This window comes from Nitrosopumilus sp. Nsub (assembly GCF_001541925.1).
Classification (GTDB): Archaea; Thermoproteota; Nitrososphaeria; order Nitrososphaerales; family Nitrosopumilaceae; genus Nitrosopumilus.
In genome coordinates this window covers 1-55,998 of sequence record NZ_LQMW01000023.1, presented here as the reverse complement: position 1 = coordinate 55,998, position 55,998 = coordinate 1, and the positions used below count along the sequence as shown (strand labels likewise).

Annotated in this window: 72 protein-coding genes and 1 tRNA gene (1 of these 73 only partly in view); 49 read left to right on the top strand and 24 right to left on the bottom strand. The window is 30.8% G+C overall.

Annotated features, from left to right (window positions below):
- Positions 1–67 carry the 5' portion of a hypothetical protein gene (locus AW732_RS07180; RefSeq protein WP_067960635.1) on the bottom strand. 308 nt of this gene lie to the left of the window's left edge, so the window shows 67 of its 375 coding nt (coding positions 1–67); the start codon lies at positions 65–67; its stop codon lies beyond the left edge, outside the window.
- Positions 68–172: 105 nt separating this feature from the next.
- Between AW732_RS07180 and thrC the strand changes: the two genes are divergently transcribed.
- Entirely contained in the window at positions 173–1,510 is a 1,338-nt protein-coding gene (gene thrC / locus AW732_RS07175) for a threonine synthase (RefSeq protein WP_067960632.1), read from the top strand.
- Positions 1,511–1,646: 136 nt separating this feature from the next.
- Positions 1,647–2,900, top strand: coding sequence for a hemolysin family protein (locus AW732_RS07170; RefSeq protein ID WP_067960629.1), 1,254 nt, complete (start codon positions 1,647–1,649; stop codon positions 2,898–2,900).
- Here the strand turns inward: AW732_RS07170 and AW732_RS07165 are convergent.
- Positions 2,897–3,949, bottom strand: a complete 1,053-nt coding sequence (locus AW732_RS07165) for a type II glyceraldehyde-3-phosphate dehydrogenase (protein WP_067960626.1) — start codon at positions 3,947–3,949, stop codon at positions 2,897–2,899. The two genes, AW732_RS07170 and AW732_RS07165, sit on opposite strands and share 4 nt — an antisense overlap.
- Positions 3,950–4,704: 755 nt before the next feature.
- Entirely contained in the window at positions 4,705–4,902 is a 198-nt protein-coding gene (locus AW732_RS07160; protein WP_067960625.1) for a hypothetical protein, read from the bottom strand.
- 97 nt (positions 4,903–4,999) lie between these two features.
- On the opposite strand from AW732_RS07160, the gene AW732_RS07155 reads away from it, so the two are divergent.
- On the top strand, positions 5,000–5,806 hold the full coding sequence (locus AW732_RS07155; RefSeq protein WP_067960622.1) for a ParB/RepB/Spo0J family partition protein: 807 nt from the start codon (positions 5,000–5,002) through the stop codon (positions 5,804–5,806).
- Between the two features lie 542 nt (positions 5,807–6,348).
- Here AW732_RS07155 and AW732_RS07145 read toward each other — a convergent pair.
- From AW732_RS07145 to AW732_RS07135, 3 genes are read right to left on the bottom strand one after another with little or no spacing between them, the layout of a single operon-like run.
- Entirely contained in the window at positions 6,349–7,245 is an 897-nt protein-coding gene (locus AW732_RS07145; protein WP_067960617.1) for a lactate dehydrogenase, read from the bottom strand.
- Between the two features lie 14 nt (positions 7,246–7,259).
- Positions 7,260–7,694, bottom strand: coding sequence for a universal stress protein (locus AW732_RS07140; RefSeq protein WP_067960615.1), 435 nt, complete (start codon positions 7,692–7,694; stop codon positions 7,260–7,262).
- The gene (locus AW732_RS07135) at positions 7,695–8,039 is read right to left on the bottom strand and encodes a hypothetical protein (RefSeq protein WP_172790422.1); all 345 of its coding nucleotides are present in this window, start codon (positions 8,037–8,039) and stop codon (positions 7,695–7,697) included.
- A 190-nt stretch (positions 8,040–8,229) separates the two neighbouring features.
- Here AW732_RS07135 and AW732_RS07130 point away from each other — a divergent pair, with 190 nt between their 5' ends.
- Positions 8,230–9,081 carry a CBS domain-containing protein gene (locus AW732_RS07130; protein ID WP_067960780.1) on the top strand — a complete coding sequence of 284 codons (852 nt, stop codon included), beginning with the start codon at positions 8,230–8,232 and terminating at the stop codon, positions 9,079–9,081.
- 5 nt (positions 9,082–9,086) lie between these two features.
- On the opposite strand, the gene AW732_RS07125 is transcribed toward AW732_RS07130, so the two are convergent.
- Positions 9,087–9,512, bottom strand: a complete 426-nt coding sequence (locus AW732_RS07125) for a universal stress protein (RefSeq protein WP_067960609.1) — start codon at positions 9,510–9,512, stop codon at positions 9,087–9,089.
- 113 nt (positions 9,513–9,625) lie between these two features.
- Here AW732_RS07125 and AW732_RS07120 point away from each other — a divergent pair, with 113 nt between their 5' ends.
- A complete protein-coding gene (locus AW732_RS07120; RefSeq protein WP_067960607.1) occupies positions 9,626–10,087 on the top strand; it encodes a CBS domain-containing protein in 462 nt (153 codons plus the stop codon).
- Between the two features lie 323 nt (positions 10,088–10,410).
- A complete protein-coding gene (locus tag AW732_RS07115; protein WP_067960603.1) occupies positions 10,411–10,824 on the top strand; it encodes a universal stress protein in 414 nt (137 codons plus the stop codon).
- Positions 10,825–11,021: 197 nt separating this feature from the next.
- Here the strand turns inward: AW732_RS07115 and AW732_RS07110 are convergent, their stop codons facing one another.
- On the bottom strand, positions 11,022–11,399 hold the full coding sequence (locus tag AW732_RS07110; RefSeq protein WP_067960601.1) for a CBS domain-containing protein: 378 nt from the start codon (positions 11,397–11,399) through the stop codon (positions 11,022–11,024).
- 114 nt (positions 11,400–11,513) lie between these two features.
- Here AW732_RS07110 and AW732_RS07105 point away from each other — a divergent pair, with 114 nt between their 5' ends.
- Complete coding sequence (locus AW732_RS07105; protein ID WP_067960598.1) at positions 11,514–11,942, top strand: universal stress protein; 429 nt, start codon at positions 11,514–11,516, stop codon at positions 11,940–11,942.
- 322 nt (positions 11,943–12,264) lie between these two features.
- On the opposite strand, the gene AW732_RS07100 is transcribed toward AW732_RS07105, so the two are convergent.
- Positions 12,265–13,584 (bottom strand): dicarboxylate/amino acid:cation symporter, encoded by a 1,320-nt coding sequence (locus AW732_RS07100; protein WP_253805593.1) that lies wholly within the window; start codon positions 13,582–13,584, stop codon positions 12,265–12,267.
- Positions 13,585–13,840: 256 nt separating this feature from the next.
- Here AW732_RS07100 and AW732_RS07095 point away from each other — a divergent pair, with 256 nt between their 5' ends.
- Complete coding sequence (locus tag AW732_RS07095) at positions 13,841–14,170, top strand: helix-turn-helix transcriptional regulator (protein ID WP_067960595.1); 330 nt, start codon at positions 13,841–13,843, stop codon at positions 14,168–14,170.
- A 257-nt stretch (positions 14,171–14,427) separates the two neighbouring features.
- Here the strand turns inward: AW732_RS07095 and AW732_RS07090 are convergent, their stop codons facing one another.
- Together AW732_RS07090 and AW732_RS07085 are read right to left on the bottom strand one after the other, a co-directional pair.
- On the bottom strand, positions 14,428–15,423 hold the full coding sequence (locus tag AW732_RS07090) for a plastocyanin/azurin family copper-binding protein (RefSeq protein WP_067960591.1): 996 nt from the start codon (positions 15,421–15,423) through the stop codon (positions 14,428–14,430).
- 11 nt (positions 15,424–15,434) lie between these two features.
- Positions 15,435–15,923: an Hsp20/alpha crystallin family protein gene (locus tag AW732_RS07085; protein ID WP_067960587.1), complete on the bottom strand. Its 489-nt coding sequence runs from the start codon at positions 15,921–15,923 to the stop codon at positions 15,435–15,437.
- A 111-nt stretch (positions 15,924–16,034) separates the two neighbouring features.
- Here AW732_RS07085 and AW732_RS07080 point away from each other — a divergent pair, with 111 nt between their 5' ends.
- Positions 16,035–16,496 (top strand): universal stress protein, encoded by a 462-nt coding sequence (locus AW732_RS07080; RefSeq protein ID WP_067960775.1) that lies wholly within the window; start codon positions 16,035–16,037, stop codon positions 16,494–16,496.
- Positions 16,497–16,659: 163 nt separating this feature from the next.
- Here the strand turns inward: AW732_RS07080 and AW732_RS07075 are convergent, their stop codons facing one another.
- Positions 16,660–17,055 (bottom strand): hypothetical protein, encoded by a 396-nt coding sequence (locus AW732_RS07075; RefSeq protein ID WP_253805592.1) that lies wholly within the window; start codon positions 17,053–17,055, stop codon positions 16,660–16,662.
- A gap of 163 nt (positions 17,056–17,218) precedes the next feature.
- On the opposite strand from AW732_RS07075, the gene AW732_RS07070 reads away from it, so the two are divergent.
- The gene (locus tag AW732_RS07070; RefSeq protein ID WP_067960582.1) at positions 17,219–17,458 is read left to right on the top strand and encodes an Lrp/AsnC ligand binding domain-containing protein; all 240 of its coding nucleotides are present in this window, start codon (positions 17,219–17,221) and stop codon (positions 17,456–17,458) included.
- A gap of 937 nt (positions 17,459–18,395) precedes the next feature.
- On the opposite strand, the gene AW732_RS07065 is transcribed toward AW732_RS07070, so the two are convergent.
- Positions 18,396–19,877 carry a hypothetical protein gene (locus tag AW732_RS07065; protein WP_156416085.1) on the bottom strand — a complete coding sequence of 494 codons (1,482 nt, stop codon included), beginning with the start codon at positions 19,875–19,877 and terminating at the stop codon, positions 18,396–18,398.
- Between the two features lie 138 nt (positions 19,878–20,015).
- On the opposite strand from AW732_RS07065, the gene AW732_RS07060 reads away from it, so the two are divergent.
- The 3 genes from AW732_RS07060 (at position 20,016) to bioD (ending at position 22,974) form a co-directional block, all read left to right on the top strand.
- Entirely contained in the window at positions 20,016–20,720 is a 705-nt protein-coding gene (locus tag AW732_RS07060; RefSeq protein WP_067960575.1) for a thioredoxin domain-containing protein, read from the top strand.
- A gap of 100 nt (positions 20,721–20,820) precedes the next feature.
- Positions 20,821–22,215, top strand: coding sequence for a hydroxymethylglutaryl-CoA synthase (locus AW732_RS07055; RefSeq protein WP_067960572.1), 1,395 nt, complete (start codon positions 20,821–20,823; stop codon positions 22,213–22,215).
- A gap of 75 nt (positions 22,216–22,290) precedes the next feature.
- Entirely contained in the window at positions 22,291–22,974 is a 684-nt protein-coding gene (bioD, locus tag AW732_RS07050; protein WP_067960569.1) for a dethiobiotin synthase, read from the top strand.
- Positions 22,975–22,976: 2 nt separating this feature from the next.
- Here the strand turns inward: bioD and AW732_RS07045 are convergent, their stop codons facing one another.
- Positions 22,977–23,525 carry a hypothetical protein gene (locus tag AW732_RS07045; protein WP_067960566.1) on the bottom strand — a complete coding sequence of 183 codons (549 nt, stop codon included), beginning with the start codon at positions 23,523–23,525 and terminating at the stop codon, positions 22,977–22,979.
- Between the two features lie 68 nt (positions 23,526–23,593).
- On the opposite strand from AW732_RS07045, the gene AW732_RS07040 reads away from it, so the two are divergent.
- The 4 genes from AW732_RS07040 (at position 23,594) to AW732_RS07025 (ending at position 27,599) form a co-directional block, all read left to right on the top strand.
- Positions 23,594–23,824: a hypothetical protein gene (locus AW732_RS07040; protein WP_067960563.1), complete on the top strand. Its 231-nt coding sequence runs from the start codon at positions 23,594–23,596 to the stop codon at positions 23,822–23,824.
- Positions 23,825–24,119: 295 nt separating this feature from the next.
- The gene (gene bioA, locus AW732_RS07035) at positions 24,120–25,436 is read left to right on the top strand and encodes an adenosylmethionine--8-amino-7-oxononanoate transaminase (RefSeq protein WP_082697436.1); all 1,317 of its coding nucleotides are present in this window, start codon (positions 24,120–24,122) and stop codon (positions 25,434–25,436) included.
- A 71-nt stretch (positions 25,437–25,507) separates the two neighbouring features.
- Complete coding sequence (bioB, locus tag AW732_RS07030) at positions 25,508–26,485, top strand: biotin synthase BioB (RefSeq protein WP_067960558.1); 978 nt, start codon at positions 25,508–25,510, stop codon at positions 26,483–26,485.
- Positions 26,475–27,599, top strand: a complete 1,125-nt coding sequence (locus AW732_RS07025) for an aminotransferase class I/II-fold pyridoxal phosphate-dependent enzyme (protein ID WP_067960555.1) — start codon at positions 26,475–26,477, stop codon at positions 27,597–27,599. Before bioB ends, AW732_RS07025 begins: the two co-directional genes overlap by 11 nt.
- Here AW732_RS07025 and AW732_RS09010 read toward each other — a convergent pair whose 3' ends face one another.
- Positions 27,600–27,722, bottom strand: coding sequence for a hypothetical protein (locus AW732_RS09010; RefSeq protein ID WP_256381658.1), 123 nt, complete (start codon positions 27,720–27,722; stop codon positions 27,600–27,602). It abuts the gene before it with no gap.
- A gap of 94 nt (positions 27,723–27,816) precedes the next feature.
- On the opposite strand from AW732_RS09010, the gene AW732_RS07020 reads away from it, so the two are divergent.
- From AW732_RS07020 to AW732_RS07010, 3 genes are all read left to right on the top strand, one after another.
- Positions 27,817–28,548 carry a cytochrome c biogenesis protein CcdA gene (locus AW732_RS07020; RefSeq protein WP_067960552.1) on the top strand — a complete coding sequence of 244 codons (732 nt, stop codon included), beginning with the start codon at positions 27,817–27,819 and terminating at the stop codon, positions 28,546–28,548.
- Positions 28,545–29,651: a redoxin family protein gene (locus AW732_RS07015; RefSeq protein WP_067960550.1), complete on the top strand. Its 1,107-nt coding sequence runs from the start codon at positions 28,545–28,547 to the stop codon at positions 29,649–29,651. Before AW732_RS07020 ends, AW732_RS07015 begins: the two co-directional genes overlap by 4 nt.
- Before the next feature lie 92 nt (positions 29,652–29,743).
- Complete coding sequence (locus tag AW732_RS07010) at positions 29,744–30,394, top strand: hypothetical protein (protein ID WP_067960548.1); 651 nt, start codon at positions 29,744–29,746, stop codon at positions 30,392–30,394.
- Positions 30,395–30,418: 24 nt separating this feature from the next.
- On the opposite strand, the gene AW732_RS07005 is transcribed toward AW732_RS07010, so the two are convergent.
- The gene (locus AW732_RS07005) at positions 30,419–30,760 is read right to left on the bottom strand and encodes a hypothetical protein (protein ID WP_067960545.1); all 342 of its coding nucleotides are present in this window, start codon (positions 30,758–30,760) and stop codon (positions 30,419–30,421) included.
- A gap of 317 nt (positions 30,761–31,077) precedes the next feature.
- On the opposite strand from AW732_RS07005, the gene AW732_RS07000 reads away from it, so the two are divergent.
- Together AW732_RS07000 and AW732_RS06995 are read left to right on the top strand one after the other, a co-directional pair.
- Entirely contained in the window at positions 31,078–33,735 is a 2,658-nt protein-coding gene (locus AW732_RS07000) for a DEAD/DEAH box helicase (protein WP_082697435.1), read from the top strand.
- Positions 33,732–34,361: an HD domain-containing protein gene (locus tag AW732_RS06995; protein ID WP_067960542.1), complete on the top strand. Its 630-nt coding sequence runs from the start codon at positions 33,732–33,734 to the stop codon at positions 34,359–34,361. The genes AW732_RS07000 and AW732_RS06995 overlap by 4 nt, the downstream gene beginning before the upstream one ends.
- Positions 34,362–34,679: 318 nt before the next feature.
- On the opposite strand, the gene AW732_RS06990 is transcribed toward AW732_RS06995, so the two are convergent.
- On the bottom strand, positions 34,680–35,096 hold the full coding sequence (locus AW732_RS06990) for a DUF371 domain-containing protein (RefSeq protein WP_067960540.1): 417 nt from the start codon (positions 35,094–35,096) through the stop codon (positions 34,680–34,682).
- A gap of 52 nt (positions 35,097–35,148) precedes the next feature.
- Here AW732_RS06990 and AW732_RS06985 point away from each other — a divergent pair, with 52 nt between their 5' ends.
- The 24 genes from AW732_RS06985 to AW732_RS06875 all read left to right on the top strand — a co-directional run bounded on the left by AW732_RS06985 (position 35,149) and on the right by AW732_RS06875 (position 47,454).
- Positions 35,149–35,886: an archaeal proteasome endopeptidase complex subunit alpha gene (locus AW732_RS06985; RefSeq protein WP_067960537.1), complete on the top strand. Its 738-nt coding sequence runs from the start codon at positions 35,149–35,151 to the stop codon at positions 35,884–35,886.
- A 32-nt stretch (positions 35,887–35,918) separates the two neighbouring features.
- Positions 35,919–36,731 carry a putative RNA uridine N3 methyltransferase gene (locus AW732_RS06980; RefSeq protein ID WP_067960534.1) on the top strand — a complete coding sequence of 271 codons (813 nt, stop codon included), beginning with the start codon at positions 35,919–35,921 and terminating at the stop codon, positions 36,729–36,731.
- 204 nt (positions 36,732–36,935) lie between these two features.
- On the top strand, positions 36,936–37,931 hold the full coding sequence (locus AW732_RS06975; RefSeq protein WP_067960532.1) for a 50S ribosomal protein L3: 996 nt from the start codon (positions 36,936–36,938) through the stop codon (positions 37,929–37,931).
- Entirely contained in the window at positions 37,931–38,743 is an 813-nt protein-coding gene (gene rplD, locus AW732_RS06970) for a 50S ribosomal protein L4 (RefSeq protein WP_067960528.1), read from the top strand. Before AW732_RS06975 ends, rplD begins: the two co-directional genes overlap by 1 nt.
- The gene (locus AW732_RS06965; RefSeq protein WP_067960525.1) at positions 38,740–39,006 is read left to right on the top strand and encodes a 50S ribosomal protein L23; all 267 of its coding nucleotides are present in this window, start codon (positions 38,740–38,742) and stop codon (positions 39,004–39,006) included. Before rplD ends, AW732_RS06965 begins: the two co-directional genes overlap by 4 nt.
- A gap of 44 nt (positions 39,007–39,050) precedes the next feature.
- Complete coding sequence (locus AW732_RS06960) at positions 39,051–39,446, top strand: 30S ribosomal protein S19 (RefSeq protein ID WP_067960523.1); 396 nt, start codon at positions 39,051–39,053, stop codon at positions 39,444–39,446.
- Positions 39,447–39,451: 5 nt separating this feature from the next.
- Positions 39,452–39,910 carry a 50S ribosomal protein L22 gene (locus tag AW732_RS06955; RefSeq protein WP_067960770.1) on the top strand — a complete coding sequence of 153 codons (459 nt, stop codon included), beginning with the start codon at positions 39,452–39,454 and terminating at the stop codon, positions 39,908–39,910.
- A gap of 2 nt (positions 39,911–39,912) precedes the next feature.
- Positions 39,913–40,701, top strand: coding sequence for a 30S ribosomal protein S3 (locus tag AW732_RS06950; protein WP_067960520.1), 789 nt, complete (start codon positions 39,913–39,915; stop codon positions 40,699–40,701).
- Positions 40,698–40,904 carry a 50S ribosomal protein L29 gene (gene rpmC, locus AW732_RS06945; RefSeq protein WP_067960517.1) on the top strand — a complete coding sequence of 69 codons (207 nt, stop codon included), beginning with the start codon at positions 40,698–40,700 and terminating at the stop codon, positions 40,902–40,904. The genes AW732_RS06950 and rpmC overlap by 4 nt, the downstream gene beginning before the upstream one ends.
- Positions 40,901–41,167: a ribonuclease P protein subunit gene (locus tag AW732_RS06940; RefSeq protein ID WP_067960514.1), complete on the top strand. Its 267-nt coding sequence runs from the start codon at positions 40,901–40,903 to the stop codon at positions 41,165–41,167. The genes rpmC and AW732_RS06940 overlap by 4 nt, the downstream gene beginning before the upstream one ends.
- Positions 41,164–41,493, top strand: a complete 330-nt coding sequence (locus AW732_RS06935) for a 30S ribosomal protein S17 (RefSeq protein ID WP_067960511.1) — start codon at positions 41,164–41,166, stop codon at positions 41,491–41,493. The genes AW732_RS06940 and AW732_RS06935 overlap by 4 nt, the downstream gene beginning before the upstream one ends.
- A complete protein-coding gene (locus tag AW732_RS06930) occupies positions 41,493–41,915 on the top strand; it encodes a 50S ribosomal protein L14 (protein WP_067960506.1) in 423 nt (140 codons plus the stop codon). The genes AW732_RS06935 and AW732_RS06930 overlap by 1 nt, the downstream gene beginning before the upstream one ends.
- Positions 41,916–41,919: 4 nt before the next feature.
- Complete coding sequence (rplX, locus tag AW732_RS06925; protein WP_253805591.1) at positions 41,920–42,324, top strand: 50S ribosomal protein L24; 405 nt, start codon at positions 41,920–41,922, stop codon at positions 42,322–42,324.
- On the top strand, positions 42,324–43,040 hold the full coding sequence (locus tag AW732_RS06920) for a 30S ribosomal protein S4e (protein ID WP_067960503.1): 717 nt from the start codon (positions 42,324–42,326) through the stop codon (positions 43,038–43,040). Before rplX ends, AW732_RS06920 begins: the two co-directional genes overlap by 1 nt.
- A 4-nt stretch (positions 43,041–43,044) precedes the next feature.
- Positions 43,045–43,566, top strand: coding sequence for a 50S ribosomal protein L5 (locus AW732_RS06915; RefSeq protein WP_067960500.1), 522 nt, complete (start codon positions 43,045–43,047; stop codon positions 43,564–43,566).
- Complete coding sequence (locus AW732_RS08460) at positions 43,566–43,745, top strand: 30S ribosomal protein S14 (protein ID WP_082697434.1); 180 nt, start codon at positions 43,566–43,568, stop codon at positions 43,743–43,745. Before AW732_RS06915 ends, AW732_RS08460 begins: the two co-directional genes overlap by 1 nt.
- Before the next feature lie 6 nt (positions 43,746–43,751).
- Positions 43,752–44,144: a 30S ribosomal protein S8 gene (locus AW732_RS06910; protein ID WP_067960497.1), complete on the top strand. Its 393-nt coding sequence runs from the start codon at positions 43,752–43,754 to the stop codon at positions 44,142–44,144.
- On the top strand, positions 44,134–44,691 hold the full coding sequence (locus AW732_RS06905) for a 50S ribosomal protein L6 (RefSeq protein WP_067960494.1): 558 nt from the start codon (positions 44,134–44,136) through the stop codon (positions 44,689–44,691). The genes AW732_RS06910 and AW732_RS06905 overlap by 11 nt, the downstream gene beginning before the upstream one ends.
- Before the next feature lie 15 nt (positions 44,692–44,706).
- Positions 44,707–44,997 carry a hypothetical protein gene (locus AW732_RS06900; protein ID WP_067960492.1) on the top strand — a complete coding sequence of 97 codons (291 nt, stop codon included), beginning with the start codon at positions 44,707–44,709 and terminating at the stop codon, positions 44,995–44,997.
- A gap of 67 nt (positions 44,998–45,064) precedes the next feature.
- Positions 45,065–45,138: transfer RNA gene (locus tag AW732_RS06895), tRNA-Asn, on the top strand.
- Between the two features lie 121 nt (positions 45,139–45,259).
- Positions 45,260–45,508, top strand: coding sequence for a hypothetical protein (locus tag AW732_RS06890; RefSeq protein WP_067960489.1), 249 nt, complete (start codon positions 45,260–45,262; stop codon positions 45,506–45,508).
- A gap of 4 nt (positions 45,509–45,512) precedes the next feature.
- Positions 45,513–45,743, top strand: coding sequence for a hypothetical protein (locus tag AW732_RS06885; RefSeq protein WP_067960487.1), 231 nt, complete (start codon positions 45,513–45,515; stop codon positions 45,741–45,743).
- A 125-nt stretch (positions 45,744–45,868) separates the two neighbouring features.
- Entirely contained in the window at positions 45,869–46,318 is a 450-nt protein-coding gene (locus AW732_RS06880; RefSeq protein WP_067960484.1) for a DUF2299 family protein, read from the top strand.
- A 650-nt stretch (positions 46,319–46,968) separates the two neighbouring features.
- Entirely contained in the window at positions 46,969–47,454 is a 486-nt protein-coding gene (locus AW732_RS06875; protein WP_067960481.1) for a DUF4352 domain-containing protein, read from the top strand.
- Positions 47,455–47,726: 272 nt separating this feature from the next.
- Here AW732_RS06875 and AW732_RS06870 read toward each other — a convergent pair whose 3' ends face one another.
- From AW732_RS06870 to purC, 3 genes are all read right to left on the bottom strand, one after another.
- Positions 47,727–48,134, bottom strand: a complete 408-nt coding sequence (locus AW732_RS06870) for a PPOX class F420-dependent oxidoreductase (protein WP_067960764.1) — start codon at positions 48,132–48,134, stop codon at positions 47,727–47,729.
- Positions 48,135–48,266: 132 nt separating this feature from the next.
- Entirely contained in the window at positions 48,267–48,770 is a 504-nt protein-coding gene (locus tag AW732_RS06865; protein ID WP_067960476.1) for a winged helix-turn-helix domain-containing protein, read from the bottom strand.
- Between the two features lie 355 nt (positions 48,771–49,125).
- Positions 49,126–49,950, bottom strand: a complete 825-nt coding sequence (purC, locus tag AW732_RS06860) for a phosphoribosylaminoimidazolesuccinocarboxamide synthase (protein ID WP_067960473.1) — start codon at positions 49,948–49,950, stop codon at positions 49,126–49,128.
- 710 nt (positions 49,951–50,660) lie between these two features.
- Here purC and AW732_RS06855 point away from each other — a divergent pair.
- Positions 50,661–50,903 (top strand): hypothetical protein, encoded by a 243-nt coding sequence (locus AW732_RS06855; protein ID WP_067960470.1) that lies wholly within the window; start codon positions 50,661–50,663, stop codon positions 50,901–50,903.
- 78 nt (positions 50,904–50,981) lie between these two features.
- On the opposite strand, the gene AW732_RS08585 is transcribed toward AW732_RS06855, so the two are convergent.
- Together AW732_RS08585 and AW732_RS06850 are read right to left on the bottom strand one after the other, a co-directional pair.
- The gene (locus AW732_RS08585; RefSeq protein ID WP_156416084.1) at positions 50,982–51,155 is read right to left on the bottom strand and encodes a hypothetical protein; all 174 of its coding nucleotides are present in this window, start codon (positions 51,153–51,155) and stop codon (positions 50,982–50,984) included.
- Positions 51,156–51,200: 45 nt separating this feature from the next.
- On the bottom strand, positions 51,201–52,499 hold the full coding sequence (locus AW732_RS06850) for a serpin family protein (RefSeq protein ID WP_067960466.1): 1,299 nt from the start codon (positions 52,497–52,499) through the stop codon (positions 51,201–51,203).
- Between the two features lie 544 nt (positions 52,500–53,043).
- On the opposite strand from AW732_RS06850, the gene AW732_RS06845 reads away from it, so the two are divergent.
- Together AW732_RS06845 and AW732_RS06840 are read left to right on the top strand one after the other, a co-directional pair.
- Complete coding sequence (locus AW732_RS06845; protein WP_067960463.1) at positions 53,044–53,955, top strand: hypothetical protein; 912 nt, start codon at positions 53,044–53,046, stop codon at positions 53,953–53,955.
- A 29-nt stretch (positions 53,956–53,984) separates the two neighbouring features.
- Positions 53,985–54,278, top strand: coding sequence for a hypothetical protein (locus tag AW732_RS06840; protein WP_067960460.1), 294 nt, complete (start codon positions 53,985–53,987; stop codon positions 54,276–54,278).
- Positions 54,279–54,514: 236 nt separating this feature from the next.
- On the opposite strand, the gene AW732_RS06835 is transcribed toward AW732_RS06840, so the two are convergent.
- Both AW732_RS06835 and AW732_RS08800 read right to left on the bottom strand, forming a co-directional pair.
- Complete coding sequence (locus AW732_RS06835) at positions 54,515–54,736, bottom strand: hypothetical protein (RefSeq protein WP_156416083.1); 222 nt, start codon at positions 54,734–54,736, stop codon at positions 54,515–54,517.
- Positions 54,737–55,070: 334 nt separating this feature from the next.
- The coding region (locus tag AW732_RS08800) for a hypothetical protein (RefSeq protein WP_067960452.1) at positions 55,071–55,998 on the bottom strand (928 nt) is incomplete at its 5' end.

Sequence of the window (55,998 nt, the reverse complement as noted above, 5' to 3'; positions counted from 1 at the left end):
CAAGAACCTTGTAAGAATCTACAATACGATTTAGAATACTCTTCAAATATTCCACATATGTGACCATATAATTTCAAAAAAACAACACCAATCTAAAGTTTAGGAAATTAACTAGACTTGTGTATATTATTCACGTTTGCTTTAAATTATTAGCAATTTTCAACAATTACACATGCAAGAAGATGCTTATCTAAAATGTGTACATCCAAAATGTGGTTTAGAATATCCCATTACCAGTACAAATGTACAATGTGAGAAGGGACATGTGTTAGATGTAAAATACAAAAATAATCCTTCCACAAAACTAAAAGATACATTTTATGAAAGACGAAATTCAAAAGGCAGTATATTTAATGAAAGTGGAATTTGGAGATTTAGAGAATTATTAAATTTTTGTCAAATTGATACAGAAAGTTTAGAAGAATGTTCAAAGTTTTTGGTGTCATTAGATGGTGCAGAAGGAAGACAATCCAAACCATATCACATGTCTAAAGCTGCAGATTTTTTAGGAATTAATAAAGAAGGATTATGGTTACAACCAGAAGGATACAATCCCAGCGGATCATTCAAAGATAACGGAATGGTAACGGCAGTAACTCATGCCAAATTAGTAGGAGCAAAAAAAATTGTTTGTGCATCAACTGGAAATACTTCCGCTTCTGCGGGTATGTTTGCAGCAAACGAAGGAATTGACTGTGATGTATATATTCCTGCAGGACAAATTGCACCAGGAAAACTTAGTCAAGCATATCAATTTGGAGCTCAAATTGTAGAAGTTGAAGGAAATTTTGATGATGCATTAAAACAATCATTAGAGGATGCAAAAAATCATGATGGATATACAGTAAATTCAGTTAATCCATTCAGAATTGAAGGACAAAAAACAATTCCATTTAGAGCATTAGAATATTTGAATTGGGATGTACCCGATTGGATTGTTTATCCAGGAGGAGCTTTAGGAAATACTTCAAGTTGTGGAAAAGCACTAATGGAATTATATGAATGGGGATGGATTAAAAAAATACCAAGAATTGCAGTGATTAATTCAGAAGGTGCAAGTACATTATCTGATTTGTATAATGGCGAATTTGAAAATGAAGAATTGAGATGGAATAAGGGAGAACCAAATACAGAATTAATTTCAAGATACTATGATCATTTGGATAAAGAAGGCATTAGACCAAAAACTAAAGCTACTGCAATTCAAATTGGAAGACCTGCAAATATTTTGAAAGGATTAAGAGCATTAGAATTTACAAATGGCGTAGCTACAACAGTAACAGATTCAGAAATGCTAGATGGTATGTCAGTAGTTGGACTGAATGGATTTGATTGTGAAATGGCATCAGGTGCGTCAGTTGCTGGAATAAAAAAATTGATGAATGAAGGAATTATTAAAAAAGACGACACAGTGGTAGGCATACTTACAGGCAGACAAAAAGATGCCATGATTCCAGTAGATTATCACAATAATTCAGAAAATACATTTGCAAATCCTCCAAAAAATTAGCCTCAAAATTTTTAATATCAAGTTTAAGAAAACTGAAGAGTTTAAATCCATCAATTGTTAAATCACCTTACCAAAAGATGGTGCAAAAAAACTAAATGAAAAATAGTAGTTCTAACGAATTTTCAAGGAAACAATCATGGTAGATTTATGGATTGAAATAACGGCATTGTCCGTTTTAATTGGATTATCGGGATTTTTTAGTGGTCTAGAAGTTGCATTAGTAGGAGTTAGAAAATCAAAAGTAGTTCAATTATTTAATGAAGGAAAAAAAGGTTCTAAAGCATTACACAAATTAAAAATGAATCCAAGTTGGATGATGTCCAGTGTTAATCTGGGAAATAATTTAGTGAATGTTGGTGCATCTGCATTAGCAACTAGTGTGGCAATCAGATTATTTGGAAATGACGGATTAGGAATTGCCGTAGGAGTAATGACATTTTTAATATTAGTATTTGGAGAAATTACACCAAAAACATATTGTAATGCAAATTCAACGAAAGTTGCATTAAGATATGCCCCAGTGTTACTAGCATTCAGTTATGTATTTTATCCAATAGTAAAATTTTTTGAAGTCATTACAAAAGGAGTTGTAAAAATTACTGGAAGTAGTCACACCCCACCTCCAATTACCGAAGAAGAAATCAAAGGAGTGATTGATCAAGGATTAGAAGAAAAAGCACTAGAAAAAGAAGAAATGGAGTTAGTACATGGTGCATTAAATTTTGATGACACAGTAATTCGTTCTGTTATGACCCCAAGAACAAAGATGTTTACATTGAATTCAAAAATTCTACTTTTTGAAGCATTACCACTAATTAATCAAAGTGGACATTCACGAATTCCAATTTACGGAAATACCAGAGACGACATTGTAGGTTTTATTCATGTAAGAGATGTTTTGAAGGAATTAGAAAAAGAAAACGAAGTAGTTAGTTTAGAACAGATTGCAAGGAAACCTGTTTTTGCATCACAAGAAAAAATGGTTAGTTCATTACTAAAAGAAATGAAAGGAAGGAAAACACACATGGCCATGGTTGTAGATGAGCATGGAGGCGTAGAAGGTTTAGTTACATTAGAAGATCTATTAGAAGAAATTGTTGGGGAAATCGAAGATGAAACTGACATTACTAGAGAAAAAGGATATGAAAGAATTGATCAAGATACAATAATTACAAATGGAGACGTAGAAATTGATGTAATTAATAAAATTTTTACAAAAAAAATTCCCGACGGGGATGATTATGCAACACTCAATGGATTACTACATGAAAGATTACAAGACATTCCACAAGAAGGAGATAAGATTGAATTAGAAGATCTTAGAATAGTGGTTGAAAAAGTTTCAAAAAATATTCCACAAAAAATTAGAATTGAACGAATTAGAAATTAATCATTCTTAGCAAAATTTGTTTGAAGTTTTTCTTTCTTTTCATTCATATGGAAAATAGATTCAGTATGAGTAAATGCTTCATCGTATGATTTATCAAACAACATTGCTTGTAACAACATGTGATTTTCAGGAATTACAATTCCTGTTTGATCATCAGAGTACATCAATTGAACAGTGTCACCAATTGAAGTAGTCATATTTGCATGAATGTGAATCATATTTGTGTCTGTAAAGTTAAATCCCATATTTTGAGCATAATCTCTAACATCCTTAGTACCCTTTGCAGTCCATAATGTGGCTACACCAAATTCATTAGTAAATAACTCATGAATTTCAGATGGTTTAGGAGCAGTTTCTTTGAATCGAATATCCATAATATGCAAATGCATTTGTCTTGTAGGAACTTTAATTGCACGAACATAAAGAGGGGCATCTTTTCCAAAATACAATTTAACATCATCTCCGTGATGAGGTTTTTCAGTCATTTCAATTGTATCAGATACTTTTTTTTCAGTTTGTTCAATATCTGCCCATCTTCGAACTAAAGTTACATCAAATCTAACTAACTTTTCTCCAAATTTTTCACGTAAAGGTTCTAGAATTCTACCCATTCCAGTAACATTACAACTTCCTTGCATGACATGTTTTTTGCCTAATGCAAGATCATAATTTGCACGAGAATTAAACAATAAATCAGATACAGATTCATCTCCAATCGTAGATTCTCCACCTTGATAAATAGCAGGAATATTTTTGGGCTCATACAGATTTTTTTTATTTTTATAACCATGACCGCCAGGTGCTGCATCAATTACTAAATCACATTCATCTAATGCAGACTCAATAGTTCCTGAAATTTTATAATTTGAAAAATCATTCAATTTTCTTTCTGGAACATATACATTTAATCCTCGAGATATTGCAACATCTATTTTTTCATCAGGAGAGTATTTTCCAATTCCAAATACTGTGATTTCAGGATCATCTTTTAGAAAAGATGTAATTCTACTGCCAATAGAACCATATCCATTAACAAACACCTTTTTCATAATAACTCTTCAATCACCTTAATTATTAACTAATTGAACAAAAGGCTATTTAGAACACCATTCGAAGATATATTTTTTATATCAGTTTTGGTGTGTATCATGTATCTATTAACACACTACTCATATTATTTCTCAATGGTGGAATGTTTTTGACAATGCTAGTTCTTTGATGCAGTTTATTTTTTTAAAATATTATTCATCAGAAACTTCTGCTGCGCATTTAGATGAACAAAAATCACTTGATACGTCTTGAAATTCACGTCCACAATGAAGACATTCTTTGATCAAATTCATAAAATGATTAGAAATTCATCACATATTACTTTGTTTGATTTTTAGGCTCAAAATCTAAAAAATGTTTTAAAAGGATAAAATTGAATTAAAATTACGATTCAATGAGGTGTCGAGTCACTTCTTTAATTACCTTGAAATGGCTTGGCAACTCCTTTTTTAAAAATTATTTTTCAGATAAATTACAATGAATGAATTATTTAGAATTGCAGAACTAAATTCTCTCTTAAATTTTGGCCTACAACTCACGGTCATACTTTAGTATAGTAAACATATCAATTCTTTTTTTGATGCACTGGTAGATGTACTAAATTTGATAAAGATATTCACACTTACAAAAACGGTGCAAAGAGATGTTTCTCATGTGATATTTTTATGATGTGTAAGAGTATACGTTGTCCATGCTGTAACAATATCTTAAAATCAAAAAATAATCAAACCACTGAAATTAAGGTACAATATTTTTAAGCAGAATTTTTAGCTAGTAATTCATCAATTTTTTTTTCCAATAGATCAACTTGTGATAATAATTTAGATAATTCGTCTTTTTTTGAGGATTTTGATTTAACTGTCTTTTTGGTTTTGGATTTTGTAGTCTTTGATTTAGTAACTTTTTTTGTAGGTTTTGACTTTTTAACTGACTTTGAGATTACTTTTGCCATAATTTAAGATGTTTTGAGCAGTTATTAATTTTTAATAAAAGTTTCAAACATAAAAAATGTAACAATATTTTTATGTAAACGGTAAAAATTAATTATATTGGCAAAACCAAATTCCGTTTTATTTCACAAAATTGAAACAGTTCCAATATCAAAAGTTACTGTATGGGATGAAGTAGAAGCAAGATTACTAAATACTGACGGGATAGATGAACTAGTAAAAAGTATTCAAGAAGAAGGATTACAAAATCCACCAGTAGTTCAAAAGAACAAAGATGGAACATTCAAACTAATTGCAGGTCAAAGAAGACTAGAGGCATTAACTCGAATTGGTGCAAAAACTATTCCAGTTCTAGTTGTAAAGAAACCATACGATGATGAGGATGCAAAGGCAGTATCAATTATTGAGAACCTACATCGAAAACAGATGAATACTGCAGAAATGGCTCAAGCATGTGATTTTTTAATAAAATCCATGAAATCTACAAAAAAAGCATCAAAAGCATTAGGAATTACACCTCAAACACTTAGAAAATATGCCGGATTTGCAAGTATTCCATTAAAATTACAAGAACTTGTTCCCAAAATTATTTCAAAAAATGATGTTCTTCGATTATATCGAATATTACCTAAAGTGGAGGACTCTATAGAAATTGCAAATAAAATCAAACGTTATTCTCCTTCTGCAAAAAAGAGGTACCTTGATGCATTAGAATTAGATCCCACAGCATCACATGCAACTATAAGACGAATGGCAAATCATTTCAGAGAAAAACAAAACATCAGAATAAAACTATCTACAGAAAACGCAAAATTATTTACAAAGATGGCAGCAGATGAATCCCTTGAACCACAAGAGTTAGCTACAAAAATTATCTCTTTGTGGATAAGTAAAAAATCAAAATGATAATTAACCATTTTTTATAATTCACTAGTACATTTCTTACAAATTAAAACACTATTGTTGTGCTTTGATTTGGAAAATTTACTTGTGTCAAAAACAAATTACATAAAACATTACAAACAAGACAATATCCAAAATGCCATACCTTATTTTAAAATATTATTGCAATTAATTTGCCAAGATTCAAACAACATAAGAAAGAAAACTGGGGAATTCAGACTAAAAGGGAGATTGTTGTGTAATGTGGTTTTAATAATTTAAAATTTCAAAGAGGTAATTGCATTTTGTTTTTTTATCTCTCTTCTCAATTTTAACGCAAAATTCCCACACTTTGTATATCGACTCTTTTTCAAAATTTCAGCATCAGCACATCTAGGTTTTACAAAATATTTGAATGTAAATTTACAATCGGAGCACATACCACCCATGTTTCCTTTTGGCACCATATTTTTTCTAATATTTTTCAAGTACATGTGCATTAATGATGGACCAGAAAAAACAATTAATTTTAAATTCATTTTTGAGTGAATCTAATAAAATCTAGATTAGACAGAATGAATATTATTTTTTATTGTCTCAGATGATTTTTTAAATAAAATTTTTTCAGATTGATTAAAATCTATATTTTTAATTTCTTTAACCCCTGTATGATTAATTTTGATTGGGACTCCAATAGCAACATTATTTTCTCCATATTCTCCTTCAAGAACAATTGATGCTGGAATAGATATTTCTTTTTTATTGAGTATTGTATCAATAACATCATAAACATTTTTAGCAATTCCAAACTTTGATTGACAATGATTATCTCTCAATGTTTTCCAATAATTTCTAACATTACAAGTAATAATACCTTGATCATTATCAGATATTGGGAAAAAATTCCCATCAACATGAACATTAGAAAATATCGGCACCATGGTATCGCCATGTTCTCCAACAACTAAAGCATCAGTAATAGAAGTTTGAGGGATAGAGAAATTATTTGCAATATGATATTGAAATCTACTACTGTCAAGGCTAGATGCAATTCCAATTACCTTAAATCTGGAAATTTGAGACTCTTTTTGAAAAAAATAAGTCAAAACATCAAGAGGATTGGAAACTATCAAAACGATTGCATTTGGAGAATATTGTTTAATTTTTTTAGCAATATCCTGTATCATGTTTACATGTTGAGCCATATTTTCTGTTCTGTTTTTTAAATTAGTTTTTGTGCTTGCTGTAATTACAACAATTCTAGATCCAGTTAATTTAGAATAATCATCAGTTCCATTAATAGAATATTTTGAAGTAGAAGAAATGGAATTTGTAATATCTAGAGATTCTCCAATTGCTTTGTTTTTGGTATGATCAATTAATAAAATATCATCCAATTCATTTGTTGCACAAAGAAATGCAATAGATGTTCCAACCAAACCACTACCGATAATTGTAATCATTATACTTTATCCCATTATTTTACAATCATGATGGGGCAATGTGCTTTTTGAGATACACCATTTGCAACACTGCCTAACAATAATTTATCAAAACCAGTTTTACCATGAGAACCCATTACAATCAAATCATGTTTTTTAGATTTTGCAAAATTTAGAATGGCTTTAACAACAGAAGGAGATTTTAAAATATTACTTTTTAAAGAAATATTTTTTTTGCTTGCAAGAGACTCTAATTCTTTCAAATGATCTTCAAACATTTTATTTATTTTTTTTATCTCTTCAGGGATTGGTCTCTCTTGATAAAATAAATGAAAAGAAGGATAAAGTTCTATACAAGTAACTACTGTTAATTTTGAATTATATTTTTTTGAAATATCCAATGCAATTTTAAAAGCTCTGGTAGATTGTTTAGACAGATCCACTGGAACCAAAATATTTTGAAAAAGCATTTAATTCAAACCTCTTTTCCTAATACTTTCTCTTTGACGATTATCCACATGTTTTGATAATTCACCTTCCAATTTTCTACATAATTTTTCTGTAATTTTGAGCAGGTCCCATCCTGATTCTGCATAAATTAATTGATTGTCAGTAGTAATTACAGTGGCTGTAACATCATAATGTGTTCTTTCACCTTCTGTATTCTGGGTCTTTATTGCAATTTTAGCTTCAATAATATTTGAGAATATTTTATTGGCTTTTTCTAAAGTATCTCCGAATTTTAGCATTAAAAATTCATTTGCAGGTTCATCCTTTGGAAGACCAATTATAAACAAAGGAACTTGTTTTGACATGTTTACACATCCCATGGATTTTTTTTGATTGCAATAATTACTGTATTTTTTAATACTGAATTAATTACAATGTTTTTCATAACTTGTACTTGTTTTAAATTTCTTTAAATTAACACGTAAATTCTCATATGTGATTTTCAATAAAGATATTGTAGTTGATGTATTTAACAAATTGTCTACTAAAGATTTTGTGAATACAAAAAATTTAAAATTATCAAAAATCATTATAAAACCAAATACAATAAGCCCAAACACAACGCTTGTTAAAGCAAGAGAAATTCTATTAGAAAATAAAATAAAACGAGTGATAGTAGTAGATAAAAGAAAACCAGTTGGAATTATAACTGAAAAAGATATTGCTAAAAAGATTTATGGATTAGGCACAAAATCAATAAAATCAGTAAAAGCAAAAGAATTCAAACCAAAAAAAATATTCACATTAACTAGAAACAATTCTATTCAAGAATGTGCAAAGATGATGAAAAAGTATGGTATTAGTTCAATAATCATATTAAATGATGATAACACACTAGAAGGAATTGTTACAAAAACAAGTCTTGTGAAAATTTTCCTCACTACTGAAACAACACCAATCAAAGTTTCAAAAATTATGAAAAAAAAGGTAATTTCAGCTGAACCAAGTGATCCAATATTACTTGTAGAAAATTTATTGATGAAATATAGAATATCTCGAATAATTATAAAAAGGGACCAAAAACCTGTGGGAATTATAACTTTTAGAGATTTTGTTCCTGCAAAAATACCTCAATGGATTGCAGATTCCGCAGATCCTAAAGAAGTTCAAGAATACAAATTCAAAAAAGGATTCAATGAGATGGATTCAAATCAAATGAGTTATCTATTTCCATTTCATGCTACAGACATAATGACACCCAATCCCGTTACAGTTGAGAGCGATAAAGACATCCAATATGCCATAAAACTTATGATCAAATACAATATCAGTGGGATTCCCGTGGTTAAAAAATCAAAATTATGCGGAATAATTACCAAATCGGATATTGTGCATGTTCTAATTTGATAATTTCATTTTACAATCAAAACTGGCTTTTTTGATTTATGTAAAACGTAGTTTGATACACTTCCAAAAAACAATTCTTTTGCGGCGCCTATTCCTCTTGAACCAATTACTATCATGTCAAAGTTTTTTCTTTGTGCAACATCCACAATTCTTTTCCCACTGTCCCCATAAGAAATTTCATCAAAAAATAAAATCTCGTGTTTTGTTGTTTCAATCTTTGCTTTTTCCATAACTTTTTGTGCAAATAATAATAATTTTTTTTCTAATGGAGAAATTTGTTGATTTGTTTGAGGCTTTTCTATTTCTAGTACATATAGACAAGTAATAGAAGCTTGACACTGTCTAGCCAAATTAATGGCAACATCAAGACATTTGAAAGAATTTTTTGAACCATCTAATGCAACAAGAATTTTTTTAATTTTAATTACCACATATTAAAATAAAACATTATAAAGTTTAAAGACCACACTAATTATCGAAATTGATTACCACCACTGATAATTTAGAATCCTTATCATATACTGGATTTAACATAATAGAATAAATGAATAATGGTAAAACTCTCACTGTTGAAAATGTAATGACAAAATCTGTTGTTTCTGTTGATTCTTCAATGACGATTAATGAATCTGCAAAAATGATGGAAGATGCTAAAGTAGGCGCAATTATAGTCATGGAAAATAATTCTCCAATAGGCATTGTCACAGATAGGGATTTTGCAATAAAAGCTGTAGCTCACGCATACCCAATTACTTCACAAATTAAACAAATAATGTCATCTCCTTTATTTTCAATCAATTCTGATGAATCCATAAGAACTGCTGCAGATTTAATGCACGATAGAAAAATATTGAAATTACCCGTAGTTGACAATGAAAATGTTGTAGGAATCATAACTGCTAGAGATGTTGTTAATTTGTTGGCAACATGTACTGAACAAGATGTCCGAGATATGTATTTTCATTCAGTTGTCAAAATTTTTGCCAATTATAGTCCTTATCTTTAGAAATGAGATAATGATTGTGATCTTTACTACATTAATTTTTTTAAAAGTTCGCAATATCTCTTCATTGAATCAAATATGAATACTGCACCATATTGGAATAAAAAAATCTGTACAGATTGTAAGAGAATGCGTTGCCAAAAAGGATGTATCTGTGATTGTCATCAATTTAGAGACAGATGGCAATAATTTTAAATTATTTTTGTATATTTTGACATCATAATTGGCAATAAAACACACTGTAGAATTATTTTCAATCTTAGTAAACAAGTACGTTAGATAAATAGAGATTAAATCAATTTTTTAGTATGAGTTTAAAGAAAATAATGGTTTGTTTAGATGGTTCAAAAAACTCTTTGAGAGGGTTAGATAAAGCAATTTTATTTGCAAAACAATCTGGTGCGGCCATTATTGGCGTTCATAGTGATACAAGTTTTAGTGCATTTTCTGCTGTTAGAGCTCCTATACTTCCAGAAAAAAAATGGAAGAAAAATGCAAGAGAAATAATGAATAAGGTTAAAAAAAAGATGGAAAAAAACAAAATTCCGTTTAACGCAGTTGTTATTGGAGGTCATACGTCAGGTATTGATTTGACCACATTTGCAAATAATCCTGCTAATGAAATTGATCAAATCGTCATAGGTTCCCGAGGAATGGGATTTCCTATGGAGTTGTTTTTTGGAAGCACCTCAAATTTTATTTTGCATAAAGCAAAGGCTCCTGTAACTATTGTCAAATAATTTCAAATATCAGGAAAATTTCTTCTAAAATTAAAAAATTTATTGATTCCCAAGGGATTATTTCAGTAGGAACAGCAGATAAAAATAACTTGGCAAATATTTCTCCTAGAATTTTTTTTATAAAATCAATTTGTTTTATGGAAAATCAGGCATATTTCTCAAAAATATTTGAACCATATTTTGTACTTTAATTTGCTTTAACCTGAAGAAGAATTTTTTACAATATCTATTGCAGTGATCATGCCAATAATTTTTCCATTTTTCTGAACTGGCAGTTTATGAATTTCTCTCTTTTTCATTATTTCTATAATGTCATGTATTGTTTTTTCTGGACTAACAGTAATTAGTGGCGATGACATTATCTCATGAATTTCAGTAAATAATGGTTGTCCTTTAGAAATAATTTTGGCAGCAAAATCTTTTTCAGTTACAATTCCTATTGGTTTGGTTTTGTCAACTATTATGACATAACTGACATTTAGTGTATTCATTTTTTCTGCAACTTCTTGTATCCAATTTGTTTTTTCAGTGAACACTACATTTTCATTCATGATATCATTTGCAATCATTTTCATAAATTACAAATATTTTTTAATTATATGATAAGGGTTCTAAATTATCATTAGTGGCAATCAATTTTGATAATTGATAAAACATTTTTACTTTAAATTCTTGAAATTAATTACCATATGACAAAGATTAAAAAAATTCTTGTTGCATTAGATGGTTCAAAAAACTCTTTGAGAGGGTTAGACATGGGAATTGATTTAGCCAAACAATCACACGGAACAATTACAGCATTATCTATAAAACCCATACCAGACATCTATGCTTTTCATCCGTTGGGATTTATGAATTTTGACAAATCCTCAGAAATAAAAAAATTACTAGCTTCTGCAAAAACTCGTGCAGAAAAAAAAGGGATTAAACTGAATGGAAAAATGATATCAGGAGATCCAGGTTATGATATTGTAAAATTTGCAAACAATCCTAAAAATAAAATTGATATTATAGTAATTGGTGCAAGAGGAATAGGCGCCGCAAAAGAATTATTTTTTGGAAGTGTATCAAACTATGTAATGCATAAATCCAAAAAACCAGTACTAGTCATAAAATGATAGTTTAGAATTTGTTAAAAAATAGCATATGGCGTACAAAAAGTAAATCTGCCAAACAGGATTGCAAAAAATTATTGCATATAAAGAAATTTTCCAAATTTATCTTTATAATGTGAAAAAACAGAATTAAATGACATTTCTTAGTTCTAGTTTTTAATCAAAATCCACATTCTTTCATCAGAAATATATCTCAAGAAAAGCCTACTTTGGGATTAATTTTCATTTAACAATAAGCAATTTATCTCAAATCAATGCTTGTAATACGACTATTGGTCTGTGAACCAAACTCTCCCAAAAATACTATATCTCTAAAATGATTTCATTATTGTTCTTCAGGTGACTCATTTTTTATTCTTTTATTGAAGAACATGCAAGCAGTAAGATCACCTGTAACATTTACCATAGTTCTAGTCATATCCAGTATTCTGTCTACTCCCAAAAGTAAAACAACACCTATTGCAGGAAGTCCAGCAGCAATTAGAATTGTTGAAAGTATTACAATTCCAGTTCCCGGAGCAGATGGAGCTCCTATTGATGCTGCAAGAGAAGTCAATGCAATTAGAATTATTGTTGTAAAGCTTAGATTAACATCAAAGAGTTGAGCCAAGAAAAATACTGCAATTATCTGATACATTGCAGTACCATCCATGTTAATTGTGGCTCCGAGGGGAATGATAAATTGAGAAACCTTTGGTTTGACCTTTAACTTTTCTTCTGCAGTTTTAATTGATACTGGCATTGTTGCTGCAGAACTAGATGTTGAAAATGCTAAGAGTTGAGGTTCCTTTATTGTTGACAAAGTAGAGGACAAGGGTCTTTTTGCAAAAAACTTGATGATTATGATGTATACCATCATCATGATAAAAAGACCTGCAACTACTGTTGCCATGTATGCGCCAAGCCCTGCTAATGCAGAAAGTCCAACTTTTGATATTATTCCTGCCATAAGACCAAATGCTGCAAATGGTGCAAGACGCATTGCCCAAGACACTACCTTCATTGTAAAATCTTGAATGGATTCCAACAAATCAAGAATTGGTCTTGAGCTTTTAGTTGGTAATGTGATCATTGCAACCCCTACAATTAACGCAAAAATGATTATGCTTAACATTTCACCAGACATAAACGAGGAAAGTGGATTGCTTGGAACCAAACCCACTATACTTTGAGGAATGTCATGAATCGAAAGATTATAACTCTCAACTGGTTCTAAATCTTCAATCCCAAAACTTTCTTTAATCAAGTCACTATCAATAAAATTGCCAGGTTCTATCGTAGTTGCAATAATTATGCCAATTGTAAGTGCAATTGCAGTGGTTATTACAAAATATACTGCAGCTCCTAATCCAATCTTTTGTAATTGTTCTAAACTACCTGAAGATGTCAAACCTCGGATTATTGATGCAAAAATTAGCGGAACTATGATCATCTGAATAACTTTTAAAAACAAATTGGCAGGAATGGATAACCAATCAGTTATTGTTTCAGCAGTCTCTTTTTCAACCCATCCTGTTTCTGGTCCCAATACAAGACCAACTAATAATCCAACAAACAATGCAAACAGAACCTGTGCCCAAAGTTTCTTCTTTATGAGATATTTTATCTGAGGAATAGATTGTGTAAAAGATCTTATCTCCACCATCCTTTATGATGTGTTTTAGAAGATAAAAAAAGTAGTCACGTTCTCCGAGGTGAAAATCTTGATTTAGTTTTTTTAACATTTCTGTTGAGATTTTTAAGTATACATTTCGCACATCATACAAAAATGGATGAACAAATAATTATGTCCAATTTTATCCAAATACTCTAAAATTTGATTCTCATACATTCATTTCAAGAAGTGCATTGCATTGCAACGTAGTCTTAGTCATTATATCAAAATATGTCCAATATTATTTATGCAAACATTTCATCACACATTCAAAATTGTAGAAACAGATCAAAAAAATAATTTACTTGGTATTTTATCTGATAAATATTGTAGAACCATAATTGAATCAATAACACATAAGCCAAAATCAGTAATGGAAATTACTAGAGAAACTCAAATTCCAATGAGTACAGCATACAGAAAAATTCAATTATTACACGATCACAAATTGCTTAAAATATCTGGAATTATTACTGATGATGGAAAAAAATTATTCCTATACAAAAGTAAAGTCAGAGGAATTCAAAGCGTATTTCGAGATGGAAATATAGAAGTAGAGTTGATACTCAACAACTGATTTTATTTTTAATTACATATTTTTGGATATGAAATTAACTTGTTTCATGATTTTAATGGAATTATAATTTAATTAACATTATTAAAAGTAAAATGCATTATTGAAAATTGTTTTTGTTATTTACTACAATCTAAAAGAATCTTCTTTATGGCTACTGAAATCATATTAAAAATTGAAGAAATACCTCAAATTAAATTCAAGACAATATGTCGGATTTAACTAATGATGTGCCATGTAAACATATTTTTGACATTATTTTAAATTTTCACCGCACCTGGTGTGCTTTGTGAAAAATTTGGTTTTTTCTTTAACCAAAGTAATGCTGCAATAAACAAAACAGCTGGAATAAAAATCATGAATATCATTAATTCATAGTAAATTTCAAGTCTTTGAGCAGGTTTTGTATGATAAATTTCATGATTAGTTTTTTCAGGATTATCATATACTACTGTAGTAAAATCTACGGATCTTTGTTCATTATTATGAATATTTCCACGAACTGTAACACCCTCTTCTGCAAGAATAGAAGATGAATGAATTTTTTGAATTCGAATAACAATTGAGCCTGAATCATCAAAAATGAAATTTCGATAATCTCCTCCAATTTGACTCAAACCTTCATCATGAAAAATCTTTTCTCCATTTTGAAATATTATAAAATCATATTTCATTTTTGCAAGATTAGAGTTTGTATCAGGATCATAGAACTGATATACGAATTGAACTTTTTCGTGAGTTCTAATTACAGGAGGATCCCACGTTAAATTTACTTCAATATTTCTATCTGGAGTATATTGTAAAAGAGGAAATTCCAATTGTTTGCCTGTCGCATCATGAGGGAAATTTGGAATTTCTTTTTCTACAATGACAACTGCTTCCATCCAAGGATGAATTGTGCAATAATAAGAAAAAACACCAGATTCATCAAATTGATATTTCCAAGATTCCCCTGGTTTGAATAAACCACTATCAAAAACTCCATCAGGTTTTCCAAAATCGTTATTGTTCATCCAACCAAATCTTCCAGAACTCTCTCCACTAGTAACTGTGTGTCCTTCTCTATCCCCATTATGCCAAGTTATTGCATCTCCCACTGTAATGAACATTTGTGGAGGGTCATACCACACTTCTGCAGGCGTATTTAATTCTGGATTATATGCCCCAAAGGGAATGTCTACCAAGTATTCCTCTGCATATACAATAGGAATTGAAAATAAAATAACGCACATTGAAAATATAATTAGAAAATACATGTTTTTGGATTTTATCGTATTGATATAGATCTTTTGTTTTGTTTTTTTGATGGTTTTAGTTTTGGTATGTGAATTTCTAAAATTCCATTTGTAAGTTTTGCATTTGTTTTTCCAGAAACTATTTTTTCAGAAAAAGGAAGAGTTCTATAATAAGACACATGATTACGTTCTTTTCTCAGATAGTTCTTCTTTTTTTCTTTAGATTCTTCTTTGTGTTCTGCAGATACCTCAATTGAATTATCAGTCACGTTAAGCTTAATGTCTTTTTTTTCAACTCCAGGCATGTTCATGATTACTTTGTAATGATTGCCTTCATCAATTACATCACATGAATTTTGAGTAGTTTGTACTATTTGTGGAACATGGATTGATGGAAACGAAGTAAACGATCTTTCAAGATCACTTCTAAAATCATCAAATACTTTTTCAAGATCACCCCAATTTGCGTACCAAGGAGAAGCATTATTTGATATTTTTTCAGGTGTTCGCTTCGTAACCATAACTTACATTTGTAAAAATAATATTTAACAAAGTTATGCAATATTCATATGTGAATATCAATAAAGAAAATGTCTTGAATCTTGAAATACTTCATTTATCTAAAACAAATTATGTACAAAAAAATTTTAGTTCCTCATGCAGGTACTTCTGCAGGCGATAAAGCACTCAAACATGCAGTACATATTGCAAAATATGATTCATCAGAAATTTTAATTTTACATGTTGTAGAATCATTGCAAAGACCACCAACATTTGCATTATCTGGAACAGAAAGCAAGGCATTGGTAAGGGAGTTTAAAAAAGCTGCAAAACAATCATTGATTAATAGAAAAAAAGAAATGGAAAGAAAAACAGAATTTTATAAATCAAAAAACGTCAACATCAAATACAAAGTAATGACAGGATATGCAGATGAAGTCATTACAAAATATATTAAAAATCATCATTTTGATCTAATTGTAATGGCAAAAAGAAAAAAACTGTCAGGAATTAAGAGACTTTTATCTCTAGGCAGTGTTTCAAGAAAAATTGTGGAAATTGGAAAATGTCCTGTCTTATTGTTAGATTCTTGAGATTCTTCTGAACTTGAATTTGAAACAAAAATCACGGATTTAGAACTGGTAATGGAACTAATCTCAGAGATCACATCTGGTTCAGAACCAGGATGACAAGTAATGAGAACATATGACAGAATGTTCAAAATAAATTTGCAATCTAGAATTTACAATAATTAGACTATTCTTTTGTAGGATCACGACTTAATATGTTTAAGACATGTTCGATTATTTGTTTTTGACCTCCTTCATGAAGATCCATTCTAACTGTATCAGATCCCATACTAACAAAAATTAAATTTTCATCACCTAAGGGAAAAGTAATTCTAGTAATTTTTTCAAATGCAGCAACAGCATATAATCCAATTCCAATTTTTTGACTTAATTGTTTTCTAGCTTTCCATGCAGTAGCTGCTCTTTGAAGGGATGCCTCAGTTTCCTCTTGAGATAGATAATTTGTAATTCCATCCCTGTGATTAGTTGTCAATATTTTTCCTTCAATATCGGTAATTATGCTATGTCTGATATTCACATCTGAATTCATAATTTTTGTTAATAGATTTTCAAAAGAAGTCACAATAAGTTTATGACAAAATATTACTTAAATGATTCTTTAAATAATAAACATTTGTGTTGATAAGTATTATTAAAATTAACAAATATTAAGAATTTTTCTATTTCAATTAAAATATAATTTTTATCTAATTTTATTGTGAATCTATTTTTGGAGAAATTTAGTTATGAATAAAGCATTTGTGTTGATAAATTGTGAATTGGGTTCAGAAATTCAAGTTTTAGAAGATTTAAAAAATATCGAATGTGTGAAATCTGTTCAAGGAGTATTTGGAGCTTATGATGTTTTAGCAAATTTAGAATGTGAACAACATGAGGAATTAAGACAAAATATTATCAGTACAATTAGAAATATCAAAAATGTTCGTTCAACCATGACATTAATGGCAATCAATAAACAGTGTTAAATTATCAAAAAATAAAATTTTTGAAAAAAAATAATATAAAGCATTCACGGTATTATTTTTGTGCAATAGTATTACATATTAAAATTAATAAAATTGGGGACACATGTTCCCCAAAATTCATGTCAAGAATGTTTTTCGTACTTGTGCAGGGGCGATTCCTACAATATTATTATGATTTTAAATCATAAAACAATTACGTATCAATAAGTTGAAATTTGTTTTAATTCAAAATTATTCATCAAATATTATAACAGTTTTACTTTTGATGAACGTGATTCCATAACAGTTTTGCCTTTTGAAATAAATCTCCCCAAAAAATCGTAGTTGCTTTTGAAACTAGAGTCTTTTTTTGCATGAAATAATTTTTTATCAACAGCATACAGGTTATACTTTTCAGGTTATACTACAGCAAAAGGGCAAAGAGGCACATGTTCTAAATCCGTTATACTTTCTTACCATACTAATGTAAAAAAATTACGCACGAAATAGGTGATTTTTGATAAAAAATGAATCTCTTTTGTTAAAATGGAGTCAATTTGAAAGGTATCTTCAAAATAATCCTCTAAGGGTTCCTGTGAACCCTTAGAACTTTGTAAAAATTTGAACTAGAAATGAGTCATACTCTGCATGGATGTATGGTGCAATTAACCATACTTTGACAAATGTTTACTGCACATCATAACAACAAACGCCTAAGGGTTCGTGTAGACCCTTAGAAATTTCTGGTGCAAAGTGCGGTCCATTTAACAGATTTATTCTTCTGTGATTAAAAATGACAATCCTTGCAAATCTTCCCATGTTACATTAGATTCAGTTTTCATAAAGTATAATGGAGTCATTTTGCATTTAAAGACCATGAACAAATTGTACTTTTCTTCTTCTTTTGATCTCTTCTTCTTTGAGAATAATTTCTTCTTTTAGAAAAATAGTGTGAGTCCTAGTTTTTGAAACTAGGTACATCAATTGCTTTTTCAAACCCATCAGAGAATAGTTGTCGTTTATTTTCTGAATCTTCTGCTTCTCGTTTTTCATAGTAGTTCATTAGTTTCTGCACCTTTGCTTTTGTCTCAGAATCTAAACCACCTTCTTTCATGTAGGATGTTATGTTTGAGAAAATATTGATGGCATGTGATGCCTTTTTGAAATCTTCTCGTAATTTTTCAGGATACAAGATATGTTGTTTTTTGTAACTACTTTGTTTGTGTCCGATTACATGTTCAGATAAAAATGGAGTTACCCCACATACGTCAAGGGTTGAATCCAACAAATCTCTTAATTCATGAGAGCCTTTTTCATATCGTACCTTTCGGACATATCCTTTGAGTTGTCTTTGTATTCCTGAATCCTTTGCTAGTCTTCGAACAATGTTTGAGATCTGTTTTGCATTAAGTGCATTTTTGCGTTGGGTAACAAACAAAGGTTGATCTACAGTCATTACTTTTCCTGTCAACTCATATCGGTATTTGAGATATTTTTTTAGTGCATCAATTGCATCAATATCTAAGAATCCAACATGCGGAAATTGTGTTTTGACTCTGACCAATTTAATTAAGACTGGACATTTTGCTGTATCCCATCTTTGGTATTCATCGGTTCCAAATGCTTGCACTAATTGCCCCCATGCTTCAAAGTTAAAGGAATCAACAAGGGTTGTATTATCTAGTCCTCTGTGAAACTTGCAAAGAATCATTGCCTTTTCCATAATTGATGGTTGTCCTTCTGTTAGCATTGCAAGCAAATCAGTTAGTTCCATCTTTGCTTCATCAGTAGAGTTTTGATGATTCGTTGTTGGATCATATGAGAACTCTATCTTTGAATCATTTTTATCAAAAAATGACTTGATAACGCTGCATGTTCCTTTCATGACATTGGGCTTTTTTCCTTCATGGCATTCATCCAGGAGGTAGTTTTTGATCATCTTGACAAAATACACCTCAGAATTAAAGGAGTCTTGATAGAGTCTCAAGAAATGATCAACTCCAGTCAAGGTTTCAGTTACTTCTTTGATGTTAAAAGAGTCAACACCTGTCTGAATTGTTTTTTTGTATGTGAATTTCTTGCCTAAAAGATAGTAGTGAAAGTGCCTGAGGATTTGTAAATAGGTACCTCTGGTGCCTCCTATCTTTTTGAGATTGACATACTGGACTTTTTTGAGTTGTTTGGCAAAGTATCCAACTGTCTCGTATTGTGCAACAAAATCCTCCAAGGATATGATGCCAGTTTTTTTGACAATCCCACTTGCCTCTAGTTCATCAATTATCTTTTTGACATAGTATGGTGTAATGTCTAAACTCTCACCAATACCTTGAACTGTAAAATTATTTCCTTGATTTATCAAAGATATGATTGCCTTTAGATTTTCAGACTCGTTGGTTTGATCAATCTTCTTTACGATGCAATACTGTTGTCTGTATGGCATGTATTAGATTACCCCTCGAGTATAAGAATTAAAATCTACATCACAGGACTTTACTGTCTGTAGTTTTGTTTTGTCAAAAAAGAATATCTCTGAATCATATCCTAAAAGGCTAAATGTACTTTAAAAAAATGCAATTTATTGATACATCCACCTTCTTTAGCCATAGGCGCCATAATTGCATCAATTGCAATAGTAGTTGTTATGTTTGGACTAAATGGAACATTTAACGAGTCAGAATTAGCAATTATGCCAACACCAGAAATGAACAGTGTTGGACCAGCCAAAATTACCATAGAAACATTTCTAGAAAATGGTTCAACAGTATTAGGAAATCCAAATGCACCAATTACATTAGTAGAATTTGGCGACTATCAATGTCATTACTGTAATGTCTTTTTTGAGACCATTGAAGGGGACATCATTACAAACTATGTTGAAACTGGAAAAGTAAAAATTATTTTTAAAGATTATAACATCATAGGTCCCGATTCAATTAACGCTTCACATGGAGCCCATTGTGCCAAAGATCAAGGATTGTTTTGGCAATATCATGACATTCTTTATTCAAACTGGACAGGAGAAAACAATGGTTGGGCATCTCCAGAAAATCTGACAGTGTTTGCTGAAGAAATCAATTTAGATATTGATCAGTGGACTGAATGCATGAATGAAAAACCTCATTCAAAAACAATTCTTTCAAGTAACGAGGATGCTGAAAAGTTACAATTGACTGGAACCCCTGCATTTTTTGTGATCAATTCAGATGGACAAGTTTCAAAACTGTTTGGGGCACAACCATTTGAGGTATTTAAAAGAGTGTTTGATGAACAACTTGAAAATTAGCGATCAATGCCTAAAAATTCCAAAACAGAACAAAAAATTCATTCCTAGTTAACTAGAATTTACAACAAATACTTAATTACTCAGATAAAAGACGAAGCTTATGGCAGCCGGTATTGATGATGTTGCAATATACATTCCAAGATTATATCTTGATGCAGCAGATTTTGCAAATGCAAGAGGACTAGATCCTGTAAAATTACAGAAAGGATTAGGGGTTTCTCAAATGGCAATAGTAGATGCAAATCAAGATCCAGCATGTTTGGCTGCAAATGCATGTTTACGAATTATGGAGAAAAATAATTTAGATCCAGATGATATTGGAAGATTATACATATCCACAGAATCTGCATTTGATGAATCAAAAGCAATGAATTCTTATGTTATTGGAATGTTAGAGCAAGTTTACGGTCAAGGATCATTTGAACACTGTGGTGGGGTTGAAACAAAATTTGCATGTGTCAGTGGATCTTATGCACTATATGACAATACCAATTGGATTAGAGCAGGAGAATCAGAGGGCAAAAGTGCACTAGTAGTTGTTTCAGATATTGCAAAATATGACATGGGTTCTAGTGGAGAAATGACCCAAGGTGCAGGTTCAGTTGTAATGTTACTAAATGATAAACCAAGACTGTTAGAATTTGATCCTAAAGTCACATCAACATCAATTAAAGATGAGTATGATTTCTACAGACCATTTGGAAAAGAAACTCCTATCGTACATGGACAGTACTCTAATTTACTATACATGATTCAAGTTAGAAAAGCATTAGAAGCATACAAGAAAAAAGTGGTTTCAACAAATTTAATTGAACTAAAAGATGGCGAAACAATTTTAGATCATATGGATTACATTAACATGCACTTACCTTACAGTAACATGGGAAAGAAAGCACTAGCCTATTTAGTTAGACACGAATGGCGTCAATTACCAAGATGGAAAAACATCTTAGAAGAAATAGGAATAGAGGAGCCAGTTCCAAAAGATCCAAGAGGAACAATTGAATCAGTATTAGGCGATGAGGAATTTATGGCAAAAGATCACGAATTTACAAAGATGTTTACAAAAACACAAGAGTATCAAGATGTGTATGAATCAAAATTATCAAGTTCACTAATTGCATCATCTATGATTGGTAATTTGTATACGGCATCACTATATCTAGGATTTAGAAGTAGTTTAGAATTTGAGTATCAAAAGGGAGTTGATTTAGAGGGCAAAAGAATAGGATTTGGATCATATGGAAGTGGAAGCAGTGCAATGGTTTTCAGCGGAGTAGTACAACCGGAATACGAAGACATTGTCAAAGCCATGAACTTAGAAGCAGAAATTGGTCCAAGAAGAAGATTAACTTGGAGCGAATATGAAGACCTACACGAAAACAAACTCACCCCAGAAGAATCTAAAATGCACACCAAAAAAGAATTTGTTTTGGTTGATGTTAAAACTGAAACAGAAAGTAGAGGCGAAAGACGTTATGTCTTTACTGACTAACCAAAAATTTTCTTAGATGTACATCAATAATCATAAAATCGATGAATTAATCAAGGGACAGCAGTTTAGAAAAACATGAAGTCAATTTTCATTACAGGAACTGATACAGACGTAGGAAAAACATACATCACTGCAGGATTAGCAATTACCTTACAAAAAATGGACATAGATGTAGGTGTGATGAAACCCTTTGCTGCAGGTGTAAAACAAAAAAAAGGATTCAAATCCGAAGATGTAGAAATTTTATCAAATTCTTCCAAGGTAGATGATCCTGAAGAATTGCTAAATCCACAATTTTTCCCCATATCTGCATCACCATATACAGCATGGAAAAAATTAAAGATTAAACCAAAGATTTCACTAATTCTATCCAGTTTTAAAAAATTATCTCAAAAACATGAAATGATGTTAATAGAAGGAATGGGCGGAACCATGACTCCAATTCTTAAAAATTATTTTGTGACAGATTTGATTAAAGATATGAAAATTCCTACAATCATAGTAACACGAAGTAAAGTTGGTACTGTTAATCACACAATAATGACAGTAAAGATGTGTCAAAAATACAAAATCCCAATAAAAGGAATTATAATTAATAATTTTGATAAGGGGTATCCAATCAATCAATTAAAAAAAGATTTAGAGAGTTTAACTGGAATCAAGGTTTTAGGTTCAATTCCATTCATTAAAGATATGAGTGATAAATCACTATACAGAATTTTTAAAAAAAATATTGACATGAAATTAATTTTAAAATAATTTTAAATTCTTAAAATTTTAAATTTATTTGATTTTCCAACATTTGAAAACTGTGCAATTTCAAAAATTAACTTTGAAAAGGAGTTATCACCCTTAGATAAAATAAAAGTTTTGTAATCCAGAGAAATATTTTCAGATAAAACAACCCAGATATTTTCTTTAATCGGTTGAATGGAATTCAGTTGAGAAATTTTTTGATCAATAATTTTTTTATCTGAAGATTTAGGAATTAAAATTAACAGAGACATCTTTGGATCCTTTTCCAATGTTCTGACATCGGGAATGACGATATCTAGTTCCAATTCACGGTATGGGACTTTTCTTTGACTGGTAAGAAGTGCATTTGTGAGTAAATAATGGAGTATTCCTGTAGCCAAAACGCCTACAGCCTCATCTTTTTTATCAATCAACATAACATCATCATAGCAATTTTGGACAATTTCATTGATGACTACATCAAATTTTTGTTCGGCTATTAATTTTGGAATAGTTTTGGATTTTTCAATATAATTAAAAAGATAGTCCTTGACAGGGTTTGATTCATCAGACATGTAGTAATCTATGTTTCTCTCCATTATAATCTAATTATTTTTATGTTAAATCATCAGATACTTAGAATATGGATTTTTTTAAAAATAAGATAAAAAAATTTCAAGAAAAGAAATTAGACGAAATAATGTTTAAAATACAATTTCACGAGTCAACTAGAAAAAAACTTGAAAAAGAGATGGCAAGTTCAAATATTATCGATGAGAAGTATCAAAAGAAGATCAAATACCATTTAGAAATGGAAGAAATTTGGAAGGGTAATGAAAAGAAATTACGACGACAAATGGATGAAACTAAATGAGGGATTTCTAATCAACATGAAAAAAATATTATTTTAATATAAATGGAAAATAGGGTCAATTATGAATTTACAATTTCTAAATGATTTAAAAAAAGAAGATAAATAATTACGACGAAAGTAGGATAAAAGATATCGTGAAAAATGTAGAGAAATTATAAATTTGAAAAAACAACGTGTGTATCATAAAGAGAATTTAGAAAAAACTTGCAAAAAAGTAATTTTTTGAGCATATTTTATTATTTAAAATAAAAATAATTACAAGAAATTATTAAGTTCTGAAAATATATCAAAATACTTGACAAGTTCCGTATGGCATCCAAATACTCAGATGAGAGAGTGGAGTTCTTTTGATACAATATCAAAAGGTAAAGGAATATGGTTAATTGACTCCAAGGGACACAAGATTATCGATGCAGTAGGCTCAATGTGGTGTAATGTATGGGGTCATTCAAATCCAGAATTAATCAAATCAATAACAAAACAAAGTAAAAAAATTCAACATTCATCAATGTTTAATCTTACAAACGAGCCTGTTGAAAAATTAGCAAAAAATCTGATAAAGATTTCACCAGGGATGAATAAAGTGTTTTACTCAGATAATGGTTCATCTGCAATGGAAATTGCCATAAAAATTGCATTGCAATATTGGAAAAATATTGGAGAGTTAAAAAAGACACAGATTGCAACTATAGAAAATGGATATCATGGAGATACATTTGGAGCAATGTCCGTAGGATATGTTCCTGAGTTTTTTGGTAAATTTAAAAAACAATTATTTTCAACAATTCAATTTCCAGTACCTAACAAGTATAGACTTCCCAAAGGATACACATTAACAGATTATCAAAATGAATGTTTAGAAAAAATGGAGAAAAGATTTTCTAAAAATAACAACATTGCAGCTTTCATAATGGAAAGTGGTGCACAAATGGCAGGAGGAGTAATAATTTATCCAAAAGATTTTCAAAGGAAAATTAGCAAATTATGTAAAAAATATGGCATCTTATTTGTACTAGATGAAATTGCAACTGGTTTTGGAAGATTAGGATCTATGGCACAATATACAGAGCAAAAAAGCATTCCAGATATAGTAGCATATGGAAAAATGTTAACTGGAGGATATCTAACAATGGCAGCTACGTTATCAAGTAAAAAAATTTATGATTCATTTTCTGGAGAATTTAATGAATGGAAACATCTATTTCATGGCCACACGTATACAGGAAATCCAATTGCGGCATCTGTTGCAAATCAAAATATCTTCATGTATGAAAAATACAATTTAATTAAAAAAATAAAAAATACATCAAAAATATTTACTCAGTATTATGATGAAATTTCAGCAATCGACATAGTAGGAGATATTCGACATAAGGGAATGTTAATGGGTATTGAATTGGTATCAGACAAGAAAAAGAAAACTCCGATTCGAACAAAAAAATCGATTAACAAAGTATTCTTTGAAGAAGGAAAGAAAAATGGAATTTACCTCAGAACTCTTGGAAATATTGTGATGTTAGTTCCCCCATTAGCAATTCAAGAAAATGAGTTAGAATTACTCTTAAAAAGGACAATTAAGACCATTCAGGCAGCAAAATCACAAATAATTTGACTGTTAACTAGATAATTTTTAGAGGTTAACAATTCCCATATTTTTATAAATGGAATGGAAAATCCTTCAACATGAGCAGTTTGGAGTTCATTAAAGAGTGTCAAGAAAAAGTATTTTCTGGTGAGAGAATTTCATCAGATGATGCAAGAAAACTATTCAATATTCCAGATGAAGATCTTAAAGAATTAGCTGAATGTGCCAATGAAATTACCCGAGATTATAACGGAAATAAAGTAGACGTTGAACAATTAAACAATATTAAAAAAAATGCATGTAGTGAAGATTGTACTTTTTGTGGACAATCAGCATTTTTTGATACAGGGATTGAAACATATCAGTTACCATCACCTGAAGAAGTAGTAACAAAAGCTCAAAAAGCAAAAGAGGAAGGTGCAGAATCATATTGTTTAGTTGCAGCATGGAGAGAACCTTCAACGAAAGATTTTACTAAAGTTTGTAAAATAATTACAGAAATTAATGAAAAAGTTGGAATCAGTGTAGAATGTAGTTTGGGTTTTCTAACAAAAGAACAAGCAACAAAGCTCAAAGAACTAAAGGTAAAAAGATACAATCACAATTTAGAAACTGCAAAATCAAAATTCTCTGAAATATGTACAACACATACTTATCAAGACAGATTAGATACACTTGAAATTGCAAGAGAAGCGGGTCTGGAATTATGTACTGGAGGAATTATAGGATTAGGAGAAACAAGAGAACAAAGAATTGAAATGACATTAGAGTTAGCAAGAATATATCCTGAAGAAGTAACAATTAACATCCTAGTTCCGGTTCCAGGAACACCTTTAGAATTGCAAGTTGATTTGCCCAATTCAGAAATTACTAGAATGTTTTCAGTTATACGTTTCTTATTACCAGAATCAGTGATTAAAATTTCTGGAGGAAGGGAAACAAACTTGGATGATTCAGGTGAAGAATTGTTACAAAGTGGTGCAAATGGGATTATTACTCAAGGATATTTAACGATGGATGGAAATAATGCCCAAAAAGACCGTAAAATGATAGAAAAAATTGGTCTTGAAGCATAAACTCAATTTTATTGACAAAGAATTATCCAGAATCAAGAATGATAATTTACATAGAAAATTACAATATGGAAAAGCACAAGGTGCATTCATCACAATTAAAGAAAAAAAATTAATCAATTTATGTTCAAATGATTATTTGGGAATTCCAATAACCAAAATTCAAACAGATCAACTTCAATCAAGTTCTAGACTAGTTTCAGGAAACGATGAGTCATACAAAAAATTAGAAAGCATACTATCTAAACATAAATCACAACAAAATAGTTTAATTTTCCCTACAGGATATATGGCAAATTTAGGTTCAATTTCAGCAATAGCAAAAAAAGGAGATTTAATTCTAAGTGATGAATTAAACCATGCCAGTATTATTGAATCATGTAAGTTATCAGGAGCAAAAATTTCAATTTACAAACATAATGACATGAATGATTTGTTAAAAAAAATAAAAAAGAATGGAAAAAATAAGTTCATCATAACTGAAGGAATTTTTAGTATGGATGGGGATTTTTCCTCATTAAAAGAGATTACAGAAATTTCACAAAAAACAGATGCAATAACAATTGTAGATGACGCACATGGAGATTTTGTTATGGGAAAAGATGGAAAAGGTACACCAAATCATTTCAAAGTTGCAAAAAAAATTGATTTGTACATCAGTAGTCTAAGCAAAGGATTAGGTTCTTTTGGCGGTTATGTGTCATCACAAAATAATGTAATTGATGCGTGTATAAATAAGTCAAAATCATTTATCTACACATCAGCTTTACCATCATTTTTAGTCGAACATTCAATTAAGAGAATATTATCAAACAGAGATGATCAACAAAAGAAGTTACACAACAACATTGGGAGATTATCAAAAGGCCTAAAATCAATTGGTTATGAAATTAATTCTCAATCTCAGATCATTCCAATTATTGTAGGAAATGAGAAAACAGCAATGGAGTTTGGAAAATTTTTATTTAAAAATGGAATTTTTGCACAACCTATCAGATATCCTACAGTTGCAAAAAATCAAGCCAGATTAAGAATTTCAGTCACAGCATGGCTAAAACAATCAGATATAGAAAAAGCCTTACAAATTTTTGAAAAAGGTTTTAAGAAATTTTACTAATTATCGTGCTGCATCCATTCCACCAAAGTCTAAGTTTAATGGATTAGCTGGAGAGCCAATAATCACGGCAATTGTAACTACTATACCTAGTGTAATTCCTACAATCACAAATCTTGTATTCATAAGTTACATCAAGAATACTTAGATAAAAAGGAGTGTGTTAGAAACAGACAGAATTCGGAATAAGGCTTTAAAACAAAAATAATGAATTTAATATATGGCTGATCCCACAATACTAATTGCATTTTCTGCAGGGTTAGGATCATTTATTGCACCATGTATTTTACCAATGATTCCCGCTTTTTTGGCATATATTTCAGGAACCACATTAAACGAAATAAAACAGAATCAAAAAAATAATTTTCAAATTAATAGAGTTGGCATTATTGCAAATACAATATTTTTTGTGTTAGGATTTTCAGTTGTTTTTTCAACTTTAGGAGTTTTAATAAACAGTGTTTTATCAAATTCAGTAACCCAAATTTTAATAAATTTAAATTCAATTGCAGGAAGTATTGTGATAATATTTGGAATATTCTTATTGTTATCTCAAAAAATAAATTTTCTTAACAAAGAAAAAAAATTACAAATCAAAAATTTCAAATCAAGTTATCCAATGTCTTTTGTATTTGGTTTGGCTTTTGCAATTGGATGGACACCATGTGTGGGCCCCATATTAGGAACAATTCTTACACTGGCTGCCACAGTTCCATCAGTTTCATTCAGTTTACTATTAGCATATTCTGCAGGTTTAGGAATTCCATTTATTTTAATTGGAATATTTTTTTCCAAAGCAACAAAAATAATTTCGTCGATGACAAAACATCTAAAATATTATAATTTGATTATCGGAGGATTAATCATAATGTTAGGAATTTTAATAGTTACAAATCAACTTGCATATATTGCAAATTTTCCATTACTCAATGAATTGGTGATGTTAGGATGAATTCAGAAATTAAAACCATATCAATATTTGGAGGCATAGTGGTATCAGCAGTAGTATTTTTAGGCATAATCTTTATGGGATTAGATGATTTACCATCACAAAATCAGGGCTCGACAACAGGAGTATTTTTGAATATTAATGATTCAGGCATAAAAAAAGCACCAAATATAGTAGGAATAGAACATTATCTCAATACAACGCCAGAAGAATTAGAACAAGAAATAGAAAACAAAGTGGTACTTTACGACATATGGACTTACAGTTGCATTAATTGTATCAGAACATTACCATTCATCACATCATGGAATGAAAAATATTCTGAAGAGGGATTATTAATTATCGGAATACATTCACCAGAATTTGAATTTGAAAAAGATCCAAACAACGTACAAGACGCCATAGAAAAATATGAAATCACTTATCCAGTAGTAATGGATAACAAAATGGAAACTTGGAAAGCATTTGAAAATAATTACTGGCCAAGAAAATACATTGCAGATCATGAAGGGAATTTAAGATATGATCATATTGGCGAAGGTGCATATCAAGAAACCGAAAAAATTATTCAACAATTACTTGATGAAAGAGCACAAGATATGGGAATGCAAACAACATCAAATAAAAAATTGGTAAATATTGAGGAATTTGAACATACTCCATTTAGAACTCCGGAATTATATTTTGGATATAAATTTGCACAAAATAGAAACCATTTAGGAAGTAACGAAGGATTTCAACCAGAAAGAATTGTAACTTATGCTGAACCTCAAAAAATAGAATTAAACAAATTTTATCCAATTGGGGATTGGAAAAATTATTCAGACAATATGGAATTGGTAAGAAATAACGGCAGTATCAAAATGTTGTTCGAAGCAAAAGAAGTTAACATTGTTACAAACAACTATGCAGAATTAGAAATATACCTTGACGGGTCACCTCTTAGTGAGAAAAATATTGGAAGAGACATTTCATCAGATGGAAAATTACTTGTCATAGATCCTGGAATGTATAACATCATAGATAGTGAAACAAGCATATCAGGAGAATTAGAGATAATTATCGAAGGTAAAGGATTTCAGGCTTTTACTTTTACATTTGGATAAAATGTAACCATAGGTAGTGTAACTGAAGGTACATAGACTAGGGTTACAAATCTGTTTAATAGAAAAAAATTAAGAAAAATTACGAAATAAACATGCTAAGTAATTCATGGAATAAAACAGAAGGAGAATCAATATCTCAAAAAGTAATGGGAAAAGTCAAGCCTGACGCACCATTAAAAAATAGAATTGATTTTGCTCAGAAAAAATTACAGTTACAAATAACAAAATTATCAGGAATTAATGAAAAATTACAAGCAAAACACGATAAAATTTTTGAAAAATGTGTAAATGCACAACGAAATAACAAACCAGTTTATGCACAAGCATATGCAGGAGAATTAGCACAAGTTAGAAAAATGAAAAACATGGTTAGTGGAGCAAAATTATCCATGGAACAAGTTAAACTTAGACTAGATACAGTTTCAGAATTAGGAGATGTTGTTGTAACATTGAGTCCTTGCATGTCAATAATTAAAGGACTCAGTCCATCATTAAGTGGAATTATGCCAGAGGCAAATGCTTCAATGCAAGATTTGTCACAAATTTTAGGCGATGTAATGTCTGGTTCATCTGTAGGAATGGAAGAAAACTTCACTACACAGACAGATACAAATCCAGATACACTTGCAATTTTAGAAGAAGCACACAATGTTATTGCAGGACAAACAAAATCATCAATACCAGAAGTTCCAACAGAATTAAGAGAACAAGTAGCACAGAAAAAAACAGATATTTTCATTTAGAACTTTGTAGTTTGATTGAATAATTTACTTTGATTTTTTTTTACTTTTTTGAATAAGAATTTTTTTGATTCTCGATATAGTTGGATAACTATAACCTCGACGACGATAATTTGAAATCATCATTTTCCAATTTTTCAATCTCCATTGAGCTTGTTCAGTAGTTACTGAATGTACTTCTTTTTGAACAATACTTTTTCTTCCAACTTTTAGTGTTCCTGTATCTTTTGCATGCCATCTACTTTTAGCAAATTTTAGACCTGTGATTATTTCGCTTACGGGCATTTCTTTGAAGTATTCTTTTAGTTTTTTTAATTCAAGATCGGTAGGTTTTTTTGAAATTGGAAGTTCCACACTAAATTTAGTCATAAAATTCCTAAAACAGTATAACTTAAGAATTTTGAAAAAATGAAATTATTGACAAAATCTAGTCATAAAATCATCTATTATCTACCAGTGTTTCTAAAGATAGTCCAAAATACTCACCATTTGATCCATTAAGAGATTTCATTAATTCAATTTTTAATGATCTCAATTCTTTCTGATTTTTCATACTTAACATCCAAGGATATTGAAAATAAGATTGTCCTTTTAATTCAAGTAAACCAATAGCTCGTAGTCAATTAACAACATAATAAAATTATTAAAAAATCCTTTTATGACAAAAATAAAGTAAAGCAAGAGAGATGAAGTTTTGCCCCATATGCGATACAAAGCTTTCAAAAAATTTGAAAGATGTTGCAGCACCAGGAATATGTCCAAAATGTAATCCAGAAAAAATAATTCCAAGAAAACCAACATACGGAGTAAATTATTCAGGAAGAACAAAACAATGTTCAAAGGGTTGTGGTGCAGAAATTTATTGGGATGAGGAATTCAAATCAGATAGTGGAAAATTCATCCCAATAGATGCAAGAACAGATGAACCACATAGTTGTAATGGTCCAGAAAGTTCAGCAGGATACTTTCCAGATGAAATAAAAAACATTGGAAATAAAATCACACCTAAAAAAATTACAACAGAATTAAAAATTGCAATACCTGAAAATATTTTATTTGACGTAAATAAAATTCCAAAATTAGAAATAGATAATGACACAATTATTCATGATTTAGTTGAAGGACATAGAAATCAGACATTTGCAATTATTCATTATGAAAAATTAGTTTCTTTAGAACCAGAAAAAATACCAATTGAAGATCTAAAAGATGTTTTATCAACAAAGATTATTGAGGGATTAAAGAAATACGGCTTTTCAGGAGTTCTGCCATTTCAAAGTGAATCAATACGTTCAATTTTAAAAGGAAATAACTCCATAATTTCAGCTCCAACGGGTTCTGGCAAAACAGAAGCGTTCATCATACCAATTTTACAAAAAATACTAGAAAATCCAATTGAAGGGGTTTTTGTTCTTCTAGTATACCCATTAAATGCATTAATTGATGATCAAGTTTCTAAAATTTCTGATTTAATTGAAAAATGTAAGTTAAACAATATAATTTCTACATATTCGATTCACGGCGGACAAAGTTCACAATACAAAGAGAAAATAATTTTAGAATCGTATGAAAAATCAATAATTCTAGCAACAAACTTTGATTTTATCAATTATCATTTAATTTTACAAGATAAAAAATGGAATCAATTATTTAAAAATGCAAAAATTATTGTTATGGATGAAGCACATTCATACACTAGTTTTCACGGTTCTAATGTTTACCATGTATTAAAAAGAATGAAAAATTATATGAAAAAATTTCAAATAATAGGATCTTCTGCAACATTAGATAATTCTAAAGAATTTTTTTCAAACATGTATGATTTACCTGAGAAATCTTTTACATATATCAAAAGTAATTCAAAAAGAAAACAAAACATGCATCGATTTTTTATCATGCCAAGAAAGTATGGTCAAAGAACTACTATGGAAATGATTACAGCAACATGTAATAAAAAAAATTCAAAACAATTAGTTTTTAGTAATAGTCATAATGATGCAGAATTTTTAGCTTCAAATGTAGAATCAATAAATGAAAAAATCAGAATACAAATTCATCGTGGAGGGCTAGAACAAAAAGATAGAAAATTATACGAATCACAGATGAAGGATGGAGAATTAGATGTTTTGTCATGTACGCCTACATTAGAGTTAGGAATAGATATTGGAAATGTAGATGTAGTAATTTCTGCATTCAAGAATGAATATGATTCATTTATTCAAAGAATAGGTAGAGCAGGAAGAAAAGGACAGAAATCATATGCGATATGTGTTTTTGATCCTGAAGATGCAGCTTGTCATTATTTTGCACGAAACATTCCAGATTATCTTAGTCAAAATCACTATGTTGAGATTAACAAAGAGAATTCCATAATTTCAGAAAAACATGCAGCATCAATTGGAATGGAAAAACATGCAGCACTAGAATCAAACAAATCCAAATTTTTTGATTTTGCAAACAGCATTAATCTAAGGGGAGCATCAGGAGAAATTACTATTTTTCATGATTCAAAAAAAATTGGAACTAGAGACACACCTGTAGGATATTACCAACTTCATCAAAATGGAATATATCATTTCAATAAAGAAAATTATCAAGTTAAATCAATAGTTAAAACTCAAAATGGCGCAAATGCATTTTTAAAAAAATCTAATGAGATACACAAAAGAACAATCCCAATAGTAAAAACATCATTAATTCAAGTATCAGAAAAAGAATCAATTAAAAAAGAAATCAATTCACATGTTAAAAAAATCTCATTACGTTATGGATTGATTAGCATGGATAGAACAATTACAGGCTATCTAAAAGGAAATTATAACGACACTGCAGATAAATTTCAAACGTTTGATGGCAAATCAATTTCAAATTGGAATAATTTTAGTTGGAATTCAAAGCATTATTGTACAAGTATTGCCATGCCAACGGAATTTACATCTAAAACAAATTCAGATTTAAAAAATTCACTCACAGCAGATTCAAAAATCCACACAATCACACATGTTTTAGTTAATGCAAGTAAAATTTTAACAAAATCAGAATCAAATGATATTGATGCGTATTATGAAAACGGAATAATTCATTTGTTTGATAATACATCTGATGGATATAATGGATGTAGTAAAATGATTTATGAAAATTTTGAAAAAATTATGAAAACTTGTCTAGAACTAGTTACTGAATGTAATTGTAAATCTGAACCAAAACAAAATACAGAATCAGAAGAATGGGGAGGTTGTCCAAAATGTACATTTACAACAAATTATTGTCAGACAAAAAATAAAAAATTATCAAAAAAAGCGGCTTCAGATTTTTTTTCCATTATGTGTAGTGCAAGTCAATGACACCATTAAAAAAAGCAGAATTATTTGCAAAGACAAAACATGGAGGAGATTTGAATGAAATCGGAATATCTTACTCAAATCACTTAGAAAATGTTGTAAGTAGGCTCAAAAGTTTAGGAGTAATCGATGAGGAAGTACTTTGTGCAGCATGGTTACAAGATATTTTAGAAGATACAGATACTAGTTTTGATGAATTGTTTGAAAAATTTGGAAGGAGAGTTTCAACATTAATTTTATCATTAACAAAAACCAAACTAGTAATTGATACAAATGATAATACAACATTATCATTAACAAAAAAAAGAACAGTTTCAAAAAAACAGAGACAAAAAGAATACGGAATTAAGATAAAAGAATCAGAAACGGATGCAAAATTGATTAAATTATGTGTCATATCTGCAAACTTAGGGACTTTAAAAACTATAGTTATTTCAAAAACAAAGAAAAGACGAATACTAAGAGAATTAAGATATTATCTTTCAATAATTGAAAAAGATCTTACAAATTATACAAAATATCCACAAACAATTACGTTGCTAGAAACAATCAATCAAAATTTAAAAATTCAAAATCAAACAATTATGAAATTAAAAAACAAATCCAATACAGGCACAAAAAAAATCTAAAAAGATCAAATTTGAGATCATAATAAATTAGAAATAAATACTATAGAAATCTCAAATAATCATGAATTTGAAGAAGAGTCTTGCAAAGTTTTGTATAATGAAAAAAGTTCGTGACAAAGCAAATGAAACTGACGACGAATAAAAAATTATAAAGTTTTTAACATCCTAATGGAATATTTGAATTTTTACACAATGTATTGTATACTGCAAAACCCAAAATTACAGATGCAAAAGTTGCCAACGGAATTAAAAGGAAAACGTTAGTCTTTCGTCCCATGAAAAAAGTAAAGAAACACGCCTATAAAGTTGTGACAGTTTCTAATCAGTGCTAATAATTAGAAGTCCTTTGGTTTTGGGATTTTGTAACTTAGTTACCATTTCTCTAGGCACTAAATCAGAGGCTTTATCACATTTGACTGAAAGTGTTCTAGGGCAAGTAAAATCACTTTTTCGTAAAACAATATCTTCTTGATGAGTCAATGTTAAATTTGGATGTCCCTTTCCCTTTAGAGAAAATTCAATACCTTCAACTTTAAATAAAAATTCAAATGTATTTTCAGGATTTTTTAATTTATTTTTTAATTCTTCAGGTAAATCTTTGCAAGAAGAGTTAGCACTAACTCCCACTATGCAATCACCCCTTGGGGTCAAATGAGATTCTTTTGTAATCTCTATAGTGTTTTTATGATTTGATCTAATATTTTCATGGCCAAAAAATTCGATTTCATATTTCACGTTAAATCAAATAGGCTAGACTTAAATTAATCCTTCACGGCATTTTGATCAAATGCTTCCTGCACAACAAGGTTATGATCGAGCAATTACTGTATTTTCACCTGATGGTAGATTGTATCAAGTAGAATATGCAATTGAGACAGTACGAAGAGGAACTGTTGCCGTAGGAATAAAGTGTAAAGAAGGAATTGTCATTGCCGTGGAAGAGAAACCAAGAAAATTACAAATTTCAGAAACTGCTCAAAAGATTTTTCAAATTGATGATCATGTAGGAGTTGCAGCAGCAGGATACATTCCAGATGCAAGAAGTCAAGTAGACAATGCAAGATTCTTTTCTCAAAGTAATAAGATGATTTATGATGAAGAAGTAGAAGTTGAAACAATTGCAAAACATTTAGCTGATCAATGTCAACAATATACGCAATATGCAGGTGTAAGACCATACGGTGTTGCTTTAATTTTAGGAGGAGTTGTAAACAATACTCCTCAATTATACCTTACAGACCCAAGTGGAACTTACATTTCATATGATGCAATTTCAATTGGCTCAGGTTCTGATAGTGTTTCTGACTTTTTAGAAAAAACATACAAAGAAGAATTAACATTAGATGAAGCATCAACATTAGCAGCTGCAGGAATTTATCTTTCAAGTGAAGATAAAGAAGGAACCAGTCACATCAGAATGGCACATATTAAAACAGAAACAGGTTCCTATGAATTAGTTTCTGATGAACAAATCGTCAGTTATGCAAATAATGCTAAAGAAAAATATCCACACGGAAAAAATTAATTAGTTAAAACTACTTGTGAGATCAAATTACATTGAAAATATCTGTTGCAATTCCCACATCCTCATTACAAGATGAATCATTAAAGATAGATAAAACTAGAAAAATTTCAGTTTTAGCCAGAGCATGTGCAATTTTTAAAATTGATACAATCTATGTCTATAACGAAGGCAACAATGGTTCTGACGGAAATTTCATGACAATGATTCTAAGATATTTGGAGACACCACAATTCTTGAGAAGAAGATTATTTCAAAAAGTTAATGATCTCAAATTTGCAGGAGTATTACATCCATTGAGAATTCCAAGTCATAACACTCCAACAAATGCAAAAAAAATTGTTGCAGGAGACATCAGAGAAGGAGTAATAGTAACTGTTAAAGGTAAAAAATTTGTAGATGTAGGAATTAATCAATTAATTCAATTTTATGGTAAAACACCAACAGGAAAAAGAGTAACCATTCAATTCAAGGAAGGATATCCAAGATTATCAGTTAAAGAAATTGATAATAGCGAATCAGAAAGTTATTGGGGATATGATGTCAAAGAGAGATCCAACTTATTTTCATTGTTATCAGAGTGGAAAGGGAACATAATCATTACATCAAGAAAAGGTAAAACAGTAACAAAAGAAAATCTTGAGAAATATACAAAATCTAAAGAAAATTTACTTGTTGTTTTTGGTTCTCCAGAGAAAGGGGTTCATGAGATTATCGGAGGAAGAATGAACAAGGTGCAAAATTCAAAATCATTGAATTTCTTCCCAAACCAGGCAACTGAAACAGTACGATTAGAAGAAGCATTGCTTGGAACATTAGCAATAATTAATACTCAAAAATCATTATAGGGTATGGCTGAACGAAAAAATTTTTTGTTGTTTGCAATAGGTATAGGAGTAATGGGAGTAATTATTGGATCAATTACCATTTGGAATATGGTTTCAGATGTTTTAAAATAATCAAATCCAGTCATGGTCGTTAACCTGTGAAAATATTTTGGTTAACCATAACTAACAGGGTTTAATAAAGGGAATTCGAGAGACGAATTAACAATGGGAGCTCGGAAAAGACATTCACCACGTAGAGGAAGTTTAGCATACTCACGTAGAGTACGTGCTAAAACTATGGAAGCAAGAATAAGAGCTTGGCCAAGTAGATCTGCATCAGAAGAACCAAAAATTTTAGCACATTGTGGATTCAAAGCAGGATGTGTTCAAGTAGTAAGTATTGATGATCGTGAAAAAGTTCCAAATGCAGGAAAACAATTAGTAAGTTTAGGAACTGTATTAGTTACTCCACCAGTTTTAATTTTAGGAGTTAGAGGATATTCAAAAGATCATGATGGATTACATGCAGAATTTGACGTTTATGCTGAAGATATTCCAAAATATGTTTCAAAAGAAATGACTTTCAAAAATAAAGAAGGGGCATTGGAAAATGCAGAAAAAAGTCTAAAGAAAATTAAAGAAATTTTTGCAATCGTTGCAGTATCACCAAGAGCTGCAGGATTAGAAATGAAAAAACCATATATTTTTGAAGCAATGGTCAGTGGCGGAGATATTGAAAAACAATTTACACATGTTAAAGAATTACTAGGAAAAGAAATTAAGATTGATCAAATTTTTGAAACAGGTTCAACAGTAGATGTTGCAGCAATTACAAAAGGTCACGGATGGCAAGGAGTTATGAGAAGATGGAATGTAAAAAAGAAACAACATAAATCAAGAAAGACTGTTAGAGAAGTTGGTTCATTAGGTCCAATTTCCCCACAAAGTATCATGTATACAGTTCCAAGAGCAGGACAAACAGGTTTTCATCAAAGAGTTGAATATGATAAAAGAATTTTAGTCATGGGCAATACAGATAACGATAAATTAAAAATTAATCCAGACGGAGGTTACAAGCACTTTGGATTAGTAAAAGGTGATTTCATTATTTTGAAAGGCTCAGTTCCAGGAACTTATAGAAGATTAATCAAATTAAGAAGTCAAATTAGAAATGCACCAGTTAAAGTTAACAAACCAAATATTCTGGAGGTTGTGATATAATGAAAATAACAACATATACAACTACAGGAACTAAAGATGGAGAAATTGAATTACCATTAATTTTCTCAACTCCATTTAGAAGAGAATTAATCCATAAAGCTTACACAAATCTTACATCTCACAAATTTCAACCACAAGGAAGACATCCATCTGCAGGTCAAGATGTTGTAGCAGATTCTAACGATCCACCAACAGGTCAAGGTGTATCTCGTGTTGCAAGAGCTCAAGGTGGTGGCGGTGGAAGACAAGGTCAAGGTGCAGAAGTTGCTTCAACCAGAGGCGGAAGACAAGCACATCCACCAATTGTAGGTAAAGTAATTTACAAAAAATTAAACAAAAAAGAAAATAAACTAGCATTATGTTCTGCAATTGCAGCTACATCATCAAAAACTCTAATTGAATCAAGAGGACATAAGATTGAAGGAATCGAATCATTCCCAATAATTGTTTCAGATGATATTGAAAAAATTTCAAAAGCAAATGATATGACTAAAGTTTTAGATTCTCTAAAATTAACACAAGATACAGAAAGATTAGAATCTAGAAAATCACGTTCAGGACAATCAAGACTTAGAGGTAGAAGTAAGAAAGTAGGAAAAAGCGTCTTGTTTGTAACAAAAGATTCCAATGAAGTTTCTAAAGCAATTGGAGCATTACCAGGAATAGAAGTAAAAAGTGTAAAAGACTTGAGCGTTTTAGATTTAGCTCCAGGTTCACATCCAATTAGATTAACAGTATATTCAAAATCAGCAATTGAAGAGATTGCAAAAATAAAATCAACACATCTAGAGGTTATGGTGAAAACACAATGAACGTAGATACAGCAATGAAAATAATTGTCAAGCCATACATTACAGAAAAGACATTTGCAATGATTGAAAATGAAAATAAAATCTGTTTCATAGTAGAATTATCAGCCAAAAAACCAGAAATTGCTGAAGCTGTCAATACACTTTACAAAGAAAAAGTAATCAAAGTTAATACAGCAAGAACAATTTATGGTAAAAAAGCATTTGTTCAATTCGAAAGTACTGAAAAAGCAAGAGATCTTGCAACAAAGATAGGAATGCTCTAATATGGACAATAAAACTCGAAGTACATTAACATTGGAGGAAAAAATTGGTTAAAGAATTTCAATATAGAGGACTTACTAAAGAAGAGTTAGACAATACTTCATTAGAAAAATTATTCTTGCTATTCAATTCTAGACAAAGAAGATCTTTGACTAGAGGAATTACGGATGGAAAAAGAAAATTGATTGAAGAAATTAAAGCTGCAAAAGCAGGAAAATTGAAAAATCCTATCAAGACACATCTTAGGGATTTAATTATTCTACCATACATGGTAGACGTTACAGTAAATGTTTTCTCAGGAAAAGAATTTCGACCAGTAACCATTACAACAGAAATGGTGGGTCATTATTTGGGAGAATATGTCATAACAAACAAGAAGGTACAACACGGTGCACCAGGAGTAGGAGCATCAAGATCCAGCCTTTATGTACCATTGAAGTGATTGATATGGGTAGATTCGATTACGCTTTCCAAAATTATGATGCAACTAGACATGTTAGATCATCAGTTAGAGAAAAAGACATGTCACACAAACATGCAAGAGAAGTTGCAGTTGCAATCAAAGGTCTATCTATTGAAAAAGCAAGAGATTATTTGTTAGCAGTAATTAATCAAAAAAGAGCTGTTGCATTCAGAAGATATAAAAACCAAGTTGGACACAAAGCAGATCCTGGAATGATGGCAGGACGTTACCCACAAAAAACAGCAAAAGAATTCATCAAAGTTTTAGATAATTTAGAATCAAATGCAGAATACAAAGGAATGGATTTGGATAGATTAAAAATTGTAAATGCTACAGTGCACAAAGGAGTTATTGTAAAAAGATTTATTCCAAGAGCAATGGGCAGAGCAACTCCAAAGAATAATGTATTAACACATGTGGAATTGGTGGCCCAGGAGATTTAGATATGTCAGCAGTAAAGAACGTTATCAAAGACAATTACAACATGATGTTGTTAAAAGATTATTTGAGAAATGCAATTAAAGATGCAGGATTTTCTCATGCAGAAATTTCAAAAACCCCAACAGGTACAAGAGTTGCATTACACGTAACAAGACCTGGAATTGTCATAGGTAGAAAAGGTTCAGGAATCAGAGACCTTACAGAAAAACTTGCAACAGATTTTGGTTTAAAAAATCCTCAAATTTCCGTTAATGAAATAGAAAAACCAGACTTATCATCCAGCGTAATGTGTAACAGAATGGCATCACATTTGGAAAGAGGAACTGCATTTAGAAGAGCAACCATGTGGACAATGAAACAAATTATGGAAAGTGGTGCTATGGGAGTTCAAATTACAATTTCAGGAAAACTTAGAGGAGACCGTTCTGCATTTGAAAAACACGTTGCAGGAATTTTACCTAGAGCAGGACATCATGCAGATGTAATAGTTGATGAAGATATTGCACACGTAGAAACAGCAATGGGGCTAATTGGAATTAGAATAAGAATTGCAAATAAAGAAAAAGTAATTCCAGAATTTGAATTAATTAAAGAAAAGAAAAAGAAAGAAACAAAAGAAAAACAATCTAAAAAAGTTGAAGAAGTTAAAGTCGAAGGAGACGTAAAAGTTGAAGTTGTTAAAGTCGAAGGAGATGAGAAGAAAGCAAAATCAGAATCAGAACAAATTGCAATTGAAGAAGAAAAAATGAAAACATTAGAAACGTTAGAAGAAGATGAGGCAACGATGAAATGACCAAAATCAGTATGAAAACAATTAACAATTTGAATGAGAAAGATCTCAAAAGTAAAATTCAAGAAAGCAGATCAGAATTAGCAAAACTAAGAATAGATTCTTCTAAAGGAACATTAAGAAAAGAAAGTGGAAAACTAAAACCAATTCGCCACAACATTGCAAGAATGTTAACCAGATTAAATCAAATGGAGAAAAAACAATGATTACTAAAGACACAATTTCAAGACATGAGTTAATCGGTTTAGAAACACAAGTAGTTGAATCAAATAATTCACAATTAGTAGGATTAAATGGAAGGGTAATCAATGAAACAAAATCTATGATTACAATAAATACTAAAAAAGGCAAAAAAATGATTCCAAAATTAACAAGTAATTTGAAATTTTTCGTTAAAGGCGAAAACATTCTGGTTAAAGGATCATCAATAACAAAAAGACCATTTGAAAGAATAGGAGCAAAAGCATGACTAGAAACATAGGAATTAAAGTAAATGCACCTAAAGAAGAACCACAAGAGGGAGATAACAAAAATCCATTTAATGGAACATTACCAATTCGTGGTAAATTATTTGAGGGCAAAGTCATAAAATCAAAGGCAAAAGATACAGTTGTAATTCAAAAAGAAGCTCCAGTTTATTTTAACAAATTCAAAAGATATGCTAGAGGTAAAAGTACAATCCATGCACACGTACCATCAAACTTAGAAGTAAAAGAAGGGGATGCAGTTATCGCTGCAGAATGTAGACCATTAGCAAAATCTGTTTCATACGTAGTAATTGAGGTAAAAGCATAATGGCAAAACAAGCTGGTAAAGGTGTTGAAGAATTCCGCCCATATGTAACAAGATCAATTCCAGTTGGAGCAAACATCACATGTGCAGATAATTCTGGTGCAAAAATTTTAGAAGTAATTAACGTACCAAGACACAAAACAAGAGCATCAAGACTTCCTTCAGCAGCAGTAGGTGACTTTTGCAATGTTGTTGTAAAGAAAGGACCAGCTGAATTAAGAAAACAAGTTTACGGTGCAGTTATTGTTAGACAAAAATATGCAATTAGAAGATTAAACGGAATAAGAGTTTGTTTTGAAGATAATGCAGCAGTATTAATTACTCCTGAAGGAGAAACAAAAGGAACTGACATCAAAGGACCAGTAGCAGCAGAAGCCTCAGAAAAATGGCCTAGAGTTGCTAACTTGGCATCAACGGTGGTATGATAAAATGGTAAAACCAACTAAAATGCGCAATCGAATGATCTTCCAAGCAACCATGCAAACTAGAAGTAAACAAATGGGTGCTAATTTATCAAAAGACTTGCAAAAAAAATATGGTAAAAAAAGTGCTAGAGTAGTAGAAGGAGATAGTGTAACCATACTTAGAGGAGAATTCAAAGGAGTAGACGGTAAAGTTTCAAACATTTCTACACAAAAATCTAGTGTTGCAATTGAAGGAGTAAAGAAAGAGAAAACTAAAGGTGATAAATTTGATGTTTACATACATACATCAAATCTAGTTATTACTTCATTAAACACAGATGACAAATGGAGAATGGCAAAATTAGATGGAAAAGATACTAAAGAAGCAAAAGTAAAAAAAGAAGTCGAAAAAAAGGAAGATGAGAATTAATGGTAAGTATTGCAGGTAGTAAAAAACTCAAACGACAAATGGCTCCACAATTCTGGGGAATTGCAAGAAAAGATAAACGATTTATAATTACTACAAGACCAGGTCCACACAAAAAGAATTATGCAATTCCATCAGCAGTATTTCTCAGAGACACATTAAAGATAGTTTCAAGTTTAAGAGAAGCTAAAGCATCAATTTATGCAGGCAAAGTCAAGATTGACGGAGTTGTTAGAAAATCACTACATCACGCAATTGGATTAATGGATGTAATAGAGTTAGAAAATGTTCCAGACATCTATCGTCTCGTACCAACTGAAGGAAAAATCTTAAAACCAATTAAAATTACAGATGCAGAAAAATCTAAAAAATTAGTTAGAGTTGTAACTAAAACAACAATTAACAACGGTAAAACACAAATAGGATTTCATGATGGTCGTTCAACACTTGAAGAAGTAGATGCAAAGGTTGGAGATACATGTGTAATGCAAATTCCAGATCAAAAAGTTTTAGAAATAATCAAACTTGAAGCAGGATGTCAAGGATTAGTTACAAGAGGTGTTAATGCCGGGCAAGTAGGTAAAGTTGAAAGTGTAGAAGAAGGCACATTCATTCTTCCAAAAAGAGTTATTCTAATTTTAGGCGATAAAAAAATCGAGATTCCAGCTGATGTCATTATGCCAATAGGTAAAGAGGAGCCTGTAATTCAATTAAAGTGATAACATGTCTCAAGTAACAGAATCTCCAATGAAAAAAATCTCTTTAGAGAAAGTAGTATTGAATATGGGAATTGGTAAATCAGGAGATATAATTGATATTGCAAAAAGAGCATTAGAGCAAATTTCAGGTAAAAAACCATCAACAAGAAATGCAAAAGAAACTCAAAGAGAATGGGGAGTAAGAAAAGGTGAACCAATTGGAGTTGCAGTTACAATTAGAGGTAATGATGCAATAGTATTATTGAAAAGATTGTTAGAAGCAAAAGGAAACACAGTCAATGGTAGAGCATTTGATAATTTTGGAAATTATTCGTTTGGAATTAATGAACACATAGATATTCCCGGTGTAAAGTATGATCCACAAATAGGAATTTTAGGTCTTGGAATTTCAGTTACATTAACTAGACCAGGTTATTCAATCCGCAAAAGAAGTAAACACAAAGCTAGTGTAGGAAAATCACATATCATCACTAATCAAGAAGCAAAGGATTATCTAGCAAAAGAATATGGAGTTACGATAGTATAATGCCTAAAGATAGATCTTATGAAACTACTGGAAGAAAAAAACATGATTTTGGAAGAGGTTCCAGATGGTGTAAGAGATGTGGGGACTATACAGCTGTTATTCAAAAATACGACTTAATGTTATGCAGACGATGCTTTAGAGAAGTAGCAACATCTTTAGGGTTCAGGAAAAATCGGTGATAATAGATGCCAGCAACTAATATTTTAGCAAATTTGTTTGTCACGTTATACAATAACGAGGCAAGAAGGAAATCAGATTGCATCATCTTACCAACTTCAAAATTAGGTGTTGAAGTTCTAAAAACACTTCAAAAAGATGGGTATATCGGAGAATTCGAACATATTGATGATAAAAGAGGTGGCAAATTTAAGATAAATTTACTAGCAAAAATTACCAAATGTGGGGCTATATCACCAAGATTCAAAGTAAAAAACGATGAATATAACAACTGGGAACAACAATACTTGCCTTCATATGATAGAGGAATGTTACTAGTTACAACAAATCAAGGTGTTATGTCACATCACGATGCAATAGAAAAAGGAATTGGAGGATTTTTAATCGGATATGTCTACTAGTCAATTAGAAAAATTTCAAGACGAAGTAGAAATTCCAGAAGGAGTTACAATTACACAAAAAAAACACATGTTAACATTTGTAGGACCATTAGGAAAAACACATCAAAGTTTCCGTAAAATTCCAGTAAAAATAGAAATTACAGAAAGTAAAGTTCTACTTACAACAATTGATCAAAGAAAAAGAGATTATGCTATTTTACATGCAGCAAGATCATTGATCAGAAATATTTGTGAAGGATTGATAAACGGTTACACAATTAAAATGAAAGTTGTTTTTGCACACTTTCCAATTACAGTAAAAGTAGAAGGAAAAGACATCATCATTGAAAATTTCCAAGGAGAAAGAGCTCCAAGAAAAACGGTCATAGTTGGAAATACCAAAGTTGTTCCAAAGGGTGAAGATGTAATCCTTACAGGGGAAGTTTGGACAGACATTACTCAAACAGCAGCAAATATTGAATTAAAAACCAAAGTAAAGAACAAAGATCATAGAGTTTTCCTAGACGGTATCTATGTTTTTGAAAAGAAAAAAGGCATAGACAAATAAATTTTCAAATAACTCATGAATATTGATCCTGAGTTTGTAAAAACTACAACAGAATTTATTGATCAAACTCTAGAAGCTTACAAATCAGCAGGAGTTTCACCAACTGTTGGCGATATTTGGGATTGTGAAAATGTAGGGGATTTTCTATGTGGATTTTTTGTTGGAGAATTAGTTGGTTCCATACTAAGTGCTTTTCAATATTCACAAAAAAGAGACCCTACTGCAGAAGAGCATTTAGAAATTGTGGGTTTAGTTGAAAGTCGTTCAAAGGAAATCAAAGAATTCTTTTCAAAATTTAACAATTAACTTCAATAAATCGTTCAAAGTCCCAAGTCGTAAAGATTAAATCACTTTTGTCAAGGGTAATCCATGTGCCTCCCTAGCTCAGCGTGGTAGAGCAACCGGCTGTTAACCGGTTGGTCACCAGTTCAAGTCTGGTGGGAGGCGCTCTTAATATTTCTAAATTCGAGTTTTGAAACATTGATCGGTTGTTAGTAAATGGTGTACTCAATTAGACAACGCAGATCTAATAGATGATCGGACAGATACAATATGCAGGAGATTTACATTGGTTAGAACTAGAAGAGCCAATAGGTATTGTGTGGATTGTGGGGCAAGACTGGTATATTATCCCAGATTATCCAATCCAAAAGCACCAAATGAACATAGAGTTCTAGTTTATGCATGCCCAGATTGTACGGATGACTTTGAAAAACCAAAAATGTTTTCAATTAGACGAAATCAAGTGGAAGATCCACTAGAAACAGTGGAAATTGAGATCACACAGTTACAGAAAAAAGTAGCTTTAGCAAAATAATCTCATGACATATTCAGAAAGACCAAGAAGCAATGCATGGTATTTACTGCCAATTTTTATCGGAATGATTGGAGGAATTATCGGATATTTAGCTATTAGAAAAGATGATCCTAGAAAAGCAAAAAATTGCATATACATAGGAATTGTAATGATGATTATTGGAATTATTTTCAACATTTTACTATTAGGATCTGGTGACGTAGTAGGCAATCCAGGATTTAATGTAAACATCTAGCAAATACAATAATTTCCCATCCTAAATTTAAGATATTTCTAAATTCGAATTTAGAAACATATGTTATTTAGACTCCTGATTTATCAGATTTAGAATCATATAGAAGTAAATTCAAAAATTCAACATTGAGTGCCTCTAGAATGAGAGATAATGTTGAAAGATGGTTAATTCATGAAAGTTTACCATTTGAACAAGTCAAAAGTGAAGAAAACTCATTCCAAGTATTAGTAAAACATGCAGGTCCATATGGCATCCCAATAGATATTTTTGAACCAAAAGCACAATTAGGGATTTTAGTGATAGGTGCAAAAATTGAAATGAAAAGTAATCAAATCATCAGATATAGAGGATTTAATGAAGAAGAAAGAAGCAAATTTGCCAACAAAGTTTTAGATTTTTGTAATTCAATTGAAACAATAAGCAAAATAATTAGCGAAGATGGAAAACAAAAAGTTGCAGTTTACGTTGTATTAGATGATAAAGAAAACATCAACCAGCAAACAATGTTTGATGCAATTGATAGTGTTTCAGATAAACATGAAAAAACTGCCAGGTTCTTACTAAAAACATTTTAAAAAATTGTACAGTCGCCAAGTAGAAAATTAAACATACTATTTTGTTTGAAAGGGGGGGGATAAACCAGCATTATTTGTAAACAAAAAAGAAAAAAATGGTTAAGGGTGAAATTTTTACAAAATAATTTAATTGAAAATTTTTAAAAAATAACAAAAATAACGATGAAAAAATTTTGTTGAAAAAATAGCAAAAAATGTGCAATTTTTAAAATTATGCCTAGGTGTTAAACCCCCCTATGAAAAAAGTAGATTTAGGCACAGGGTGAAATTTTGAAAAATGGGTGTTTTGATGGGGGGTTGAACACTTGTGCCTAGATACAAAAAGCAAGGGTAATTCCACCAAGGTATCCCAACAAAGAAGGGGCAATCTTTCTAAAGTAGGCGTAAAAGCTAAACCCCCACAAATTAAGTGAGTTTGTAGAAAAAATCCATAGAAATTGACCAAATATGTCCCAAAAATGAATTTGAAAAGAAGTACAATCCAGGTTAAAAATAATCAAAATAAGGAAATTTATAAAAAAATAGTCAATTAATCAGGGCCCAAATACCCCCCTATTTTGACATAGTTTTTCCCTACAACATAAAAAAATTCAAAATACTAAAATGCAAATTTACGTTGCAACTATATATCAAAAAAGGAGTGGCAAATTATGGTACGAATTGGTTTAGTAATTGTAATTGGAGCAATAATTGGTTCCATGGTACTAGCAAATTACATGTACATGCAATATCAAACTAATTTCATCGAAGTTAGTGAAGGTGAGACAGTCCTTGTGGGACCAGTAGAATACATAGTAACTTTTGAAGGCACACATGATGGCGATAAAGAGACAGAACCAGAAAACACGTTTGTAAAAATTGGTATAATTGCAAAAAATATCAGTGATGAAAATACAGTTGTGTCAGGAGGACAATTTTTCTTAATAGATGAAAAAGATCAAAAACACAAAGCAGTTTTTGGTGAATTTTCATCAAAAGACCTATGGTTGGTAGGATTAGAACCAAACAAACCAATTGAAGTTACAACACAATTTGACATTCCATTTGACGAGGATGAAAATTATAAAATTGTCATAAGACCACAAAAGGATCAAGCAACAGTAGATACTGCATCAATTTGTCTAACAAATTGTTGATCGATAAATTATAAAAATAAAAAAAAGCGTCAAATTTTATTTTAGTAATAGTATTGTGTGACTTTTACTACATAACACATACTATTTATGAAAAAAGTCATGGCAATATCTAAAGCCAAAAGAGCTGAAGCAGCAAAGAAAGCAGCTCCAAAGAGAAAGGCAGCTAAACAAAAACGTTAAGCTGTCTAATCACCTTTTTTAAAAATTGTCTTACTAGATATACTATATTTCTAAATTCGAATTTAGAAACATTATAAATCCACAGATGTAAATCAATCAGACATTTGTAATTCAGGCAAAACAAAAATTTTTTCAGGCTTTATTTTCAAAATGATTCGTTTCTCATTTTCTTGTTTAAACGGATAATTAGGACGTCCCATATACTGTTGAGTTAATTTGTCAGCATGAAGATATTCAGAGTCAGAAATTATTTCAATTACTTTACCTCTAATTGTTGTCATATCAAGAGGATTATCATTGGAGGTAACAGATACTGCAACACGAGGATCACGTAAGATATTTTTGTGTTTTATTCTACCTTCTGCAGTATTTACTAAAATAAACCCATCCTCATAATTTGCCCAAACAGGAGAAACCTGGGGAGAACCATCTTTCATTACAGTTGCAATAAAAACAAGATTTTTTTCTGAAAATAATTTTACAACTTTTTCATCAGTCATTTTTCTACTATTTACGACATCCATAAAATAAAGTTTGGATATGCAAAATTTGTCATATTTTTATCAAAATTTTGAGTATTTTGATTTAACAATGAAAGAATGAATAGATCGCAAAATAAAAAACAATACAAATTATTTTTTATTGGATTTTTCAAGCACATTAGTCATTGCTCTATTCATAATTTCCATTACCAAGTATTGGGAATATTCAGTAGATTTCTTACCCTTAGATTTACCAGTTTTGGGTCCAAGAGATTTGAGAATCTTTTCAATTTTCTCAGATGTATTATCAATGATTTTCGAATATGTTGAATCAAAGTTTTCAGGTGTTTGAAAATCTAAGAGTTTTGTAGAAGTGCTGTAAAATTTAGTGATAGCACCTCTAGATTCTTCAATTCTTGCAATTTCAATTAATCCAGAATTTTTTAAAATTTCCAAATGATGTCTTACTGTAGTTAGTGCTTTTTTGAATCCGTGTTTTTTTAGTGAAGTGGATATTTGATCAGCAGACATTGTCTGTCGATATAGAATTTCTACTATTTTTGCTCGTGCAGGGTCTTCAATTGCACGTGCATCATCTGTGCTCGTAGTAACAATACGATTTACTTTAATCTCTTTTTCTAATAATGTAGACATACAAGAATTGATTTTAATCTGATCTAAAAGATCCTTGTATCATATTTTTTTGTCTAATCGCATCAATTTTTGTTTACTTTAATAAACTTAGTACCAATTCTAAAAAATACACTATGCTACGAAAACTATTGTAATATATCTAAATAATATAGTAGCACTATAATCATTATAATAGCATTTGATAATTGTTAGTACCACATTGAGTAATGTTGTAGGGGTTAAAAAAATATGAAAAAAATGAGATTTCAAAACATATGTTGCCAAATATGCCATATGGAGATGGAATTAAGATAATATGAAAATCAATATTAGAGTTGAAAGTTAGCTAACAGTCAACATTACGTATAGAAGTTATCTAAAGAGATAATCCAGTTAATTTCTCATACGCAATTATGTATCGTTGAGTAATTGTTTGAATAATTTCTGATGGGATTTCAGGGGCAACGGGTTCTTTTCCGTTATTTCGATCATCTTCGAATTGTTTTTGATAACCATTTTCAGTTAACCAATCACGTAAGATTTGTTTGTCGTAAGATTCTTGAATTTTTCCAACCTCAAAGGTATCTTTTGGCCATAATCTATATTCATCAGGACCAATTGAATCACCTAAAACAATCTTACCATCTAAAATACCAAATTCCAATTTTAAATCAGCTAAAATAAAACCAGCATCATCAGCAACAGTAGCCATTTGATTATAGATATCAATGGATGTTTTCTCTAACCAAGAGTATTGTTGTTCAGAAACTAAATTCATTTCTAATGCTTTTGACTTATCAATGGGAATGTCATGTTCAGACTTTGTAGTCGGATCAAAAAAAGGCTCAGTTAATTTTGCAGCCATTTGAGTATCAGTATTTTCAGGTAATTTGACATCACCATTTTTCCATCGACTAATTAAACTGCCATAAAAATATCCTCGAACCACACATTCCATAGGAATCATCTGCATTTTTTTGACTGAAATTTCGGTATCTGATTCTCGTTTTATGAAATGATTTGAGACATCTAGTTTATTGAACCAAAATTCAGCAAAATGGCACAAAACTTCCCCCTTTTTTGGAATATCTTGTTTAAATTTTACATCATATGCAGAAACGCGGTTAGAGAATTTGAAAAGTAGTGTATTTTCATCCACATCATATAGATCCTTTACTTTGCCACTAGTTAGAAATTTCACGTAATTTTGATAGATATTGATGAAATTTAACTGCTGGGGATATGAAATGCAAATTCTAAATATTTTGAAACAATTGTTAAAAATTTCTCAAAATTGATTTTTGATCAAATAAATTATTCTAACTTAATTTACTTTAATTTCAGTTTAGGGAAAGATTAATGAAGAAATAGGGGAAAATAGGGGAAAAATTAGGCTAATTTAGGGCCTAATTTAGGGCCTAATTTAGGAAAAAATTAGGGAAAATAGGTTTGGTTTAGGCTAAATTTAATTAAATTTAGTTAAAATTAGGCTAAAAAAATCGTGCGTGTTTTAAGGTTTAGGCTAAATTTAATCCTAATTTAGGCTAATTTAGGGCAAAGTAGGCTAAATTAGGTTTGGTTTAGGCTAATTTAGGGAAAAATTAGGCTAATTTAGGGCCTAATTTAGGAGTGTAGAAGTTATAGGGTTTTCAAGAACCTATCATTTCAACCATCTTAAGCATCTCTTGATATGATTTGATTACAAATACACCTTTTTGCATTTGGATGCAGTAATGGTGAGATGAGAGCACAAGGAGTTGTAACATCTTACACCAACTTCAATTCTCAACAACATGAACCAAACCCTGAAATTCTATCCTATACAGCACCTGTTATCTGGTGGGACACTTACGTAATAGCTTGGCATATTGCCAACTAACCTTTTTTATTTTTCTAAACTGTTTTCTGAACATGACAAATAAGAAATTCTATCTTTTTGTATTTTGTGGAATTGGTTTAATTGGTGTGTCAAGTTACTTTTTTTATCCTATTGCATTGATGATCTTACATCATACAGTAGGCGGAGTATTTACAGAAATGTTGCATGAGATTGCAAGTCACACCGTATTATTTGTTCAAGTGATTTTCTTTTTGATATTTTTCATCCCTGGTATCTGGTTATTGAAAAAGGGAATTGATAAAACAAGAGTATGAAGAAATGAATCAGAATGAAATGATATGTGCTGATGTAATTCACATTTATGATAAAAATACCCTTCTTCAATCTAAATTCTAAAGACATGCAGCGGTTGGATCAACTAATCCCAAAAGTTTTTTCATTCCTAAATCCGGGCAGTGCTCTGATGGAAATAACAATGAACCAAAAATAGTGAAGGATGAAGTAAAAATTATGATAATGACAAGAGATAGTAAAATTCCAATAATTATCAAAAGTCTAGTCTTCATTTTCCTCTCCAAACATAAACAAAGTCATTTTTTGACTTTACAGTTTCAGTGTTCAGGATTAACAAATCGCCCCATGAACAATATTTGATCAGTTTCATGATCTTGTATAATGTAGACAAAAGGGTGATTGCCATAAAACCTGTATGGAGGACCAGATTGTAATTCGGCCATCACTCCAGTTGCAGCAGCGGCCTCTGTTCCCAACTCATGAAGATCAATTGCAGTCTTGTGGACTGCTTCATCTATGAAGATGCCCCGATAATTTGCCATTCCACTTAGATCAGATAATTCCTTGGAAAATGGATGAGTCATCCCCATTTCTTTTAGAATTTCTCTGAGATCGTAATCCATCTCCATTGAAAACTTTGGAATGATCACTGATACCATTTTTTCAGATAGCTTGGATTTTAGATCATTGAAATAATTTGCAGTCAGATTGCCTTCTAATTGTTTTAGATTATGCATTTCAAAGGATTGTAAAAGATACATGGATGCCCTGTTACCCTTGTAAGGAAGTTCAACAATTTTTACTGCATCGTCTTCATAATAATTAAAATGGTGATTTTTAATCTTCATCATATCTATCATTTGTACATTGTCAGGAGTGACAAAAAATTCCCTTTCATATGTCTTCCCAGCAGGAAATTGTTTTTCCCATAGCCCATTAAAGTAAACTGTGTTAGTTGCAGCCATCAAAGTTAGCGGTCCAGTGCTGTTGTCTTCAAAAATTTCTTCGATTTTACCGTTAGTGTTTTCTTTGACCCACTGATTTATGGTTTGAACGCCTTCATTGGAGACAAAGTCAACATTTTGAGAGGATGCAGCATAGTCATTTGTTACTATTTTTGCATATTCAGGATTTAGCTCATACATGTCTGAAACCCATATCCCATTTTTGACACTTAATTCAAAGTCATGATTTTTCTGGTTTAGGTTTTGAATTGTATTTTTGTAAACTAGTCGCCTTTTTTCCGAATCTTGTTCAAATGCAAATATCTGATGCATGTTTTCTCTAGTCTCACCTTGTGCAGCTTCATAGATTATTGCAAAAACAATATCAATGCTAATGGGCGAAAAAAACAAGTTTTCATCAGAATCAGATAGATGTTTGTAAAATTTGAAACCAAAGTTATTAGAACTTAACGAAGCATGATCAGAAAAATTAAGCGAATCCGCCTTGAGCAGATCGTCAAACATAGGATTTGATCTCAATTCGTCATTTTCTTCCAGGAATTTTTCCCCGTCACCGGCATTGTTTGAACTATACAATACAGTTGATGTAATGATTGCAATGATGCCTGTTGAAATAATTGCAATAAGCAGTACTAGAATTCTAGTTTTCAATTATTCAAGCTAAAGACATGACATTCATAAGTACTTCTAATCCATTGTAGCAAATCCTAACAGGTTTGGTTTAGTGATCTGTTGAAGATTTAAACATAATTTCCATTTTCTATAATTTTAGCCATCTAGAATATGCCTTGTTTTATCAAAATTTGTTCTGACATTATCGTGTTACTACACCGTAAAAAGACGATTATAGATGAACTTATGTATTTTAGATTGTTGGTAACAAACACAAGTGCAGATATTTCAGTTAAAAAAAAATCAAAGTATCGATACTTGCATTTTCTTTATAATTTGAAAGTCACCTTCTAGCAATTATGGTGTGGTTGTGTTGTATTTGATAAACTGCTTCGCTGCCAGGCAGTTATGACAGATGTTAATTTTGGAATGACGAAAGAAATTTTTTTCACAAATTTTTCTAATTGATCATTTCCTACAATTTCTTTGCACTTGGCATGAAAATTTAATGTTTTGAATATAAGAATTAGCTCAATCTGGATTGACTAAATTCTTTTATGATTTCCAATTATGGAAATTAATAATGACTACGAAAACAACAAAAACAATTGCATTGATGTCAATCATTGCGGGCATACTTGTTACTAGTTCTATTGTCCTGAACGCAGTACAAGTGAATGCAGCAGAGATAGAGTCTCCTAAAAGATACACTGCAGAAATTCTTTCCAGTGAAGTAAAGAATGTGTATTATTCTGGCGATACTAAAGTTCAGCGATTAGAGGTAACTATCAAAGCCAAAGAACTTCCAACCTTTGAAGAATTAGTTGAAGACAATCAAAAATACTATGATTGGCTAACCTCTAATTTCGGAAAGAGAGGTGAAATGAAGGTAGAAGAGCTAAAGGCAGAATTGAAGCAAACAGTTGACAATAGACCTGATGTAATGACCGTAAATATGGTTAGAGTAGGAGATCATTCTATTCTATTTGGAGATGAATCATATGATTCACCAATGGGAAATGCAAAAGATCCAGTAAACATGGTCTTTTATGAAGATGCTACTACCTCTCAAACAGATACTGTTATTGATTCCTACGCAGACAATAATTGGGGTGGGGATGGAGTATCACCACAACAATATGTTCTAATCAACAATGTGCCTCATGGAGGAACTTTGGATTGGGTACAAAGTGATCATCAACAGTACAAAGGAAACATTGTAGGTCAAAGAGAACATGTACGTTTGTTTGGCGGAGATTATGACACACACAGTGTTTACGATTATTGGTCTGTAGGTACTGCACATCAAGAAACATGGAATACTTTGTGTCTATGTCATGAGATTGATTCTTGGGAAAATGCTGAATCCGAGCTTAGGAATGATCTGGTCGGTCAAACTGGTGTAGGGAATGTTGGAACATACAATCAAGGAAATTCAGGTTACTGGCAAGGCGAATACAATAACGGCGTTGCACGTCTAATCGAGCTGACATAAATACTCCACCACATTATTTTTTTTAAGATATGAAAATAATCATAGCATTTCTAGTCTACGGATTTGTTGTTTCAATTCTAAATAACATATCTATGGAAAAATCAGGAGAATACATAATTTACACATTATTGAATTGGCCAGTAGAACATTTATTCATTCCTCCGTCCTTGCTTTATTTTGCAAATGATATGGGTGATGCGTTACTACAGGATCAAATAATGATTCTACGAACTGTTGTTAGTGTAATATTTTGGGGCATACTTGGTTTCACAATTCATTCAATACGTAGAATTCTCACCAAAAACACAATCAAAATCCACTGAACTGTCACCTACAAGATTAGATTCTTGTGCCATTATAGGAAAAACAAATCCCATCATGAATATTCCAATTATCAAGAGCCTAGTTTTCATTTTCTTTTTCTCCAAATATGATTGTCTTAAAGTGTTCTACTAAACTAGACAATCAAAACATTGAAAATTGTTGGGCCAAATTCTGCCCAATATGAATACCAGGGTCTGGTCACACACAATGAATTTCTTATTAATTTTTTACTTGATTAGGATTGATATTCATCATCAGAGTTGTTTTGGGATCTTTTCTTTAGTTTATCATTAAGCTTGAAAATATCATCAATAATTTCATTTTTTTTAAGTTCTTGAGGACATTTTTTATCAAATCCACCAAATACTGTTTTAAATTGTAGATTATTTTTTTCGTCAAGATATGCCTTAACTAAAATTGTACCAATGGCTGTTAATGTACTAGATTTTGTTTTCATGTCTTTATTTCCACCACGATACATATCTATCAAAAATTAATAAAAATAAAAAAAGGTTATTGAACCTCAGATTTTTTTCTTAAAAAGTAAATTCCTAAAATGATTAAAACAAATGCAGGATAATGAAACACAATAGAAGCAGTATCAAAAAAGAATATTTGTAATATATACATCATTTCTCCATCGGCTAATCCTTCGGGTCGAAGAATTACAGGAATGAACATCATTAGAAAAAAAGAAAAAAGAGGTATACTGCCAATAATAAGAGAAATCCCAATTAATTTTGGGTGATTTTTTAATTTCATATTAATAAAAAAGAAAAAAATAGTACATTTTATTGTACTTGAATTAGTGCGGCATAGCCGTTGTTGTAGATACCTTGATAGTTTCCAGCATTTCCTATATTGATTGAACTTACTACTCCAATTCCACTAGTATTTGCCAAATCTCCTGCTAAATGATTTTCAGCAGTTTCCCAACTATTTGTATAGTGAGTATGACATGATGGAGTACAGTTTTCTCTATGAACTGCACCTACTGACCATTTATCAAATCCACCTGAGTGAGTGTCATCCCCACCATTGAAGATTCTTACATGGTATCTATCAATATAGGATCCTTCCTCATATCCATATCCAAATGACCAATATGCAGAGCCACCATGAGCAGTTTCATCTATGAAAGTCCATTGTAGACCGCCAGATGCAGCATGCCAACTATGTGGAGCATTGTTGTCAATTCTAGAATTTACAGTAGAGCCTGCTCCGTTATCATAAAAGACCAAATTAATCGGATCTTTTTGAGCTCCCCATGTTGAAGGAAGATCTCTAGTAAATTTTTCAAAAGTTATTGAGTGACTGCCGATTTTAACAGTTTCAATCTCAGAAACTTCTGGAGCATTTTTGATATTCTTTGCAAATTCTGCAACTAATTCATTTGATAGTTTTTTACCCTCTTTTTCACCTAGTTCAGCTTCTAAAGTTGTAAAGTATTCTTTGTTTAATTCTTTAAAATCTGCGACTGTTGGAAAATCAGTTTGTTTGATTTGTTGTTTGAAATGTGTAACTTTTACACCATTAATCATTTCTTCACTGACAAGAGTTTTAGAAAGTACCTCTACTTTGTAGTTGTGTCTATCTTTTGCTACATCACTTGCATTCTCATTTGGAGCTGCATCAACCATACTCAATCCAGAAATGGAGAGCACCATGATTGCAGCTAGAGATACAAACAATATTGTTTTGATGTTTTTTGTCGTCATT

Excerpts from the sequence above, each read along its gene's own strand:
- thrC (WP_067960632.1), top strand. The coding sequence starts at position 173 with ATGCAAGAAGATGCTTATCTAAAATGTGTACATCCAAAATGTGGTTTA.
- AW732_RS07170 (WP_067960629.1), top strand. The coding sequence starts at position 1,647 with ATGGTAGATTTATGGATTGAAATAACGGCATTGTCCGTTTTAATTGGA.
- AW732_RS07165 (WP_067960626.1), bottom strand. The coding sequence starts at position 3,949 with ATGAAAAAGGTGTTTGTTAATGGATATGGTTCTATTGGCAGTAGAATT.
- AW732_RS07160 (WP_067960625.1), bottom strand. The coding sequence starts at position 4,902 with ATGGCAAAAGTAATCTCAAAGTCAGTTAAAAAGTCAAAACCTACAAAA.
- AW732_RS07145 (WP_067960617.1), bottom strand. The coding sequence starts at position 7,245 with ATGATTACAATTATCGGTAGTGGTTTGGTTGGAACATCTATTGCATTT.
- AW732_RS07140 (WP_067960615.1), bottom strand. The coding sequence starts at position 7,694 with ATGCTTTTTCAAAATATTTTGGTTCCAGTGGATCTGTCTAAACAATCT.
- AW732_RS07135 (WP_172790422.1), bottom strand. The coding sequence starts at position 8,039 with ATGTCAAAACAAGTTCCTTTGTTTATAATTGGTCTTCCAAAGGATGAA.
- AW732_RS07120 (WP_067960607.1), top strand. The coding sequence starts at position 9,626 with ATGAATAATGGTAAAACTCTCACTGTTGAAAATGTAATGACAAAATCT.
- AW732_RS07115 (WP_067960603.1), top strand. The coding sequence starts at position 10,411 with ATGGTTTGTTTAGATGGTTCAAAAAACTCTTTGAGAGGGTTAGATAAA.
- AW732_RS07110 (WP_067960601.1), bottom strand. The coding sequence starts at position 11,399 with ATGAAAATGATTGCAAATGATATCATGAATGAAAATGTAGTGTTCACT.
- AW732_RS07105 (WP_067960598.1), top strand. The coding sequence starts at position 11,514 with ATGACAAAGATTAAAAAAATTCTTGTTGCATTAGATGGTTCAAAAAAC.
- AW732_RS07100 (WP_253805593.1), bottom strand. The coding sequence starts at position 13,584 with ATGGTGGAGATAAGATCTTTTACACAATCTATTCCTCAGATAAAATAT.
- AW732_RS07095 (WP_067960595.1), top strand. The coding sequence starts at position 13,841 with ATGCAAACATTTCATCACACATTCAAAATTGTAGAAACAGATCAAAAA.
- AW732_RS07090 (WP_067960591.1), bottom strand. The coding sequence starts at position 15,423 with ATGTATTTTCTAATTATATTTTCAATGTGCGTTATTTTATTTTCAATT.
- AW732_RS07085 (WP_067960587.1), bottom strand. The coding sequence starts at position 15,923 with ATGGTTACGAAGCGAACACCTGAAAAAATATCAAATAATGCTTCTCCT.
- AW732_RS07080 (WP_067960775.1), top strand. The coding sequence starts at position 16,035 with ATGTACAAAAAAATTTTAGTTCCTCATGCAGGTACTTCTGCAGGCGAT.
- AW732_RS07070 (WP_067960582.1), top strand. The coding sequence starts at position 17,219 with ATGAATAAAGCATTTGTGTTGATAAATTGTGAATTGGGTTCAGAAATT.
- AW732_RS07065 (WP_156416085.1), bottom strand. The coding sequence starts at position 19,877 with ATGCCATACAGACAACAGTATTGCATCGTAAAGAAGATTGATCAAACC.
- AW732_RS07055 (WP_067960572.1), top strand. The coding sequence starts at position 20,821 with ATGGCAGCCGGTATTGATGATGTTGCAATATACATTCCAAGATTATAT.
- bioD (WP_067960569.1), top strand. The coding sequence starts at position 22,291 with ATGAAGTCAATTTTCATTACAGGAACTGATACAGACGTAGGAAAAACA.
- AW732_RS07045 (WP_067960566.1), bottom strand. The coding sequence starts at position 23,525 with ATGTCTGATGAATCAAACCCTGTCAAGGACTATCTTTTTAATTATATT.
- AW732_RS07040 (WP_067960563.1), top strand. The coding sequence starts at position 23,594 with ATGGATTTTTTTAAAAATAAGATAAAAAAATTTCAAGAAAAGAAATTA.
- bioB (WP_067960558.1), top strand. The coding sequence starts at position 25,508 with ATGAGCAGTTTGGAGTTCATTAAAGAGTGTCAAGAAAAAGTATTTTCT.
- AW732_RS09010 (WP_256381658.1), bottom strand. The coding sequence starts at position 27,722 with ATGAATACAAGATTTGTGATTGTAGGAATTACACTAGGTATAGTAGTT.
- AW732_RS07020 (WP_067960552.1), top strand. The coding sequence starts at position 27,817 with ATGGCTGATCCCACAATACTAATTGCATTTTCTGCAGGGTTAGGATCA.
- AW732_RS07015 (WP_067960550.1), top strand. The coding sequence starts at position 28,545 with ATGAATTCAGAAATTAAAACCATATCAATATTTGGAGGCATAGTGGTA.
- AW732_RS07010 (WP_067960548.1), top strand. The coding sequence starts at position 29,744 with ATGCTAAGTAATTCATGGAATAAAACAGAAGGAGAATCAATATCTCAA.
- AW732_RS07005 (WP_067960545.1), bottom strand. The coding sequence starts at position 30,760 with ATGACTAAATTTAGTGTGGAACTTCCAATTTCAAAAAAACCTACCGAT.
- AW732_RS07000 (WP_082697435.1), top strand. The coding sequence starts at position 31,078 with ATGAAGTTTTGCCCCATATGCGATACAAAGCTTTCAAAAAATTTGAAA.
- AW732_RS06995 (WP_067960542.1), top strand. The coding sequence starts at position 33,732 with ATGACACCATTAAAAAAAGCAGAATTATTTGCAAAGACAAAACATGGA.
- AW732_RS06985 (WP_067960537.1), top strand. The coding sequence starts at position 35,149 with ATGCTTCCTGCACAACAAGGTTATGATCGAGCAATTACTGTATTTTCA.
- AW732_RS06975 (WP_067960532.1), top strand. The coding sequence starts at position 36,936 with ATGGGAGCTCGGAAAAGACATTCACCACGTAGAGGAAGTTTAGCATAC.
- rplD (WP_067960528.1), top strand. The coding sequence starts at position 37,931 with ATGAAAATAACAACATATACAACTACAGGAACTAAAGATGGAGAAATT.
- AW732_RS06965 (WP_067960525.1), top strand. The coding sequence starts at position 38,740 with ATGAACGTAGATACAGCAATGAAAATAATTGTCAAGCCATACATTACA.
- AW732_RS06955 (WP_067960770.1), top strand. The coding sequence starts at position 39,452 with ATGGGTAGATTCGATTACGCTTTCCAAAATTATGATGCAACTAGACAT.
- AW732_RS06950 (WP_067960520.1), top strand. The coding sequence starts at position 39,913 with ATGTCAGCAGTAAAGAACGTTATCAAAGACAATTACAACATGATGTTG.
- rpmC (WP_067960517.1), top strand. The coding sequence starts at position 40,698 with ATGACCAAAATCAGTATGAAAACAATTAACAATTTGAATGAGAAAGAT.
- AW732_RS06940 (WP_067960514.1), top strand. The coding sequence starts at position 40,901 with ATGATTACTAAAGACACAATTTCAAGACATGAGTTAATCGGTTTAGAA.
- AW732_RS06935 (WP_067960511.1), top strand. The coding sequence starts at position 41,164 with ATGACTAGAAACATAGGAATTAAAGTAAATGCACCTAAAGAAGAACCA.
- AW732_RS06930 (WP_067960506.1), top strand. The coding sequence starts at position 41,493 with ATGGCAAAACAAGCTGGTAAAGGTGTTGAAGAATTCCGCCCATATGTA.
- rplX (WP_253805591.1), top strand. The coding sequence starts at position 41,920 with ATGGTAAAACCAACTAAAATGCGCAATCGAATGATCTTCCAAGCAACC.
- AW732_RS06920 (WP_067960503.1), top strand. The coding sequence starts at position 42,324 with ATGGTAAGTATTGCAGGTAGTAAAAAACTCAAACGACAAATGGCTCCA.
- AW732_RS06915 (WP_067960500.1), top strand. The coding sequence starts at position 43,045 with ATGTCTCAAGTAACAGAATCTCCAATGAAAAAAATCTCTTTAGAGAAA.
- AW732_RS08460 (WP_082697434.1), top strand. The coding sequence starts at position 43,566 with ATGCCTAAAGATAGATCTTATGAAACTACTGGAAGAAAAAAACATGAT.
- AW732_RS06910 (WP_067960497.1), top strand. The coding sequence starts at position 43,752 with ATGCCAGCAACTAATATTTTAGCAAATTTGTTTGTCACGTTATACAAT.
- AW732_RS06905 (WP_067960494.1), top strand. The coding sequence starts at position 44,134 with ATGTCTACTAGTCAATTAGAAAAATTTCAAGACGAAGTAGAAATTCCA.
- AW732_RS06900 (WP_067960492.1), top strand. The coding sequence starts at position 44,707 with ATGAATATTGATCCTGAGTTTGTAAAAACTACAACAGAATTTATTGAT.
- AW732_RS06885 (WP_067960487.1), top strand. The coding sequence starts at position 45,513 with ATGACATATTCAGAAAGACCAAGAAGCAATGCATGGTATTTACTGCCA.
- AW732_RS06875 (WP_067960481.1), top strand. The coding sequence starts at position 46,969 with ATGGTACGAATTGGTTTAGTAATTGTAATTGGAGCAATAATTGGTTCC.
- AW732_RS06870 (WP_067960764.1), bottom strand. The coding sequence starts at position 48,134 with ATGACTGATGAAAAAGTTGTAAAATTATTTTCAGAAAAAAATCTTGTT.
- AW732_RS06865 (WP_067960476.1), bottom strand. The coding sequence starts at position 48,770 with ATGTCTACATTATTAGAAAAAGAGATTAAAGTAAATCGTATTGTTACT.
- AW732_RS06855 (WP_067960470.1), top strand. The coding sequence starts at position 50,661 with ATGACAAATAAGAAATTCTATCTTTTTGTATTTTGTGGAATTGGTTTA.
- AW732_RS08585 (WP_156416084.1), bottom strand. The coding sequence starts at position 51,155 with ATGAAGACTAGACTTTTGATAATTATTGGAATTTTACTATCTCTTGTC.
- AW732_RS06845 (WP_067960463.1), top strand. The coding sequence starts at position 53,044 with ATGACTACGAAAACAACAAAAACAATTGCATTGATGTCAATCATTGCG.
- AW732_RS06840 (WP_067960460.1), top strand. The coding sequence starts at position 53,985 with ATGAAAATAATCATAGCATTTCTAGTCTACGGATTTGTTGTTTCAATT.
- AW732_RS06835 (WP_156416083.1), bottom strand. The coding sequence starts at position 54,736 with ATGAAAACAAAATCTAGTACATTAACAGCCATTGGTACAATTTTAGTT.